We start from the raw sequence: 57,671 nt of genomic DNA, 5'->3' as shown, positions 1-57,671 counted from the left end.
CCTGCAGGCTTTCCAGGCCGACCTTGGCGAGCTTTTCCGCCAAGGCCTCGCCGACGCCCTTGAGCTCTGTGACCGGGACCTTCGACAACTCCGTCATGGCATCAGGCCGGCTGTGGCGCAGGCGCCTTGGCGACCGAACAGAGGCGGATCGAGTCGGCGAGGATCTCGATGGCCTTTGGCCGTGGGAAGCTGGCGCGCCAGGCGATGGCCACGGTTCGGAACGGTGCAGGCGCTGTCAGTGGACGCACTTCGATGACGCCCGGGGCGTAGTGATGGCTGTGCACCGCCGACAACGGCAGGATCGAAACACCCAGGCCCGAGGCGACCATATGCCGGATGGTCTCCAGCGAGCTGGATTCGACCGTGGTGTGCTTCGAAGCATCGTTACCCTTGTTCAACGTCGGGCAGGCTTCGAGCACCTGGTCGCGGAAGCAGTGACCCTCGCCAAGCAGCAGCAGGCTCTTGTCGTTGAGCAAGGCGGTGTCGATGGTCTTCTTGGCGGTCCAGGGGTGGTCGGCCGGCATCAGCGCACAGAACGGCTCATCGTACAGCGGCAGCGTCAGAACGTCGGCCTCGTTGAACGGCAGCGCGATGATCACCGCGTCCAGTTCGCCGTTGCGCAGTTTCTCGCGCAGCACGTGGGTGAAGTTCTCTTCGATGTACAGCGGCATCTGCGGGGCGACCCGGTGCAGCTGTGGAATCAGGTGCGGGAACAGGTAGGGGCCGACGGTATAGATGGCGCCGACCTTCAGCGGTGCGGTGAGCTGGTTCTTGCCGGCCTGGGCCAGTTCGCGAATGCCCTGGGCCTGCTCGAGCACCTTCTGCGCCTGGGCGACGATGCTTTCGCCGACCGGTGTCAGGCGCACGGCGCTCTTGCTGCGTTCGAAGATCAGCACGCCCAGCTCGTCCTCAAGCTTCTTCACACCGACCGACAGGGTCGGCTGGCTGACGTGGCAACGCTCGGCTGCGTGGCCGAAGTGCTGCTCCTGAGCGAGTGTGACGATGTAGCGGAGTTCAGTGAGGGTCATAACGTGCGTCCATGAAGTTGCGGCCCCAGCATAGCGGGTGCAATCGATAGACGCACGTTATCAGACTTGCGGTTTTGTGACAGATGCAATGTATCAGCGCTTGTCCAACGAGTAGACGAAGGGCGCCACTACCTCGATCGTGCCATTGTTCAACAACTCCGCAGGCGGCTTGGGTACCGTGCCGGCGCGGCGGATCATGTCCATCGTCGCGCGGTCCAGTGCAGCACTGCCTGAGCCTCCGGCCAATGAATACGACAGCACCTTGCCTTCGGCATCGACCACGAAGCGCAGTCGGTTGATCCCTTGCAGGCCACGGCGACGCGCGTCTTCCGGGTACCTCTTGTACTTCGCCAGGTGACGCAGCAGGTCGCTTTGCCACGTCGGCAGGGCGTTGCTGTTGGAGGCGATACTCGGCTGCGGCGCTGCCGATTTCTGCGGCGGCGCGTTGCTGGGCGCGGTATCGGCCACTTGTTCCTTGGCCGGTGGTTCGTCCTTCGGCGGCTCAGGCTTTTTCTCGGGCTTGGGCGGCTGGGGCTTGGCCTTCGGCTTGGGCGGCTTCGGGATCGCGATTTTCGGTTTCGGAGCCTCCACCAGCTTGGGCAGCGGTGGCTCTTCGACCGGCGCAGGCGGCTGTGGAGCCGCTTTCGGTGGTGGCGGTGGCGCGGGCTCTGGGATCGGCGCCAGCTCGACCATCATCGCTGCCGGCGGCAGCTCGATAGCCTGGGGCACCGACCAGTTGAGCGTCAGCACTACGGCGATCACGTGCACACCGAGCACGGCTGCGAGGCTGCCACCGTAGCGCACCAGGTTGGAGCGCTTGTTCGTCATTTCTTGGCTGCCGTCTCGAGTCCGACCAGACCGACCTTGAGGTAGCCGGCCGCGCGCATGGTGTTCATCACTTCCATCAGATCGCCGTAGTCAACACCCTTGTCGGCCTGGAAGAAGATGGTGGTTTCCTTGTCGCCCTTGGTCTTGGCGTCGAGCATCGCGCCAAGCTGTTCGGGCAGGGGCACCGCGTCATCGCCGACGTACAGCTTCTTGTCGGCCTTGACGCTGACGAACACCGGTTTCTCGGGCCTCGGTGCGGGTTTTGCGGTCGAGGCCGGCAGGTCGACCTTGATGTCGACCGTCGCCAGTGGTGCGGCAACCATGAAGATGATCAGCAGTACCAGCATCACGTCAATGAACGGCGTGACGTTGATTTCGTGGTTTTCGGCGAGGTCGTCGCCACCTTCGTTGAGATGCAGGCCCATGGCTTACCCCACTTTCACCATGTGCGGGGCGGCGCGCTCGCCAGCCTGATGGTCCAGGTCACGGCTGACCAGCAGCAGGACCTGCGCCGAGGCGTCGGAGACCTGCGCCTTGTAGCCGGCGATGGAACGGGCGAAGACGTTGTAGATGACCACGGCCGGGATCGCGGCGACCAGGCCCAGGGCGGTGGCCAGCAGGGCTTCGGCGATGCCTGGGGCAACGACGGCGAGGTTGGTGGTCTGGGTCTTGGCGATGCCGATGAAGCTGTTCATGATCCCCCACACGGTGCCGAACAGGCCGACGAATGGCGCGGTGGAGCCGATGGTGGCGAGCACGCCGGTGCCGCTGCTCATGTTGCGACCGCTGGCGGCGACCAGACGCTCCAGGCGGAAGCTGACACGTTCCTTGATGCCTTCTTTCTCGCGGGCGTTGGCCGACAGGCGCATTTCCTCGAGGGCGTCGTGGACCAGGGTGTGGGCCAGGGTGCCTTCCTTGTGGGCGACGCTGCTGGCTTCTTTCAGGCTGGCGGACTTCTTCAGCAGGGCGATTTCACTGCGCAGGCGACGCTTGGCGCCCATCAGCTCGAAGCCCTTGGCGATCCAGATGGTCCAGGTGATGATGGAGGCGATGACCAGGCCGATCATCACCGCCTTCACGACGATATCGGCGTTCTTGTACATGCCCCATGGGGACAGGTCGTGGGCCATGCCCAGCGAGGTGTCCTCGACCAGCGCTTCGCCGTTCTCGTCTGCTGGCGCCTGGGCCTCGGTGGGCTCAGCGGCGTTGGCAGGTGCCTGGCCGGTGGCGGCCGGATCAGCCGGAGCGACTGCCGCAGGAGGGGTGGCGCCGTTGGCGGCAGGCTCTTCAGCCATGGCGGCCGGGGCCAGCACCAGGCTGAACAGCAGCGCGGCGATGGCGCGCCAGGCGCGCGACGTGGTTGGCGAAGCGGAAGGTTGAGTACGAGTCATGCTGGCCGGACCTGATGAAGAAAAATAAGGTGGTGTTCTCCATGGCCTCGAGGCGGGCCGAGAACTGATCAGGGCGCCATTATTGCAAGTAATTCTTGTTAACAAAAGTAATAGAGTAACTTTTTTTACGCCTTGGATAGCCGCTGATCGTCTAATACGGCTAGCCTGGGCCTTTCGTTATGGAGTGAAGTGATGTCGGATCTGTCCGCGATGATCGTAGGTTGTGGTGATGTAGGCAGCCGCCTGGCCCGGCAACTGCTTGCTCGCGGCTGGCAGGTGCATGGGCTGCGCCGCACGGTGGGACAACTGCCTGCAGGCGTTCTGCCGGTGGCGGCCGATCTGTCCGACGCCAGTGTTCCTGCCGCCTGGCCCGAGCGTTCGCCGGACTACCTGGTGTATTGCGTGGCGGCCAGCCAGCACGATGAAGCCGGTTATCGGGCCGCCTATGTCGAGGGTTTGCGCAACATACTGGCCTGGTTGGCGCACAAAGGGCAACGCCCGCGCCGCTTGCTGTTCGTGTCCAGCAGCAGTGTCTATGCGCAGCAGCACGGCGAGTGGGTCGAGGAAGGTGCGGCCACCGAGCCCGAGGGGTATTCGGGGCGGATCATGCTGGAGGCCGAACGCCTGGCGCTCGAGAGCGGGATTCCCGCCAGCGTGGTGCGCCTGACGGGTATCTATGGTCCCGGCCGCGAATGGCTGCTGAGCCAGGTGCGCCAGGGATACCGGGTGGTCGAGGAGCCACCGCTGTACGGCAATCGCATTCATGCCGAGGACGCGGCCGGGTTGCTGGCGTTCCTGCTGCAGGCTGACGGGGAAGGCGTGGAGTTGCAGGACTGCTACATCGGTGTCGACGACGATCCAGCCCCGCTGGCCGAGGTGGTGGCCTGGCTGCGTCAGTACATGGGCGTTACCGAGTGGTCGGACGAGCAGCGCGTGCGCCGCACCGGCAGCAAGCGCTGCAGTAACGCGCGGGCGCGGGCGCTGGGTTGGGCGCCGCAGTATGCGAGCTACAAGGAAGGCTACGCGGCGATCCTTAAAGGCTGAAGCCAAGCCTCCACACCACCGGTGTCGAGGCTGGCCGGGTATCCCTGTGGAAGCGGCGGTTCGGCGCCCCGACTTGCCCGCGAATCGGATACCGCGCTGCATGGCACCGGCTTCGCCGGTGATCGCGGGACAAGCCCGCTCCCACAGGGATTGGGCTGGCTGTCAGATTCTGGACGAGACAATTGCTCCTGCAAGTAGCGGATCAGTCGCGCTCAAGCACCCACTGCCGCGCGCCAGCCGCGAGCTCCGGCATTTCGTCGGGCTGCGCCCGGTTGACCGCGCGGAAGATCTCCAGCTTGTCGTCATCACGCTTGAACACCCAGGGGGCGCCGCGTTGGTCGCGCTCCAGCCAGAGGCTGTCGTTGTCGCCGCCCATGGACGCGCAATCTCCGGCCAGGCACAGGGCGTAACGGTCCAGATCGGGCAGGCCGGTCACGCCGCCGTCGTCGGCGAAGCGGACCTTGGCGCCCTGGCCCGGGCCTTCGACGATCTTCCATTCACCGCCCAGGTATGCCTTGTACAGCGCCTTCTCGAAGCTGCCGCCCAGTGGGGCGTCGGCCGGTGCCGGGGGCTTGCTGCGCACGAAGGTCTGTTTGGCGCCGGAGGTATCGGTCGTTTGCAATTCGTCGCCGTCGAGGCTCAATCGCTCGCTCTGGCCGCCTTCGAAATTGGCTTGCCATTGTTTGTCCGCCGCGACGAGGCTGCCCTCGGCGGCTTCGAAGCCATTGCTGTAGCGAGCTTGCTGGCTGGCGACGTCGATCTTCCATTCGAACACCGGGCCATGGCTGGAGAGCGCCTTGCGCAAGCTGTCGCCCTTGACGGCGGCGTCGATGGCATCCTGGTTGATCCAGGTGCCGTTGAAATCTTCAGGTTTGTGGCTGGCGCAGCCGCCCAGAAGCAGGGCTGCCAGCGCGAGAGGCAGGGCATGACGCATGGTGGGAACCTTCAGGAAGGGAAGGCGGCAGGCCGGGCGCCTGCCGCCTGGGGCATCACTCGATGACGAGGATGGCGTCCATCTCGACTTGCGAGCCCTTGGGCAGGGCAGCCACGCCGATCGCGGCGCGGGCCGGGTAGGGCTGCTCGAAGTAGCGGCCCATGACCTCATTGACCTTGGCGAAGTGGCTCAGGTCGGTGAGGAAGATGTTCAGCTTGACGATATCCTTGAACGAACCGCCAGCGGCCTCGGCAACAGCCTTGAGGTTTTCGAAGACTTGCACGGTCTGTGCCTCGAAGCCTTCAACCAGCTCCATGGTCTTGGGGTCCAACGGAATCTGGCCCGACATGTAGACGGTGTTGCCGGCCTTGATCGCCTGGGAGTAGGTGCCGATGGCGGCAGGGGCCTTGTCGCTGTTGATGACAGTCTTGGTCATGTTGACTCCTTGCGGTTGACGGACTACGCACGCGTTCGGGTGATGCGGACCACGCCGGTCAGGGTGCGCAGCTTCTTGATCACGCGAGCCAGGTGCACGCGGTCGCGCACGCTGACCACCAGTTGGACCACGCTGACGCGACCGTCGCGCTCATCCATGCTGATCTTCTCGATGTTGCCGTCGGCGGCGTTGACGCTGCTGGCCAGCAGGGCGATCAGGCCGCGCTGGTGCTCCAGCTCGACGCGCAGTTCGACGTTGAACTCGCCGGTGACGTCCTTGGCCCAGGAGAGCTGCAGGCACTTCTCCGGGTTGTGCCGGATTTCACTGATGTTGCGGCAGTCTTCCAGGTGGACGACCATGCCCTTGCCCGCCGACAGATGGCCGACGATGGGGTCCCCCGGGATCGGCGTGCAGCACTTGGCGTAGCTGAGCACCAGGCCTTCTGTGCCGCGGATCGCCAGCGGGCCCTCGGGCGATGGCAGTTGCTCGCCTTCGGCCGACAGCAGGCGGCGTGCGACCACGTAGGCCATGCGGTTACCCAGGCCGATGTCTTCGAGCAGGTCTTCGACGAGCTCCAGACGGTATTCGGTGAGGATGGCCTGGACGCGCTCGTCGGCGATCTTGTCCAGGCTGCTGTCGAAGCCGGTCAGCACTTTGTTCAGCAGGCGTTCGCCGAGGCTGATGGATTCGGAGCGGCGCTGCTGCTTGAGCGCATGGCGAATGTGCGTGCGCGCCTTGCCGGTCACCACGAAGTTGAGCCAGGCCGGGTTCGGGCGTGCGCCCGGGGCGCTGACGATCTCGACCGTCGAGCCACTTTGCAGCGGCTCGGAGAGCGGTGCCAGGCGACGGTTGATGCGGCAGGCGATGCAGCTGTTGCCGACGTCGGTGTGCACCGCGTAGGCGAAGTCGACGGCCGTGGAGCCTTTGGGCAGCTCCATGATCCGGCCTTTGGGGGTGAAGACGTAGACCTCGTCCGGGAACAGGTCGATCTTCACGCTCTCGATGAACTCCAGCGAGTTGCCGGCCCGCTGCTGCAGCTCGAGGATGCCCTTGACCCATTGGCGGGCGCGGGCGTGGCTGCCCTTGGGCTGCTCTTCCTCGTTCGACTTGTACAGCCAGTGCGCCGCGATGCCGTTATTGGCCATCTCTTCCATTTCGCGGGTGCGGATCTGGATTTCGATGGGCACGCCGTGCATGCCGAACAGCGTGGTGTGCAACGACTGGTAGCCGTTGGCCTTGGGAATCGCGATGTAGTCCTTGAAGCGCCCCGGCAGCGGCTTGTACAGGTTGTGCACGGCACCCAGCACGCGGTAGCAGGTGTCGACCTTGTCGACGATGATGCGGAAGGCGTACACGTCCATGATTTCGTTGAAGGCGCGGCGCTTGCCGCGCATCTTCTTGTAGATGCCATAGAGGTGTTTCTGTCGGCCGCTGACCTCGCCCTCGATGCCATCCGCGGCCAGGCAGTTGGCCAGCGAGGTCTCGATCTTGGCGACGATTTCCTTGCGGTTGCCGCGTGCGCTCTTCACCGCCCGGTGAATGAGCGAGGAGCGCATGGGGTGCATGGCCTTGAAGCCCAGGTCCTCGAACTCCACGCGCACGGTGTGCATGCCCAGGCGGTTGGCGATGGGGGCGTAGATCTCGAGGGTTTCCTTGGCGATGCGCCGGCGCTTTTCGCCGGACAGCACTTCCAGGGTGCGCATGTTGTGCAGGCGGTCGGCCAGCTTGACCAGGATCACGCGGATATCGCGGGCCATGGCCATGGCCATCTTCTGGAAGTTCTCGGCTTGCGCCTCGGCCTTGGTCTCGAAGTTCATCTGGGTCAGCTTGCTGACCCCGTCGACCAGCTCGGCGACGGTTTCGCCGAACTGCTGGCTGAGAGCTTCCTTGGCGATGCCGGTGTCTTCGATCACGTCGTGCAGCATGGCGGCCATCAGGCTCTGATGGTCCATGTGCATATCGGCGAGAATGCTGGCGACCGCCAGCGGATGGGTCACGTAGGGCTCGCCACTGCGGCGGCGCTGGCCATCGTGTGCCTGCTCGGCATAGAAATAGGCCCGGCGCACCAGATTGACCTGGTCGGGGCCCAGATAGGTCGACAGCCGCTCGGCGAGGGCTTCTATACCCGGCATGGTTTCACCTCTTGCAGAGGAAGAGGATCGTGTGCCGCGCGACGTCGACCGGGCATGAATCAGACGGCCTCGTTGTTCTCGTCCTCGAACGCAGCGAACACCGGATCCTCGGTGACGATCTCTTCGGCGGCGATGAATTCATTGGTCACGATGCCTTCGGCGATTTCGCGCAGGGCGACGACGGTTGGCTTGTCGTTTTCCCACGCCACGCGTGGCTCTTTGCCGCCGGTGGCCAGTTGGCGGGCGCGCTTGGTCGAGAGCATGACCAGCTCGAAGCGGTTATCCACGTGTTCCAGGCAGTCTTCAACAGTTACGCGGGCCATGGTCTTCCTCAGTAGCAGATGCGATTAGCGTGCAGCCCAGAATGGGCAGGCGGACTCGATAGTTTAAAAAATCACCAGCCAATAGGGAAGGCCTGTTTTGTCTGGTGATCCGTGTCAGCTGCTCGTGGGAGCGGGCTTGCCCGCGAAAGGGCCGTAACAGACGGCCTCTCACTTGAATCTGACGATAACGCTTCCCGCCCCGCGAACACAACAGCTTCACAACATCGCGTCACGCAATCGCGGGGTCAGCTCCTCGAACAGCGTCTGCACCGAGCGCAGCGCGCGGCAATCGGGGCGGGTCAGCAGCCACAACTGGGTGTCGCAGCCTGGCAGCGCGCCGCTCAAGGCCTCGACGCCGGGCAGGGTATCGACCATATAGTCGGCCAGTGCCGCCACCCCCATGCCGGTGCTGACCAACTGAGCAATGGTCGACATGCCACTGCACTGGTAACGCGGGATCAGGTCGGGGTGCTGCTGGTTGCGCCAGACCACCGTGGGGTGGTCCTGCATGGCGTCGTCCGGGGCGATCCACGGCACGCTGTTTGGCGACTCGGCCAGGCGCTCGCGAAACTCCGGGCGGCCGCAGATCACGTAGGACGTTGAGCCCAGGCAGCGTCCGACCAGGTGCTCCGGCGGTGTGTTGGTCAGGCGCAGGGCGATGTCGGCGTCGCGGCGGCTGAGGTTGGCGAAGGTGTTGGAGGTGCCCATCTCCAGCGACAGCGCGGGGTAGTTGGGCATGAACTCGGCCAGCGCGGGGAGCAACAGGCTGTGCAGCACGGCTTCGGTGCAGGTCAGGCGCACCGTGCCGCTGACCACCTGCTCGCCGCTGGTCAGGGCGATGCGCGCGGCGTCCAGCGCCTGCTCGGCACGCTCTGCCTGTTCGGCGAGGGCCTGCGCGGTGTCGGTCGGCAGGTAGCCCTTGCGGCTCTTGACGAACAGCGCAGTGCCCAGCGCCGACTCCAGCCGCCGGATCGAGCGGAATACCGTTGAAACATCGACCTTAAGGAGCTCGGCGGCCTTGGCCAGTGAGCGGCCACGTTCCAGTGCCAGGACCAGGGCGAGGTCCGCGTGATTGATCTGATATTGCATTTGTGCACGCTCTGCTTGCCGATTTGCCAATGTCTGTTGCACTGGAGCCCACTTTATAGTGGAACGGCCCCCGGGAATCAATGCGCCCGGCGAGCGACAGAATTCCCCCACGATGGGGCAGTGAAAAGAACAACAGCAGCAACCATCGTCGCCCTCGAGGCGCCAGCCGTATCCCCACATCGCCGCTCCGAATCAAAGGATGTACAGCCATGACGTCGGTCTCCCCGTGCGCCCGTTCTTCCCGCGAGATGAATGAATTCCTGGAAGCCCACCCGGACACGCAGTACGTCGACCTGTTGATCTCCGACATGAACGGCGTGGTGCGCGGCAAGCGCATCGAGCGGGCCAGCCTGCACAAGGTCTACGAGAAGGGCATCAACCTGCCGGCTTCACTGTTCGCCCTGGATATCAACGGCTCGACCGTCGAAAGCACGGGCCTTGGTCTGGACATCGGCGACGCCGACCGCATCTGCTACCCGATCCCGGGCTCGCTCTCCAACGAACCCTGGCAGAAGCGCCCGACGGCGCAGTTGCTGATGACCATGCACGAAATCGAAGGCGAGCCGTTCTTCGCCGATCCACGCGAAGTGCTGCGCCAGGTGGTGAGCAAGTTCGATGCGCTGGGCCTGGATATCTGCGCGGCGTTCGAGCTGGAGTTCTACCTGATCGACCAGGACAATCTGAACGGTCGACCGCAGCCGCCGCGTTCGCCGATCTCGGGCAAGCGCCCGCAGTCGACCCAGGTCTACCTGATCGATGACCTGGACGAGTACGCCGACTGCCTGCAGGACATGCTCGAAGCCGCCAAGGAGCAAGGCCTGCCGGCCGATGCGATCGTCAAGGAAAGTGCTCCGGCGCAGTTCGAGGTCAACCTGCACCACGTCGCCGACCCGCTCAAGGCCTGCGACTACGCGATCCTGCTCAAGCGCCTGATCAAGAACATCGCCTACGACCATGAGATGGACTCGACCTTCATGGCCAAGCCCTATCCGGGCCAGGCGGGTAACGGCCTGCATGTGCACATCTCGCTGCTGGACAAGAAAACCGGCAAGAACATCTTCGCCAACGATGACGCGCTGCAGAGCGAAACCCTGCGCCACGCCATTGGCGGTGTGCTGGAAACCATGCCGGCGTCGATGGCCTTCCTGTGCCCGAACATCAACTCTTACCGCCGCTTTGGCGCCCAGTTCTATGTGCCGAACGCACCGAGCTGGGGCCTGGACAACCGTACCGTGGCCCTGCGCGTGCCCACCGACAGCAGCGATAACCTGCGCATCGAGCACCGTGTCGCAGGGGCCGATGCCAACCCTTACCTGATGCTCGCCGCGATTCTCGCAGGCATCCACCACGGCCTGACCAACAAGGTCGAGCCCGGCGCGCCGATCGAGGGCAATTCGTACGAGCAGCTCGAGCAGAGCCTGCCGAACAACCTGCGTGACGCCTTGCGCGCGCTGGATGACAGCGAAGTCCTCAACCAATACATCAGCCCGGAATACATCGACATCTTCGTGGCCTGCAAGGAAAGCGAGCTGGCGGAGTTCGAAGTGTCGATCTCCGACCTCGAATACAACTGGTACCTGCACACGGTGTAAGCCCATGAGCGCAAACGCGGTTCCCTTGATCGGTGTCAGCGCCTGCCGCCAGCAGGTTGGGAAGAACTCGTCGCACACGGTGGGCGACAAGTATGTCGAGGCGGCAGGTTTTGCCGGGTTGCCGCTGATCCTGCCGGCGCGCGACACGGCCAGCGACCCGCAGGCGCTGCTGGCGCGCCTGAATGGCATTCTTTTTACCGGCTCGCCTTCAAATGTCGAGCCGCATCATTACAATGGCGCCCCCAGCGTGGACGGTACCCGGCACGACGTTGCGCGTGATCGCCTGACCCTGCCGTTGCTGCAGGCCGCCATAGCCGCCGGCGTGCCGGTGTTGTGCATCTGCCGTGGATTCCAGGAACTCAACGTGGCCTTGGGTGGCACTCTGCACCAGCGGGTGCAGGAACTGCCCGGCTACCTGGACCACCGCGAACCTGAGGACGCACCCCTGGAGGTGCAATACGGGCCTCGACACACGGTCGGCATTGCGCCGGGCGGATTGTTCGAGCGCCTGGGCCTGGCTGCGCAGTTCGAGGTCAACTCGCTGCATAGCCAGGGCATCGACCGTCTGGCCCCGGGCCTGCGTGTCGAGGCACGGGCCCCGGATGGCCTGATCGAAGCGGTGTCGATGACTGATGCGCCGGGCTTCGTGCTTGGCGTGCAATGGCACCCGGAGTGGCGTTTCGCCGAAAACCCGGTCTCCCTACGTCTGTTTCAGGCGTTTCGCGAGGCCTGCATTGCCCATGCTGCTCGGGAGGGTTCGCGCCAGAAGGCATTCTGACGTTACCCGAAGGTCTCGGATGACCCACCCCCTGCAGCAAGCTTTCAATGAGTGAAAGCGGGCCTTGTTCGCAAGGCCTGTGAAAACAATACCAATAGCAACGGCAAATAACTCATGAGCGAATACACAGAAGCCGGCCGCCCTCCCGATGTGGCGGCCGACGCGGGCAGCAACACCCAGCGTGCCAGCAAAGGCCTGGCCAAAGGTCGCCTGGGCCTGCTGGCCAGCGTGGTGCTGGGCATCTCCACCATTGCCCCGGTCTATACCCTGACCGGCGCCCTCGGCCCGACCGTACGCGAAGTCGGCGCCCATCTGCCGGCGGTCTTCATCGTCGGCTTCCTGCCGATGCTGCTGGTTGCCCTCGGCTACCGCGAGCTGAACGCCGCGGAGCCCGACAGCGGAACCTCTTTCACCTGGTCGGCACGTGCCTTCGGCCCGATGATCGGCTGGATCGGTGGCTGGGGGCTGGTCGTTGCCACCACCATCGTGCTGTCGAACCTGGCCGGTGTGGCGGTCGATTTCTTCTACCTGTTCATCGGACAGATCACGGGGCACCACGCGTATGCCGCGCTGGCGGACAACCTGCTGATCAACGTCACCACCTGTTGTGCGTTCATCGCCCTGGCGGTGTGGATCTGCTGTCGGGGCATGGGCACCACCATGACCGTGCAGTACGGCCTGGTCGCCCTGCAATTGCTGGTGTTGGTGGGCTTTGGTTTCGCGGCTTTCGGCGAGACCACTGCGCCGCCGCCGCTGGAGTTCGATTTCGCCTGGTTCAACCCCTTCGGTGTCGAATCGTTCTCGGCCTTCGCGGCCGGCCTGTCGCTGTCGATCTTCATCTTCTGGGGCTGGGACGTGTGCCTGACCGTCAGCGAAGAGTCCATCGGCAGCGACGAAGTGCCCGGCAAGGCGGCCACCTGGACGGTGCTGCTGATCCTGGGGCTGTACCTGTTCACCGCCATTGCCACCTTGCAATTCGCCGGTATCAGCGACAGCGGCCTGGGCCTGGGTAATCCGCGCATCCAGGAGAACGTCTTCGCCCACCTGGCCGGCCCGGTCATGGGGCCGCTGGCGATCCTGATGTCGATTGCGGTGTTGGCCAGCACCGCGGCATCGCTGCAGTCGACCTTCGTGTCTCCTGCGCGCACCCTGCTCGCCATGGGCTACTACGGTGCCGTGCCGCAGCGTTTCGCCAGCGTCTGCCCGCGTTCGCAGACGCCGCGCTACGCGACCATCTGTGCGGGCGTGGCGGCGGCCTTGTTCTACGTGACCATGCGCACCCTGAGCGAGAACGTGCTGGCAGATACCATCACCGCGCTGGGGATGATGATCTGCTTCTACTATTCGCTGACCGCGTTCGCCTGTGTCTGGTACTTCCGCGACAGCCTGTTCGACAGCCTGCGCCACTTCTTCATGCGCGGCCTGTGCCCGCTGGTGGGTGGGGTGATCCTGTCGGTGATCTTCGTGCGTACCGCGATCGACAGCGCTTCGCCCGACTTTGGCAGCGGCTCGCATGTAGGCGGGCTGGGGCTGGTATTCGTGATCGCGGCGATCATCTCGGTGCTGGGCATCGTGCTGATGATGCTGTCGCGGCTGCGCGCCCCGGCGTACTTCCTCGGGGCAACCTTGCAGCAGCAGGCGAAACTTCAGTTGCAGGAATAAGGCGTAGGTGGGGCTGCTGTGCAGCCTAATCGCGGGGCAAGCCCGCTCCTACAGGTGCGGTGCCGTACCTGTAGGAGCGGGCTTGCCCCGCGATTGTTTCAGCCGACCAACTGCTTCAACAGCGCACCATGGCGCTGCTGCTGCTTCTTGAGCAGCAACCGGTTCGAACGGAACACCGACTTCAGGTCTTCGAGCGCGTCTTCGAAGTCGTCGTTGACGATGACGTAGTCGAACTCGTTGTAATGCACCATCTCGCTGACCGCTTCCTTCATGCGCCCGGCAATGATCTCTTCACTGTCCTGGCCGCGTCCGTCCAGACGCTGACGCAGGGCTTCCTGGCTCGGTGGCAGGATGAAGATCGACAGGGCCTCGGGCATCAGCTTGCGCACCTGCTGCGCACCCTGCCAGTCGATTTCCAGGATCAGGTCGAAGCCTTGTTCGAGGGTTTCCTGCAGCGCGCTGCGCGAGGTGCCGTAGTAGTTGCCGAACACCTCGGCGTGCTCGAGGAAGTCGCCTTGGGCGATCAATGCCTTGAACTCCTCGTGAACCACGAAGTGGTAGTTCACCCCGTGAGCCTCGCCCGGGCGCATGGCGCGGGTGGTATGGGAGACAGACACGCGGATCTGCTGGTCTTGCGCGGTCAGGGCGGTGACCAGGCTGGTCTTGCCGGCACCGGAAGGGGCCGAAACGATGTAGAGGGTGCCGCTGCTGTGGTTCATGGTGGGGTGGCCTTACTCGATGTTCTGTACTTGTTCACGCATCTGTTCGATCAGCACCTTCAGGTTGACCGCGGCCTGGGTGCTGCGCGGGTCGAAGGCCTTGGAGCCGAGCGTGTTCGCCTCGCGGTTGAGTTCCTGCATCAGGAAGTCCAGGCGTCGTCCGGCGGCGCCGCCCGACTTGAGCACTCGGCGCACCTCGGTGACGTGGGTGCTGAGGCGGTCGAGTTCTTCGGCGACGTCGCTCTTTTGTGCCAGCAGTACCATTTCCTGCTCCAGACGCTGCGGGTCGAGTTCGGCCTGCAGGTCGTTGAAGCGGTCGACGATGCGCTGGCGCTGGGCTGCCAGCATCTGCGGCACCAGGGTGCGCAGTGTGGCGACCTCGCTGGTCATGGCGTCCAGGCGCTCGTTGATCAGTCGTGCCAGCTCCTGGCCTTCGCGCAGGCGACCGGCCTTGAGTTCGGCCAGCGCCTCGTCGAACAGGGCGATGGCTTCGGCGTTGAGGGCCTGCGGGTCGGCGGCATCGGCCACCAGCACGCCGGGCCAGGCCAGCACTTCCAGCGGGTTGAGCGGCGCCGGCTGCTTGATCAGCCCGGCCACGGTCTCGGCGGCGGCGACCAGTTGCGCGGCGCGTTCGCGATCGACCTGCAGCGGCTTGCCGGTGCTGTCGTCGGACAGGCGCAAGGTGCATTCGACCTTGCCGCGCGACAGCCCCTGGCGCAGACCTTCACGTACCGCGCCCTCGAGGTCACGCAGGGCTTCCGGCAGGCGCAGGTGCGGTTCGAGATAGCGATGGTTGACCGAGCGCAGCTCCCAGGCCAGGGTGCCCTGGCTGCCGGCGCGCTCGACGCGGGCAAAGGCGGTCATGCTGTGCACCATGGGGAGTACCTCGCGAATTCGGTTTGTACGGGGGAAGCCTTTCGGCTGCAAGGCGCAGGATTGTAGCGCAGTGCGGCGGTGACGCCCAATCGAACCATGCTACAGGGCGGGGCTGCTATCGGTGGGAAAAGTCGACGGGGTGCGAGGCTGCGACAATAGGCATGTCCTCCCAGGACGCGCGGCTCTATAATGGCCGCCAGATTCGATTTCCGGTACAGGTATCCCAGATGAAACGTCCAAGTGGTCGCGCTGCCGATCAGCTTCGCTCGATCCGCATCACCCGCAACTACACCAAGCACGCCGAGGGGTCGGTACTGGTCGAGTTCGGTGACACCAAGGTCATCTGCACGGTCAGCGTCGAGAACGGTGTTCCGCGCTTCCTCAAAGGCCAGGGCCAGGGTTGGTTGACCGCCGAGTACGGCATGCTGCCGCGCTCCACTGGCGAGCGTAACCAGCGTGAGGCCAGCCGTGGCAAGCAGGGCGGTCGCACCCTCGAGATCCAGCGCCTGATCGGCCGTTCGCTGCGTGCGGCACTGGACATGAGCAAGCTGGGCGACATCACGCTGTACGTCGACTGCGATGTGATCCAGGCGGACGGCGGCACTCGCACCGCTTCGATCACCGGCGCCATGGTCGCCCTGTGCGACGCCCTGGCGGTGATCAAGAAGCGTGGCGGTCTAAAGGGCGGCAATCCGCTCAAGCACATGATCGCCGCAGTGTCGGTGGGCATGTACCAGGGTGAGGCAGTGCTGGACCTCGACTACCTCGAAGACTCGGCTGCCGAAACCGACCTCAACGTGGTCATGACCAGCGCCGGTGGCTTCATCGAAGTGCAGGGCACTGCCGAAGGCGCGCCGTTCCAGCCTGAAGACTTCAACGCCATGCTGGCGCTGGCGCAGAAGGGCATGACCGAGATCTTCGACCTGCAGCAGGCTGCATTGGCCGACTGAAGCTGCGCCAAGGAGGCGATGGACCCATGAGTGAGACGAATCTGCCGATCGAAACGCCGAGCGCCGAAGTTCGGCAATGGGCGATGTTCTGCCACTTCAGCGCCTTGCTCGGGCTGGTGATGCCGCTCGGGCATCTGCTCGGGCCACTGGTGATGTGGATCTGGAAGCGTGAGGTCGATCCGTTCGTCGATGCCCAGGGCAAGGAGGCGCTGAACTTCCAGATCAGCGTCACCATTGCCGGATTCATCTGCTTCCTGCTGATGTTCGTGGTGATCGGCATCGTGCTGTTCGCCATCCTGGCAGTGGCCGTGCTGATCCTGATCATCCTTGCAGGGGTTCGGGCCAATGAAGGCAAGCCGTACCGCTATCCGCTGATCTGGCGGCCGATCAAGTAGCCCCGCGCGCTCAAGGGAGCTGCAAACCGCCAGCTGCCTTGTGCAGGGCGCGCAGGTGTTCACCGATCTGTTTCACATTGGCCTCGATTGCCGCAATCTCCTTCGCCCGTGCAGGCTCCAGCAATGCCCGTACTTCCTTGTCCAGATCGGTACTCAGGCGCAGCAACTGCGCCTGCCGCTCGCTGCTGACCTTTTCAAGGTGCACGCGCTCCTGAGGTTGGGGCAAGCCGTAGCCATCCGCCTCGAGCAATTCGGCCGGGCGGCTGAGGAACCCACTGTTGGCAAGCATCTTCTGCAGCGTGGCGTTGGCCTTGTCGATGCTGCCGTCCTTGAGTGCGGCGGCGTTCAGGTAACGTTGTTTGACTTCATCCTGTGCCAGTAGCAACTGACGGCGCAGGCTGGCCTGCTCGAGCAGCAGCAAGGCAGCACTGGTGCGCAGATCGGCCTGGGCGAACCAGGGGCGGCGTTGCTCGGCATCCTGGGCCAACCAGTCCTCCACCGCTGTCTGCTTGATCGGCAACTGTTTCTTCAGCACCTCGAACATGGCCTGATAGCGATCGCGATAGGAGTCGAAGCGATACCCCAGGCGCAGCGCCTCACGCGGGTCGTCGAGCACACTGGTGTCGGCCAGCCCCCGCCCCTTGAGCACCTCCAGCAAACCATTGGGCATGATCGCGTCGAGGTCGCTGAAGCGTTGGTCGGCGGTGCCGCTGCGCATCAGCTTGAGGGTTTCCACCGCGCAGTTGTTGGACAGGAAGTAGTAATTGCCGTCGTAGCTCCAGTGCATTTCGGCAGCCTGGCGCACCAGGTCCTCGATCTGCTGGCGGTCGAGCTTGAGCGGCACGGAGGCCAGGCTGCGCAGTTCGGTCTTGGTGTACTCGTCGATCACCTGGCCCAACGGCAGGACGAACAGGCGCGACGGATAGGCGCCGGTCAGGCCGTCCCAGCTGGACAGTTGCACATCATTGACGAACGCGCGGTACGACAACACCAGGTGGCGGTCCAGATCCAGGCGGCAGTCTGGCCCGCGTGGGCGGCCGGGTGCGCAGATCACCAGGCGCAGCATGCTGTGTCCCCAGCGGCTGACCCAGTTCTGGTTGGCCTCGGCAAGCAGGTAGTCGACTTCGTAGACGCGCTCCGGGTCGATCTCGCCCAATGGCTCTCGGGCGAAGTCGCTGCCGGCGTTAAGGAACGGCAGACCCTTGGCGCAGGTGTCCTGCTGGGGTGCCCAGCCGAAATGATCGCGCAGGTACTGGTTCAAGGCCGGGCGTCGGCAGCCATAGCTCGGGTCGAGGAGGAAGTACTCCATGTTGACCGCGACAAACTCCTTGGGGCTGCTCAGCTCGTAGCTGTCCGGGGTGCGTACCAGTTGACCGTTGTGCTGTTCACGCTCGCCGCGACGGCCGACGTACTGCGGCCAGCCGGCAAGGTCGAGCAGGCGCGGATCGTCACTCAGGGTGAAGCGGCGTGCTGTCTGGCCACGGCATTGCTGGGGGAGGCCGATCTGGCCGAGGGTGCCCTGCTGGCGGTTGCAGCGGGCAATCAGCGAGCGCTCGGCACTGGGCCACAGTCGCGCGCGATCATAGATATGGGTCAGCTCGTGCAGTACGGTGGCAAGCAGTTCTTCCCGCACCGTGCCGTGGGGGCGATGGGTTTTTTCCTTGGCGGCACTGCCATCGGTGAGCCCTGGCAGCAGGCGACTGTTGAGGTCGAGGGTCGAGACTGGCGAAGCCTGGCCGTAGGCATCGGCGGGCATCTTGTCGGTCCAGCTGACCTGGATGCGCCGATCCAGACGCTGCTTGAAAGAGGGAGGCAGCTTCGACAGTGCCTCATCCAGCAGTTGCTGGGAGGCGTGCTGCTGTCGAGCGTCCAGACCGGCAGTCTGCAGCTCGAGCTGCAGATCGGCCAGGGCGGGCGTGCCGAGCAGCGTCAGGGCGCAGCCGAGCAGCCAGGCACGCACACGCTTCACAGCGACAGGATGGCTTCGGCCAGTACCTGGTCGCTGGCATTGCGCGCTTCAGGCACGCGGTCGCGCAGGGTGTCGAATGCGGCTTCGAGCTGGGCGCCGCGAATATCGCCATTGCTGGCGACGAAGCTGGCGGCGTCGTCGCGGGCTTCGCGCACGACTTTGGAGTCGCGGATCGAGGTGGTGGTGTCGGATGTGAAATCGATCGAGCGGCCAAAGGCGCGAACGATGATATTGCTGGTGGCCACCAGGGTTTGCGCCTGGGCCAGGTCGGCCAGCAGCAACATGCCGAGGGTAGCGGCGATCAGCGGTTTACGCATGGAGCATCTCCGAAAAATACAGGGAGTCAGGTGTGATCATTGGACGAGAATTGCTTCCGCCAGTTCAAGGTCGCCGACGGACTGACGCGAATAGATACGACGCAGTTCCGTCAGTGCAGCTTGCAGGCGTGCGCCGCGAATCCGACCGTCAGTGGCGACGAATACGGCCGCATCATCATGGGCCATGCCGATGATCTTGCGGTCGAACGGCGCAGTGGTCACCTGGCTGGTGACATAGCCGGTCATGACCGGAAACTGGGTCGTGACATCCATGGCATGGGCGCTTCCCACACTGGCAATGGCGAGCAGCAAGGGCACAAGGTAACGCATGGGCTTGGACAACGCTCTGTCGACAGGATGAATGCTGTCCCGCAGGCAGCGGGGCGCCGTAGCCTGCGGGTACGATGGCTGGCGTCAGAGGGCCAGGATGGCCTGTGCCAGTTGCGCGTCGCTGGCTTGCAGCGCAGGCATCTGCTGGCGGATATGGATGAAGGCGCTTTCCAGCTTCGCGCCGCGAATATCCCCTTGGCTGCCGACGAAGCTGGCAGCATCGTCACGGGCGGCCTGGACGATCTTGTCGTCGCGGAACGAAGAGGAAATGTCGGAGGTGGCGTCGGTGGACGCGGCCACTGCGCCAACCACGGCATCGGTGGTGACGACGAAGCTGGTGGCGTGGGCGGTGCCCGCCAAGGTCAGCAGCATGGCAGCGCCAAACAAGTATTTACGGGACATGGTAGGGCTCCTGCGGGGGTAGTTCTGGTTATTCGGACGCTCGCACTGCTCGTCACGGCACTTGAAATGACAGGCAGCGCGTTTGACCAAGCTAACAGGCCGCTGTCGCAAGCGTACCACGCAGCTCTGTTTCCAGATGTGAAGGACGAGATCGGAACAAACTGTTATGGTTGTTTTCTGGTTTTTTAAAATTGTACTGATTGTGAGTTGAGCAGCTCAACTGCGCGCCTTTGAAACAAAAAACCCGTCGCAGTTCCCTGCGACGGGTTTTGAGAAATCGCGGTGCCGGCCTTGGGCCGGCAAGCCGGAGCTTAGCGCCAGAAAGGCTTGCTCAGCTCTTGGTAGCGCTGGGACTCGCTGATGCCGGCGTCGGCCAGCAGGCGGGCATCCAGGCGAGCCAGTTGACGGCGGCTGGCGATGCGACGCTGCCACAGCAGCAGGGTCGACAGGGCACGCAGAGGAGCCGAGGCTTTGGATTCAACGTTGTTTTCGAAAACCAGACCGGAACTGAGGATACGTTCCATGATGTGTCATCCTTCCGCTTGTGGCGGGATTAGGTAGTGATTTAACTGATGCCAATGATCCTCCCCTGTCGTCCATAACAGTAGATACAGTTCAACAGTATTGCGATGGGCCAGTTAACTGTTAAACGCTACTGTTGCACTCAGAATTGGCATAACTGTACTGGTCTGCACTATTTCTGTGCATTTATGCTCGATTTGAAAATATTGGCGGCATTGAAGCGCGGTTTATAGCGGTACAGTAGTACAGTTTTTGAATATTTATCGGTTAACTGTTTTAGCCAGGCAGACGTCATCGCGGGACGACCCCGCTCCCACAACTGAAATGTGGAAGCGGGGTCGTCCCGCGATGGGTTCAGAGGAGCAACGCAGTTGGCGGATCAGCCGGCCAGCATCCGCCCGCTTTCTTCCAGGTTCTCGTGCCAGCTCAACGCTTCGCGCAGGATATGCGGAGTGTGCCCGCCTCTCTGGCAGGCGCGGTCGAAGTAGTCGTTGAGGGCCGCGCGGTAGTCCGGGTGCACGCAGTTGTCGATGATCGCCCGGGCACGTTCGCGTGGTGCCAGGCCGCGCAGGTCGGCCAGGCCCTGCTCGGTGACCAGGATGTCCACGTCATGCTCGGTGTGATCGACGTGGCTGACCATCGGCACCACGCTGGAAATCGCGCCGCCCTTGGCCATCGACTTGGTGACGAATACCGCCAGATGAGCGTTGCGGGCGAAGTCGCCGGAACCGCCGATGCCGTTCATCATCCGGGTGCCGCACACATGGGTGGAGTTGACGTTGCCGTAGATGTCGAACTCCAGCGCGGTGTTGATCCCGATGATGCCCAGGCGGCGCACCACTTCGGGGTGGTTGGAGATCTCCTGCGGACGCAGCACCAGCTTGTCCTTGTAGCGCTCCAGGTTGCCGAACACCTCGGCGTTGCGGCGGGTCGAGAGGGTGATCGAGCTGCCCGAGGCAAAGCTCAGCTTGCCGGCATCCATGAGGTCGAAGGCCGAATCCTGCAGCACTTCGGAGTACATGGTCAGGTCTTCGAACGGCGAGTCGATCAAGCCGCTCAGCACGGCATTGGCGATGGTGCCGACACCGGCCTGGAGAGGGCCGAGCTTGTTGGTCATGCGCCCTTCGTCCACTTCTTTCCTGAAGAAGTTGATGAGGTGGTCGGCGATGGCCTGGGTTTCGTGATCCGCTGGCAGTACAGTGGACGGCGAGTCGGGCTGGTCGCTGATGACGATGCCGACGATCTTGGCCGGATCAATCGGGATCGCGGTGCTGCCGATGCGGTCATCGACCTTCACCAGCGGGATCGGCGTGCGGGTCGGGCGATAGGTCGGGATATAGATGTCGTGCAGCCCTTCGAGGTTGGGGTTGTGCGACAGGTTGATCTCGACGATGACCTGCTTGGCGAAGATCGCGAAGCTGGCCGAGTTGCCCACCGAGGTGGTTGGCACGATGTGGCCCTGTTCTGTGATCGCGACCGCTTCGATGACTGCGATGTCCGGCAAGGTCAGCTGCTTGTTGCGCAATTGCTCGACGGTTTCCGACAGGTGCTGGTCGATGAACATCACCTGCCCGTCATTGATGGCCTTGCGCAGGGTATTGTCCACCTGGAAGGGCATGCGCCGGGCAAGTACACCGGCCTCGGTCAGTTGCTTGTCCAGGTCGTTGCCCAGGCTGGCGCCGGTCATCAGGCTGATCTTCAGTGGCGACTGCTTGGCACGTTCGGCCAGGGCGTGTGGCACTGCCTTGGCTTCGCCGGCGCGGGTGAAGCCGCTCATGCCGACGGTCATGCCGTCCTTGATCAGGCCAGCGGCATCGGCCGCACTCATTACCTTGCTGTGCAGGGAGGACAAGCGGATACGATCACGGTACATGGATTGTTATCTCGGGCTACTTGGGCTACTGCAGCGCAGTCTAGAGATTTCGCCCGATGCCGTCCCGCGACCATGGTCGTATGAGAAGCCTGGAAATAGAGCCGTTGATCTGGATCAGCAAAACGACAAGGCCCCAGGAAAAATCTTCCCGGGGCCTTCTATAAGAGCGGCTGTTCAGTTCGGAAAAGGACTACTCCACCGCCTTGACCATGTCCTCGATGACTTTCTTGGCGTCACCGAACACCATCATGGTCTTGTCCAGGTAGAACAGTTCATTGTCCAGGCCCGCATAACCGCTGGCCATGGAGCGCTTGTTGACGATGATGGTCTTGGCCTTGAAGGCTTCGAGGATCGGCATGCCGGCAATCGGCGACTTGGGATCGTTCTTCGCTGCCGGGTTGACCACATCGTTGGCGCCCAGCACCAGCACCACGTCGGCCTGACCGAACTCGGCGTTGATGTCCTCCATCTCGAACACCTGATCGTACGGAACCTCGGCCTCGGCCAGCAGTACGTTCATGTGCCCGGGCATGCGCCCCGCCACCGGGTGAATCGCATATTTCACGGTGACGCCGTTATGGGTCAGCTTCTCGGTCAGTTCTTTCAGGGCGTGCTGGGCGCGGGCCACTGCAAGGCCGTAGCCGGGAACGATGATCACGCTGTCGGCGTTGCTCAGCAGGAAGGTTGCATCGTCGGCCGAGCCGGATTTCACCGGGCGCTGCTCCTTCGTGCCAGCCGCCGCGCCGCTATCGGTGTCGCCACCGAAACCACCGAGGATGACATTGAAGAACGAGCGGTTCATCGCCTTGCACATGATGTACGAGAGGATTGCGCCGCTGGAACCGACCAGGGAGCCGGCGATGATCAGCATCGAGTTGTTCAGCGAGAAGCCGATGCCTGCCGCCGCCCAGCCCGAGTAGCTGTTGAGCATCGACACCACTACCGGCATGTCGGCGCCGCCGATCGGGATGATGATCAGCACACCCATGACGAAGGCGAGGACCAGCATCAGGGTGAAGGCGCTGTAGTGCCCGGTGAAGGTGAACAGCAAGCCCAGGGCGAGGGTGGTGATGCCAAGGATCAGGTTCAGCTTGTGCTGGCCGGCGAACTGTACGGGTGCGCCCTGGAACAGGCGAAACTTGTACTTGCCCGACAGCTTGCCGAAGGCGATCACGGAGCCGGAGAAGGTGATCGCGCCAATGGCTGCGCCGAGGAACAGCTCCAGGCGATTGCCGGTGGGGATCGGGTCGCTGATGCTGGCGACGATGCCCAGCGATTGCGGCTCGAGCACCGCGGCGATGGCGATGAACACCGCGGCCAGGCCGATCATGCTGTGCATGAAGGCGACCAGCTCTGGCATCTTGGTCATCTCGACGCGCTTGGCCATGATCGACCCGGCGCTGCCGCCGATCAACAGGCCGACGAGCACATAGCCGATACCCGCGGTGGCGCCGCCGCTACCGACCGAGAGTGCGGCGAGCTTATAGATGAGGCCGATGGTGGTGAGCATGGCGATGCCCATGCCGATCATGCCGAACAGGTTGCCGCGCCGTGACGTGGTCGGGTGCGACAGGCCTTTGAGGGCCTGGATGAAGCAGACCGAGGCGACCAGGTAGAGAAGGGTGACCAGATTCATGCTCATGCTTACTTCTGCCCCTCGTTCTTGGTTTTCTTCTTGAACATTTCCAGCATGCGGCGGGTGACCAGGAAGCCACCGAACACATTGACCGCGGCCAGGGCCACGGCGAGGGTGCCCATCAGCTTGCCGGCCGGGGTCACGGTCAGCGCTGCGGCGAGCATCGCGCCGACGATGACGATCGCGGAAATCGCGTTGGTCACCGCCATCAGCGGGGTGTGCAGCGCCGGGGTGACGTTCCAGACCACGTGATAGCCAACGTAGATGGCCAGCACGAAGATGATCAGGTTGTAGATTCCGTGGGAAATCAGCATGTCTTCCATTGTCGTGCTCCTCAGCCGTTCTTGCGCACGACCTGGCCGTCGCGGCACATCAGGCACGCGGCGACGATGTCGTCTTCCAGGTTGATCACCAGAGCGCCGTCCTTGTCGAACAGCAGCTTCATGAAGTCCAGCAGGTTGCGTGCGTACAGCGCCGAGGCGTCGGCAGCCAGCTGGGCAGGCAGGTTGGTCGGGCCGACGATGGTCACGCCGTGCGCCATCACGACCTGATCGGCGACCGTGAGCGGGCAGTTGCCACCCTGGGCTGCGGCGAGGTCGATGACCACCGAGCCCGGTTTCATCTGCGCCACGGTCTCGGCGCTGAGCAGCGTCGGGGCCTTGCGGCCGGGGATCAGTGCGGTGGTGATGACGATGTCGGCCTGCTTCGCGCGTTCGTGCACCGCCTGGGCCTGGCGTTGCATCCAGCTGGCCGGCATCGGGCGGGCGTAACCGCCTACGCCTTCGGCGCACTCGCGCTCTTCGTCGGTCTCGTAGGGGACGTCGATGAACTTGGCGCCGAGCGATTCGATCTGTTCCTTCACCGCTGGCCGTACGTCGGACGCTTCGATCACTGCTCCGAGACGCTTGGCCGTGGCGATGGCCTGCAGGCCGGCCACACCGGCACCGAGAATCAGCACGCGCGCGGCTTTCACGGTGCCCGCAGCGGTCATCAGCATGGGCATGAAGCGTGGATAGTGGTGCGCCGCAAGCAGCACGGCCTTGTAGCCGGCGATGTTGGCCTGCGATGACAAAACGTCCAGGCTTTGCGCGCGCGAGGTGCGCGGAGCGGCTTCAAGGGCGAAGGCGGTGATGCCGTGTTCGGCCATCCTTGCGATGAGCTCGCTGTTGAAAGGGTTGAGCATGCCCACCAGGATACTGCCGGGATTGATCCGGGCCAGTTCCTGGTCGCTGGGCGCCACTACCTTGAGCACCAACTGCGCGCCCAAGGCATCGCCAGCGTCACCCAAGGAAGCGCCCGCGGCCTCATAGGCGCTGTCCGGGATGCTGGCTTTGAGCCCGGCGCCCCGTTCGACAGTGACCTGATGGCCCTGGCCGACCAGTTTCTTGATGGTTTCCGGGGTCGCGGCGACCCTCGCCTCACCCGTCTGCGTCTCTAGAGGAACACCAATGTGCACGACTTTGTCTCCTGCGGTGACCTTGTCATTGTTGATTCCAGCGCACTTCGGGTGGTGCGGCTGGAGCGGCCTTTGAGCATGCATACCGCCGGTTCCGGGGCGGGCGAGGCATTTTGCAGATGAACCGAAGGTGCTTCAACCAGTTCTGGAGCGAAACGAAGTTAAAACTACAAGTCACCCTGTGACCACTTGTCGCAACCATCCGCCTTCAGGCTGTCAAGGACGCGCTATTGGGAGCTTAGGAGAAAAAAACGAAATTTTTTGGCGGTTTTCGTTAGTAGTTTGCTAGATGTCGTAAGAACAGCGGCAAACCCCCGCGGTTATTAGGGTTGATTCGGTTTTTCCCGCTTATGGAACAGTTTATGGATTTGCGACAAATCCATATATCTGTAGGTGTTTAAAATAATTGACTACGAAGTCAGCTTTCGGTCTCATGCACCTGCTGCGTAGTCGCGGGCCTGGATCACCAGCCAGTCGCGGAAGGCGCGCAGCGAAGCTGACTCCACCTTGCGCTCGGGAATCATCAGATAGTAGGCCTTGTCGCTCGACAGGGCATGCTTGTTTGCGACCACCAGCCGGCCTTCCGCCAGCTCGCGCTGGATCAGGAACGGCGGGATCAACGCGATGCCCATTTCGTGCATGGCCGCCTGCCCCAGCATGGAAAAGAGCTCGTAGCGCGGGCCGTTCATGTCGCGCTCCACACTCATGCCCAGGCTGTCGAACCACTGCCGCCAGGCATAGGGGCGGGTGGTCTGCTGCAGCAATGGCAGCTCGGCTATGGAGTCGGCGTCGAGCGTGTCTCTCCCGTTGAGCCATTGCGGGCTGCATACCGGCATCGGGTTTTCACCCATCAGGCGGTGTGACTGGGTGCCAGACCAGTCGGCGTCGCCGAAGTAGATGGCGGCGTCGAAGGCGGTGTCGGCGAACAGGAACGGCCGCGTGCGGTTGGTCAGGTTGACCGTTACCTCCGGATGGCGTTGCTGGAAGTCCTTCAGGCGGGGGAGCAGCCACTGGGTGCCGAAGGTCGGCACTACGGCCAGTTCGATGACGTTGGCGCCCTGCTGGCGCATCACCGACAGGGTATCCCGCTCCACCGCATCCAATTGCGCCGAGACCTGGCGGCTATACGACAGGCCGGCCTCGGTCAGCTTCACGCCCCGGCGCGAGCGTCGGAAAAGCTCCACATTGAGGAAGCCCTCGAGGCCACCGATTTGCCGACAGACGGCACCTTGGGTCAGCGCCAGTTCCTGAGCGGCCTTGGTAAAGCTCTCGTGGCGGGCCGCCGCCTCGAAGCAGACCAGTGCCGTGGTGCTGGGGATCTTGCGCCGCATGTACGTCATCCTCACTTATAAGGGGCTTGAAATAGGTATTTCACTTATTACGGAGTGAGAAAATAGCACTAATGGGTGCGCAATCCTCGTTTGTCCGTTGACAGGTTCCGGCCTAGGATCAAGGCAACAAGAATTTCGTCGCACACCTTTCGAGGACTCTGCCCATGGCCGGTAAAGCAAGTTTCAACTGGATCGACCCGCTGTTGCTGGATCAGCAGCTCACTGAAGAAGAGCGCATGGTGCGTGACAGCGCTTATCAGTTCGCCCAGGACAAGCTGGCTCCGCGGGTGATCGAGGCGTTCCGTCACGAACAGACCGATCCGGCAATCTTCCGCGAGATGGGCGAGGTCGGCCTGCTGGGGGCGACCATTCCGGCCGAGTATGGCGGTAGTGGTCTCAACTACGTGTGCTATGGGCTGATTGCCCGTGAGGTGGAGCGGATCGACTCGGGTTACCGCTCGATGATGAGTGTGCAGTCTTCGCTGGTCATGGTGCCGATCAACGAGTTCGGCAGTGAAGCGCAGAAGCAGAAGTACCTGCCCAAGCTTGCCAGCGGTGAATGGATCGGTTGCTTCGGTTTGACCGAGCCCAACCACGGCTCCGACCCTGGTGCAATGATCACCCGCGCGCGCAAGGTCGAGGGTGGCTACAGCCTGACGGGCAGCAAGATGTGGATCACCAACAGCCCGATCGCTGATGTGTTCGTGGTCTGGGCGAAGGACGATGCCGGCGATATTCGTGGCTTCATTCTGGAAAAGGGCTGGAAGGGCCTGAGCGCTCCGGCCATTCATGGCAAGGTTGGCCTGCGCGCGTCGATCACCGGTGAGATCGTCATGGACGGCGTGTTCGTGCCGGAAGAGAACATTTTCCCTGAGGTACGTGGTCTGAAAGGCCCGTTCACCTGTTTGAACTCGGCGCGCTATGGCATTTCCTGGGGCGCGCTGGGGGCGGCGGAGGCTTGCTGGCACACTGCGCGCCAGTACACCCTGGACCGCAAGCAGTTCGGCCGCCCTCTGGCCGCCAACCAGCTGATCCAGAAGAAACTCGCCGACATGCAGACCGAGATCACTTTGGGGCTGCAGGGCTGCCTGCGGCTGGGGCGAATGAAGGACGAGGGCTCGGCGGCGGTGGAGATCACCTCGATCATGAAGCGCAACTCCTGCGGCAAGGCCCTGGACATCGCCCGTCTGGCGCGCGACATGCTCGGCGGCAACGGAATCTCTGACGAGTTTGGGGTGGCGCGTCACTTGGTCAACCTCGAGGTGGTCAACACCTATGAAGGTACGCATGACATCCATGCGTTGATTCTCGGCCGCGCGCAGACCGGCATTCAGGCGTTCTATTAATAGAGGGGCGCGGCCATGGGAGCGCTGTCACATCTGCGGGTGCTGGACCTGTCGCGTGTATTGGCCGGACCGTGGTCCGGCCAGATTCTCGCCGACCTCGGGGCTGACGTGATCAAGGTCGAGCGACCGGGTACGGGTGATGACACCCGGGCGTGGGGGCCGCCCTTCCTGCGGGACGCCGACGGCGAGAACACCAGCGAGGCGGCCTACTATCTGTCGGCCAATCGCAACAAGCGCTCGGTGACGATCGACTTCACCCAACCTGAAGGTCAGCGCCTGGTGCGCGAACTGGCGGCAAAGTCGGATATCGTCATCGAGAACTTCAAGGTGGGCGGGCTGGCGAGCTATGGGCTGGATTACGAATGCCTGAGGGCGGTCAATCCCAAGCTTATCTATTGCTCGATCACCGGCTTCGGCCAGACGGGCCCCTATGCCAAGCGCGCGGGCTACGATTTCATGATCCAAGGGCTGGGTGGGCTGATGAGCCTGACCGGGCGGCCTGAGGGTGAGCAGGGGGCTGGGCCCATGAAGGTGGGGGTGGCGCTGACTGACATTCTCACCGGGCTGTATTCCACGGTGGCGATCCTTGCGGCACTGGCGCATCGCGATCAGTCGGGAGAGGGCCAGCATATCGATATGGCCTTGCTGGATGTGCAGGTGGCGTGCCTTGCCAACCAGGCAATGAACTACCTGACCACGGGTACATCGCCCAAGCGTCTGGGCAATGCGCATCCCAACATCGTGCCTTATCAGGATTTTCCGACGGCTGATGGTGACTTCATCCTTACCGTGGGTAACGACGGGCAGTTCCGCAAGTTCGCAGAAGTGGCCGGTCAGCCGCAGTGGGCGGATGATCCGCGCTTTGCCACCAACAAGCAGCGGGTTGCGCATCGGGCGGAGCTTATTCCTCTGATCCGACAGGCGACGGTGTTCAAGACCACGGCCCAATGGGTGGCGGAACTGGAAAGGGCTGGGGTGCCGTGCGGCCCGATCAACGACCTGGCGCAGATGTTTCAGGATCCGCAGGTGGTGGCGCGCGGGCTGAGGGTGAATGTTCCTCATCCGCTGGCGGGCAGCGTGCCTCAGGTGGCGAGCCCGATCAGGTTGTCGGAGACGCCCGTGGAGTATCGTCGGGCCCCACCTTTGTTAGGGGAGCACACCGAGGCAGTACTGCTGGATGTCTTGGGCCTGGATGCAGGGGCTGTTCAGTTGCTGCGCTCTGCTGGCGTGTTGTGACAGCGTATTGGCTATGTATAGAAGCGGGGAGGCCGACAGGCCTCCCCGCTGTGTTTTCAGCGATCTGAAAGATTCTTGAAATAAAAGGTTGACGCCCTCTCAGATCCCCTTATAATGCGCCCCACTTCCGCAGCAAACGGAACGCAAAACTCCTTGTTAATCAACGAGTTAAGCGAGTTAGATGCGGCGTGAAGGGCTTCGATCATCTTATCGGCAGCGGTAAAAAAGGCAGTTGACAGCATCTTCGAGTGCTGTATGATTCGCCTCCCGCTACGAGAGATCGCAGCGAGTCAAGTGTTTGAAGCTAAACGAGTTTCTCGCGAAAAACTTCAAAATAAACGCTTGACAGGCAATGAGGAAAGCGTAGAATGCGCGCCTCGGTTGAGACGAAAAGCTCTTAACCAAACGCTCTTTAACAAATTGAATCAAGCAATTCGTGTGGGTGCTTGTGAGTATGGACTGATAGTCGCCAAGATTATCAGCATCACAAGTGGCCATGCGAGAAATCACATAGTCATTTGAGATTGCTGAGCCAAGTTTAGGGTTTCTTAAAAACCCAAGCAGTATTGAACTGAAGAGTTTGATCATGGCTCAGATTGAACGCTGGCGGCAGGCCTAACACATGCAAGTCGAGCGGATGACGGGAGCTTGCTCCTTGATTCAGCGGCGGACGGGTGAGTAATGCCTAGGAATCTGCCTGGTAGTGGGGGACAACGTTTCGAAAGGAACGCTAATACCGCATACGTCCTACGGGAGAAAGCAGGGGACCTTCGGGCCTTGCGCTATCAGATGAGCCTAGGTCGGATTAGCTAGTTGGTGAGGTAATGGCTCACCAAGGCGACGATCCGTAACTGGTCTGAGAGGATGATCAGTCACACTGGAACTGAGACACGGTCCAGACTCCTACGGGAGGCAGCAGTGGGGAATATTGGACAATGGGCGAAAGCCTGATCCAGCCATGCCGCGTGTGTGAAGAAGGTCTTCGGATTGTAAAGCACTTTAAGTTGGGAGGAAGGGCAGTAAGTTAATACCTTGCTGTTTTGACGTTACCGACAGAATAAGCACCGGCTAACTCTGTGCCAGCAGCCGCGGTAATACAGAGGGTGCAAGCGTTAATCGGAATTACTGGGCGTAAAGCGCGCGTAGGTGGTTCGTTAAGTTGGATGTGAAAGCCCCGGGCTCAACCTGGGAACTGCATCCAAAACTGGCGAGCTAGAGTATGGTAGAGGGTGGTGGAATTTCCTGTGTAGCGGTGAAATGCGTAGATATAGGAAGGAACACCAGTGGCGAAGGCGACCACCTGGACTGATACTGACACTGAGGTGCGAAAGCGTGGGGAGCAAACAGGATTAGATACCCTGGTAGTCCACGCCGTAAACGATGTCAACTAGCCGTTGGAATCCTTGAGATTTTAGTGGCGCAGCTAACGCATTAAGTTGACCGCCTGGGGAGTACGGCCGCAAGGTTAAAACTCAAATGAATTGACGGGGGCCCGCACAAGCGGTGGAGCATGTGGTTTAATTCGAAGCAACGCGAAGAACCTTACCAGGCCTTGACATGCAGAGAACTTTCCAGAGATGGATTGGTGCCTTCGGGAACTCTGACACAGGTGCTGCATGGCTGTCGTCAGCTCGTGTCGTGAGATGTTGGGTTAAGTCCCGTAACGAGCGCAACCCTTGTCCTTAGTTACCAGCACGTTATGGTGGGCACTCTAAGGAGACTGCCGGTGACAAACCGGAGGAAGGTGGGGATGACGTCAAGTCATCATGGCCCTTACGGCCTGGGCTACACACGTGCTACAATGGTCGGTACAGAGGGTTGCCAAGCCGCGAGGTGGAGCTAATCTCACAAAACCGATCGTAGTCCGGATCGCAGTCTGCAACTCGACTGCGTGAAGTCGGAATCGCTAGTAATCGCGAATCAGAATGTCGCGGTGAATACGTTCCCGGGCCTTGTACACACCGCCCGTCACACCATGGGAGTGGGTTGCACCAGAAGTAGCTAGTCTAACCTTCGGGAGGACGGTTACCACGGTGTGATTCATGACTGGGGTGAAGTCGTAACAAGGTAGCCGTAGGGGAACCTGCGGCTGGATCACCTCCTTAATCGAAGACATCAGCCTGCTGATGAGCTCCCACACGAATTGCTTGATTCATTGTAAAAGACGATGCTGTAACGCGACCCTGTTATAGGTCTGTAGCTCAGTTGGTTAGAGCGCACCCCTGATAAGGGTGAGGTCGGCAGTTCAAATCTGCCCAGACCTACCATTACATGGTGCGGCCTAGGACAAAACGGGGCCATAGCTCAGCTGGGAGAGCGCCTGCCTTGCACGCAGGAGGTCAGCGGTTCGATCCCGCTTGGCTCCACCACTCTTCAAGATGCAGCACTGTTCAGAACTTAGAAATGAACATTCGGTGATGAATGTTGATTTCTGACTTTTGTCAGATCGTTCTTTAAAAATTCGGATATGTGATAGAAATAGACTGAATGCCAGTTTCACTGCTGGTAGTTCAGGCTAAGGTAAAATTTGTGAGTTCTCACGAATTTTCGGCGAATGTCGTCTTCACAGTATAACCAGATTGCTTGGGGTTATATGGTCAAGTGAAGAAGCGCATACGGTGGATGCCTTGGCAGTCAGAGGCGATGAAAGACGTGGTAGCCTGCGATAAGCTTTGGGGAGTCGGCAAACAGACTGTGATCCAGAGATCTCTGAATGGGGGAACCCACTCAGCACAAGCTGAGTATCTTGTACTGAATACATAGGTGCAAGAGGCGAACCAGGGGAACTGAAACATCTAAGTACCCTGAGGAAAAGAAATCAACCGAGATTCCCTTAGTAGTGGCGAGCGAACGGGGACCAGCCCTTAAGTTGATTTGAGATTAGTGGAACGCTCTGGAAAGTGCGGCCATAGTGGGTGATAGCCCCGTACACGAAAGTCTCTTTTCAATGAAATCGAGTAGGACGGAGCACGAGAAACTTTGTCTGAACATGGGGGGACCATCCTCCAAGGCTAAATACTACTGACTGACCGATAGTGAACCAGTACCGTGAGGGAAAGGCGAAAAGAACCCCGGAGAGGGGAGTGAAATAGAACCTGAAACCGTATGCGTACAAGCAGTGGGAGCCTACTTTGTTAGGTGACTGCGTACCTTTTGTATAATGGGTCAGCGACTTATATTCAGTGGCGAGCTTAACCGAATAGGGGAGGCGTAGCGAAAGCGAGTCTTAATAGGGCGCTTTAGTCGCTGGGTATAGACCCGAAACCGGGCGATCTATCCATGGGCAGGTTGAAGGTTAGGTAACACTGACTGGAGGACCGAACCGACTACCGTTGAAAAGTTAGCGGATGACCTGTGGATCGGAGTGAAAGGCTAATCAAGCTCGGAGATAGCTGGTTCTCCTCGAAAGCTATTTAGGTAGCGCCTCATGTATCACTGCTGGGGGTAGAGCACTGTTTCGGCTAGGGGGTCATCCCGACTTACCAAACCGATGCAAACTCCGAATACCAGCAAGTGCCGAGCATGGGAGACACACGGCGGGTGCTAACGTCCGTCGTGAAAAGGGAAACAACCCAGACCGTCAGCTAAGGTCCCAAAGTCATGGTTAAGTGGGAAACGATGTGGGAAGGCTTAGACAGCTAGGAGGTTGGCTTAGAAGCAGCCACCCTTTAAAGAAAGCGTAATAGCTCACTAGTCGAGTCGGCCTGCGCGGAAGATGTAACGGGGCTCAAACCATGCACCGAAGCTACGGGTATCACCTTTGGTGATGCGGTAGAGGAGCGTTCTGTAAGCCTGTGAAGGTGAGTTGAGAAGCTTGCTGGAGGTATCAGAAGTGCGAATGCTGACATGAGTAACGACAATGCGAGTGAAAAACTCGCACGCCGAAAGACCAAGGTTTCCTGCGCAACGTTAATCGACGCAGGGTTAGTCGGTCCCTAAGGCGAGGCTGAAAAGCGTAGTCGATGGAAAACAGGTTAATATTCCTGTACTTCCAGTTATTGCGATGGAGGGACGGAGAAGGTTAGGCCAGCCTGGCGTTGGTTGTCCAGGTTTAAGGTGGTAGGCTGAAATCTTAGGCAAATCCGGGATTTCAAGGCCGAGAGCTGATGACGAGCGCTCTTTAGAGTGCGAAGTGGTTGATACCATGCTTCCAAGAAAAGCTCCTAAGCTTCAGATAACTGGGAACCGTACCCCAAACCGACACAGGTGGTTAGGTAGAGAATACCAAGGCGCTTGAGAGAACTCGGGTGAAGGAACTAGGCAAAATGGCACCGTAACTTCGGGAGAAGGTGCGCCGGCGAGGGTGAAGGACTTGCTCCGTAAGCTCATGCCGGTCGAAGATACCAGGCCGCTGCGACTGTTTATTAAAAACACAGCACTCTGCAAACACGAAAGTGGACGTATAGGGTGTGACGCCTGCCCGGTGCCGGAAGGTTAATTGATGGGGTTAGCGCAAGCGAAGCTCTTGATCGAAGCCCCGGTAAACGGCGGCCGTAACTATAACGGTCCTAAGGTAGCGAAATTCCTTGTCGGGTAAGTTCCGACCTGCACGAATGGCGTAACGATGGCGGCGCTGTCTCCACCCGAGACTCAGTGAAATTGAAATCGCTGTGAAGATGCAGTGTATCCGCGGCTAGACGGAAAGACCCCGTGAACCTTTACTATAGCTTTGCACTGGACTTTGAGCTTGCTTGTGTAGGATAGGTGGGAGGCTTTGAAGTGGGGACGCCAGTTCTCATGGAGCCATCCTTGAAATACCACCCTGGCAACCTTGAGGTTCTAACTCAGGTCCGTGATCCGGATCGAGGACAGTGTATGGTGGGTAGTTTGACTGGGGCGGTCTCCTCCCAAAGAGTAACGGAGGAGTACGAAGGTGCGCTCAGACCGGTCGGAAATCGGTCGTAGAGTATAAAGGCAAAAGCGCGCTTGACTGCGAGACACACACGTCGAGCAGGTACGAAAGTAGGTCTTAGTGATCCGGTGGTTCTGTATGGAAGGGCCATCGCTCAACGGATAAAAGGTACTCCGGGGATAACAGGCTGATACCGCCCAAGAGTTCATATCGACGGCGGTGTTTGGCACCTCGATGTCGGCTCATCACATCCTGGGGCTGAAGCCGGTCCCAAGGGTATGGCTGTTCGCCATTTAAAGTGGTACGCGAGCTGGGTTTAGAACGTCGTGAGACAGTTCGGTCCCTATCTGCCGTGGACGTTTGAGATTTGAGAGGGGCTGCTCCTAGTACGAGAGGACCGGAGTGGACGAACCTCTGGTGTTCCGGTTGTCACGCCAGTGGCATTGCCGGGTAGCTATGTTCGGAAGAGATAACCGCTGAAAGCATCTAAGCGGGAAACTTGCCTCAAGATGAGATCTCACTGGGATCTTGAATCCCCTGAAGGGCCGTCGAAGACTACGACGTTGATAGGTTGGGTGTGTAAGCGCTGTGAGGCGTTGAGCTAACCAATACTAATTGCCCGTGAGGCTTGACCATATAACACCCAAGCAATTTGCTGTGCAGATTGCGGTGGTGAAGACGAAACGAACCGAAAGTTCGAAGCGACTCACAAAGATCACATATCCGAATTGGCTGGCGTGTCCGCAAAGACGCACTGGCAACCGAATTTCTTGACGACCATAGAGCATTGGAACCACCTGATCCCATCCCGAACTCAGCAGTGAAACGATGCATCGCCGATGGTAGTGTGGGGTTTCCCCATGTGAGAGTAGGTCATCGTCAAGATTCATTTCGCAAAACCCCTATCTGCGTGAGCAGGTAGGGGTTTTGTCTTTAAGTAGAGACTACAGAGATTCGCAGGCACGTCCTTGAGACGGGCCAGCACACAGAATTTCTTGACGACCATAGAGCATTGGAACCACCTGATCCCATCCCGAACTCAGTAGTGAAACGATGCATCGCCGATGGTAGTGTGGGGTTTCCCCATGTGAGAGTAGGTCATCGTCAAGATTCATTTCGCAAAACCCCTATCTGCGTGAGCAGGTAGGGGTTTTGTCTTTCTGGTGCCCAAGAAAAACCGCTGCTGCGGTCAGCGCACATCCCACAACAGCGGCTCGGGTTATCGCCTTCAGCTCAGTAGATTGCGCACGTTCGCCATCGCCTCATCGGCAAAGCCCTGGAGAAATGCCTGGAAGCCTGGCAATGCCTCCGGGCCGCCTTCCCAGGGTTCGGCCTGGATAGTCCAGACCGCACGGCTGCGATGCGCATCCAGCGCCTCGACCTGCATCGCAGCCCACAGGTTGCCGATATTCAGGCTGGTGTAGATCAGGCTCCAGGTCATCTGCATTGTTTGCTCGTCTCGCGAGTTCAACTGCTCGATGACCACATTGCCATCCTTGAACAGTTTCTTGCGCACCGAACGCACTCCGCTTCCGGTCATCTCGATATGGGCCAAGGCGGGAATGAACACCGGGAAGCCGGCGAAGTTGCCGACGATGTTCCATACAGCCGCCGCCGGGGCTGCAATGTCCACGCTGGATACCACCAGGCAGCCTTGTGGATTACGGACCAGCGTGTCGGGTTTGAGTGTTTGCATGCGATGTTGCTCCTGTTGTGAATGAACGAAGGAATCAGAGAAAGCCGATAGCGCTCAGGTAGCGGCAGCCGCGGCGCAGCAACTGCGTATCCTTGGCCGGGTAGCGGGCGCCCATGCGCCGAACACCCTCGCGGGCATTGCCGTGCTCGATGCTGGAGATATCGCCGATGTCCTCCTCGAAGCCGTCGAGGTAAAAGCCCAGGACATCGAACAGCGCGTTGTCGCGATCTACCCGCCTCAGCTGGCCTTGCCACTGCTCTACCTCGACCAGCTCGAAGCGGTGGCCCTGCTCGCGGAATGCGGCCAGGTAGTCTTGCCAACGCAGCGGTTCGGGGTTGTGCAGGTTGAAGACGCACTGCGCGGGTTGGTGCCTGCTGCTGTGAAAGGCGATGAAGCGGGCGAGGAAGTCCACCGGCATGAGGTCGAAATCGATCTCCAGCCGTGGTACCTGGCCCAGCTGCAGTGAGCCCTTGAGCATCAGCATCAAGCGATTGCGTTGGGGCTGGCACACGCCGTTGCGGCTGTCGAAGCTGATATTGCCGGGACGGAACAGATTCACCCGTACCCCTGCTTCACGTGCCCGCTGGAGGATACGTTCGCCGACCCATTTACTCAGGTTGTAGCCGTTGCGGATGTAGATCGGCGGAGTCGGCGCGGGGCCTTGCTCCAGCACGCGGCCGTCGCTGTCCATTGCGCTGCAAGCGGACAGCGTCGAGACGAAGTTGAAGACCTTCTTGCGTCGCCCTTCGCACAGGCGCAGGCATTCGAACAGCGGTTCGATGTTGTCGCTGACCAAGGCCTGGTAATCGAGTACGTGATTGACCTGGGCAGCGTTGTGCAGCAGTGCGCCGTAGTTCAGGTCGAGATCGTCGTAGTCCGCTTCGCTCAGCCCCAGTCGAGGGCGGCGCAGGTCCGCGTCGAATACCCGTACGCGCTTGTCATCAAGGCTTAGCTGATTGTCTGCCAACGCCTGTCTGAAGCGTTCAGTGGCACTCTGTGTTGCGCTGCTACGTACCAGGCACGCCACCTCCGTGGCCCCCCAGTCGAGCAGTGCCTCGACCAGATGCACGCCGAGAAAGCTGTTGGCGCCCGTGACGATAACCTTGTGCACATCGCCCATGGCCTGCAGAGGCAGTACCTGCAGGTCCAGGTCACGGTTGGCGTCCTGCTCCAGGCGTTGGAGCGAAGTCTCCAGGGAGTTACCGTCACCGTCGAGCAGCGCACCCAGGCGCTGTAGCGTCGGCTGTTCGATGAAGCGGTTGATCGCCACGCCGCGGCCGAAGGCCTGGCGCACCTCCAGCAGCAGCCGCGATAGCAGGATCGAATGCCCGCCCAGACTGAAGAAGCTGTCGTCGACGGAAATATCCGACTGGGCCAGTTCCAACAGCTCACTCCAGAGCCCGAGCAGACGCTGCTCGGTCGGTGTGCTGGGTGCTAGTCGCTGTGCCGCTGGCAAGGTCAGTGGATGCGCCCGCAACGCCTGGCGGTCGACCTTGCCGTTGGTGGTGTAGGGCATTTGCTCCAATACCTGGTAGAACACCGGACGCATGTAGTCGGGCAGATGCCGCTCAGCGTGTTCCCGCAATCCAGTGTCGGCCGCATCACACGTGGGTTGCGCGGCGAAAGCCAGGACGCGGCGTTGGGCATCGATCACCACCGCGATCTGTGCATACAGGCCGCTGTTGCGCAGGCAGTGCTCGATTTCTTCCGGCTCTACGCGAAACCCACGGATCTTCACCTGATTGTCGCGTCGCCCGCACAGCTCGATGCCCTGTGCGGTCCATTTGCCAATATCACCTGTACGGTAGGTGCTCAGCGAACGACCATCGGGCAGGTCGAGTACGACGAAACGCTCGGCGGTCAGTTCCGGATTGTTCAGATACCCCAACCCGACCCCCGGGCCGCAGATGTACAGCTCTCCGGGTGTCTCCTGAGTGACCGGCTGCAAGTCGTCGTCCAGGATCAGTACCTGGGTATTGGCGATTGGCACCCCCAGGTTGCGATTACTGTCCCCGGCAGCGCAGACGCGAGTCGTCGCCAATACCGTGGTTTCGGTAGGGCCATAGATGTTGTGCATCCGGTATTGTTCGCTGTACCGCGCGATGACCTGGGGCTCGCAGACATCGCCCCCGGTGATCAGGTGGCGCAGGCCAAGCGGCCTGTCATGCGGGAGGATGCTCAACAGCGCTGGCGGCAGAAACGCATGGCTCACCGCCTGGCTGTGGATAAGTTGCACCAGTTGCTGGGGATCGCGGCGCTGGTCATCGCTGGGCATGACCAGTTCCGCGCCGCAGGCGAAGGTCGGCAGGATATCCAGCAGCGAGGCGTCAAAGCCGATGGTTGAGAACTGCAGCACCCGGCTGTGCGCATCCAGTGCGACATGCTCGCGATACCAGGCGATGAAGTGGGTGAGGTTCCGCTGGCTGAGCAGCACGCCTTTCGGCTGACCGGTGGTGCCTGAGGTATAGATCGCCACGCAGGCCCGGTCTGCTGTCTCGGGCCGCAGGACCAGCGAGGGCAGGCAGCTGTCAGTGGGCACCTGCAGCGTGCGCACATCCAGCAGGGCCAACTCGGCCTGTGGCTGGCCGTCATGCAGCAGGACCCGGGCGCCAGCATCCTGCAGAATGCGTTGACGACGTTCTGTGGGTGTCGTCGGGTCCAGTGGCAGGTAGATTGCGCCGCAACCCAATATCGCCAACACGCTGGCGTAGAGTGCTGGCGACTTGGCCAGGCAGACGCCCACCACCACTGGCTGATCGTCCTGATCAGGCAGTAACGGCAGCAGTGCCCGTTGCAAGGCCGCGCTCAGTGCGTGCAAGTCGTGATAGCTGCTGCGCTGGCCATCGCGGTTCAGCGCCGGTTGCCGTGCGTGTTGGCGCAGAGCTTGGTCCAGGCCCTCCATCAAGCCGACTTCGCTGCTTACCAGCAGGTCTGTGCGTTGAGAGCGGTTGAACGGATGTCGGTAGGCCAGCGTTTGCAGCCAATCCAGACCGTGCTCACGCGTTTGCAAGCCGGGCTCGACGGCGCACGCTTCGTTCAGATGCTGAGGGTCGCGGGCGAGGTACGCGACCTGCCGGGTGACCAACTCCTCCAAAGCTCGCACCGCATCTTCACGTAGTTGCTGGCCATTGCCCGAGATGGGCGCGACCAGCGGTACGCGGCTGATCAGGCGCGCAGCCGTGGCACTGGCGCACCAGCACAGCAGTTCCAGGTGTGGCAGGGTGTCGGCGTGGCTGGCGCCCAGGCGCACCCTGAGCAACGGCGTTTGCCCCAGGTGTGCCCAGTCACTGGTGCACAGCACCAGGCTGCCGTCCTCCAGAACCAGAGAGTGATGGCTGGCCAGGGCCTGGCGTAGCATCGAGGGTGAATCGGCCAGCAGGGTGGCGTGGCCCTGCTCGTCGAGTATTCGGGCCAGGCTGCGCAGCGCAAGGCTGTGGCCGACCATCAGTATGTCGAGACGTCGCATGCGGATCTCCTCAGGGCAGGTAGCCGCGCAGGGCTTCCTGCACGCAGGGCGACTCGAGCATCGAGCTGCTGCGGAAGAAGCGCAGGATGTTGCCCAGCAACGGATGCTGGTGGTTGATCGGGTAGGCCAGGCCGAGCACTTCCTCGCGCAGCGACTGGCGCAGCGTTTCGCTGACTGGCAAGGCCTCGATCAGGTTGAAGTCGAAGGCCTGCTGGATGTCGTTGGTCAGGTACTGGCCCAGGAACACGGGCAGCACCTGGGCGATCATCTGGCGATCGACCTCGGGCGCGGCTTGCCAATAGATGCGCGTCAGCCGCGCCCAGAAGCTCGAATGCCGACCTTCGTCGAGCAGGTGATCGGCCATCAGCCCCTTCACCGAGGGCTTGACCGTGTCGTCGCGGGCGAAGGCGGCGACATCGTCGGTCAGGGTGTTTTCGGCAATGCCGACGCAGATCAGCTCAAGAGCGTCCCGCAGCGTTTCCGGCACCTGTGCCAGTGCGGTGGGGATCGCACGGCTGAGTTCGATCTCGGTGGGCAGGGCGATCGGCTCGAGGCCGGTCAGGGCGATGGTCTGCTGCAGGAAGTCCATGGCCACCAGCGCGTGGTAGTCCTCGTCGACCACCACGGTCATGGCGTCATAGCGGCAGGCGAAGGGAAAGCGCACGGTGAAGCGGTCCTTGGCAATCCGCCGGGCCGTGCGGTCGACGATTTCGGTCTCGAAGATCACCACGTCGTTGATGAACTTGTAGAGGCTCTGCACCAGCACGAAATCACGCAGGTGCGGGCAAGCCCGTTGGAAGGTGGCGCTGAGTACCAAGGGTTGGCGGCTGAGGGGGTAGATCAGCCGCTGGTCGTCCTCGAGCCGCCGCCGCGGGCGAGTACGGATGGTGGCACGCTCCTCCCAGCTGTCGGCGAAGGAGCGGTAATCGAGCGCGTTCATGGCGTGACCTCGCTGGCGGTGACCTGCAGCGAGGCGCGCAGACGGTCCCACAGCGCGGTGCGGCTCTGGACGGCGGCGATGGCGGCTTCGTACACCTCGTGTTGACGTTGCGGGTCATCGTTCACCAAGCGTGCCAGCAATGCTTCGGCCGCCGGGCCGTGGTCTTCGGCGTCGACCTCGATGTGGCGCTGCAGGTAATAGCGGAAGGTCGGGGCCTGCGCCTGGTCGATGCCCCATTCGTCGAGGATCTGCTGGAACATCGCCGGGATGACGCTTTCGCGGCCATGCAGGAAGGCGGCTGCCACGCGATGGGCAGGTGCGTTGAGTGCCACCTCGAGAGTGTCACCGACGAAGTGCCTGGCGGCCTCGCTGGCGCCACAGCGCTGCAGGGCAGTGGCGTAGTCGAGGCCCTGTTGTTGCAGATGGACGAAGCGCTCGATGGCCTGGGTGCTGGCACCCACTTCGCGCATGGCGTCCAGATACAGTTCGAAGTGGCTGTAGTGGCCGTGCTGCGGGCAGTCATCAGATTCTTCGCCGAGCACGATCTCGTTGATCAGGCGGGCGGCGGCGGGGTCCACCGGTGGTAGCCAGGGCAGGCTTACGCAGGTCAGTTCCCGTTGCAGGCGCTTGGTCAGCGACATGAAGTCCCACACCGCGAAAACATGGGTTTCCATGAAACGTTGCAAGGTTTCAATAGTGTCGATTTCTGAGAAGAGCGGGTGTTGGGCGAGTGTGGATTTATGACTGGAAAGTGTGCGCTTCAATGTGCTCATGGTTGATATCCATTGTGTGAAAGTTGGCATGTTTTCCCGATAAGTTGCAGCCGCTGAAATACGCCGGGCGAACGGGGTCCTCGACAGGTACTCGATGGCTGAACAGTCTCGGTGATGGTGGCCGCCCCTTGATTCGTCTGGCTTGTACGTATTCAAGCCGTGTCGGGTGTCGGCGATATAAAAGTTAGAACAACATCAAAGTTTGCCGCAAATGTTTTTTGAAATATTTTAATAATTGAAAAGTTTCGAGCAATAGTGTGCTGAATAAAACATTTGAAGTGTTTTATTTTGGCAAGACAGGCCCCTTCCGATAATTAGTCATCAGAAAACAAAGTTGAGTGAATGCCTCACTCGAAGCACTGGTGAATGGAAGTACGAGGATGTTCCACTGTTGAGGGGCGGCTGATCGCCACGCGGCCCTTGCCCCGGTGTCGGGCTCCTTCTGCGGGTAAATGGAAGGCATGCGACCGGGCCCGGGACGGACGATCGGCAGTCGCAGCGCGACTAGAGTGGGCTCAAACGACTCGCGCTGCCATGGTCATTGGCAGCGCATCAGGGGAAACAACGCCTTCAAGAGGGGGAGTAGCCTGCTCAGAGGCTCAATAAGCCAAGATGCGTGTTGAAGATTCTCACGAGTCTTTGGTCTTGATACGACTTGTCGACCCTATGGTCGGGCAACTCGATGAGCTCCAGTTCGCGCCGGACGAAGGCGTGCCAGCCAAGCATTTCGGGGAGGGCTCCAGGTGGGTAGAGGACCGTCACCGGTAACCGTATGGCATTCGCGCTGGCATCGGGTTCTGCCACCCTTGGGCTGTCACAGCTGGAAACAAACAAATGGCGGGTCTGCCCGGGGTACTCGCGTTCCGCCAGTTGTGCCAGCTCGAACGCCATGTGGGCTCCCAGGCGCTGGCCAAACATGGCATGGGGCCCTTCGAGGTAAGGATGCAGGTGCTTGGCCACGGTTCGGGCCAGGGGAGAGGGACCTTGCAGCGGGTCACACGGGCTGCATTCGGCATGGCGTCGAACATCCACTGCTATCAGTTCGATATGGTCGCTCAAGGCATGGGACCAGGCGCGATATTGCTCCAGGTGCTCCTGGCTACAGGCGAGGCAGATCAGACGGATTCTCGGGGGTTGCCCGGAGTGCTCTGGTGCCGGTGGTTTCTGGACGTGCACTGTCTGTCCTTCGCTCCGTTCGGTGCCGGAGCTTCATGGCTGACACGGCTTTTGGCTATGTCAGCGGGTGATTCATTTGCCGGCTTGGCTGTTCAGGTAGTTCCTGATGGTACGTGATGCCGTATTGAGGTGCCTTTCCAGCACGTCGATGGCCTGGTCCACCAACTTGTCGCTGGCAGCGTCCACCAGTGCGATGTGGTCGTCCTGAGTCAGCTTGCCCAGGCCCATCGACGACAGGTGGAAGCGCAGGAAGCGTTCCTCTTCGTTGAGCTCGATCTCGATCATGCGCAGCAACTTGTGGTTGTGCGCCTTGCTGTACAGCGTCATGTGGAACAGGCGGTTGAGGCGGCCGATCTCCGCGTGGCGTGTCTCGTTCTCCAGTTGCTGGATGTAGTTGCGGGCGAGGGCGATGTCGCTAGCGTCCAGGTGGGGAATCGACTGGCGCAGCGCTTCGGTCTCGAGCAGAACGCGCAGGCCATAGGTGTCGACGGCATCTTCGCCGATCAGCGGTGCGACCACGGCGCCCTTGTGCATCACCACCTTGAGCAGCGATTGCGCCTCGAGCTGGCGCAGCGCCTCGCGCACCGGCATGCGGCTGACCCCGAACAGGCCGGCGAGCTCCTGCTGGCGCAAGGCGGTGCCGGGAGGCAGCCGCCCATCGACAATAGCGCTGCGCAGACGCTCTTCGATCACGCTGCGGGCAAGGTGCGCTGGCACCTGCTCGTTACCCAGCACGGAGCTGAGGAGTCTGGTTTTCTCGGCCACGCGGAGTCTGCCTCGATGATTGCGATGATTGGATCCAATAACCCTAGTCAGCGGGGTGATGGCTTGTCAAACCGCGGTGACGGGTGCCTGCGGCCGATGGAATGCGGCTATCGTGAATGAAGTCATCGAGCAAAGGAAGTCGGACTTTTCCTGGCTCGATGATCGTAACCTCCTACGCTTTTTCACGCGCACCGTGATTGTAAGGTGCCATTGTCTTTTCCCCCGGCAAGCCGCACCATCGCTGCTTTGGACTGGTCTGGATGGGTGTTCGCAGTGGCGATACCTGGAATGCTCAATTTGGCCGTGCGTCGCCTCGGCCTCGCCGTGCTGCTTGGCTGCCTGCTGCTGGGCGGCCTGCATGCGGATTGGGATTTCGCCCAGATCAGCCGCCGCGCGCAACAGCTGTACGGCCCGCTTGGTGCAGGGCAGGGGCGTATCGACGCCTGGCAGAACCTGATGGCCACGCAGAACCAGGGCAGCGAACTGGACAAACTGCAGGTGGTCAACCTGTTCTTCAACAAGCAGCTGCGCTATGTCGAGGACATCGACCTGTGGCATGAGGTCGATTACTGGGCCACGCCGGTCCAGTCGCTGATCAAGGGTGCCGGCGATTGCGAGGACTACGCCATCGCCAAGTATTTCAGCCTGCGCCGCATGGGCGTGCCCGCCGAAAAACTGCGCATCACCTACGTCAAGGCGTTGCGCCTGAACCGGGCGCACATGGTCCTGACCTATTATTCAAGCCCACAGGCCCAGCCGCTGGTGCTCGACAGCCTGATGGACGCGATCAAGCCGGCCAGCCAGCGCAACGACCTGCTGCCGGTCTATGCCTTCAATGGCGAAGGTCTGTGGCTGACCGGCGCCGGGGGCAACAAGAAGGTCGGCGATACCAAGCGCCTGTCACGCTGGCAGGACGTGCTGAAGAAAATGCAGGCCGAAGGGTTCCCGGCCGAACCGGTTTATTGAGGAGCACAGATGTCACTGTTCAAACAATTGCTGCTTGCCATATGCCTGCTCCTGACCATCGCCTTCAGCGGCAGCTTCATGGTCAGCCTGGAGAGTTCGCGCAGCCAGTACGTCAACCAGCTGCGCTCCCACGCCCAGGATGCGGCGACGGCGCTGGCCTTGTCGCTCACACCGAACATCGATGATCCGGCGATGGTCGAGCTGATGGTCAGCTCGATCTTCGACAGCGGTTATTACTCGAGTATCAAGGTCATCGACCTGGACTCCAACGCCGTCCTGGTCGAGCGTCATGCCGAACCAGACAGCAATGGCGTGCCACGCTGGTTCATCGGCCTGATCGGGCTGGAGCCGGCCGGCGGCGATGCCATTGTCAGCCGGGGTTGGCAGCAGGCTGCGCGCGTCGAGGTGATCAGCCACCCGATGTTCGCCCTGGCCAAGCTCTGGCAGAGTGCCCTGGGCAGCCTTGGCTGGTTGCTGCTGTGCGGGGTGGTGAGTGCGGTGCTGGGCGCACTGCTGTTGCGCCGCCAACTGCGGCCGCTGGACTACATGGTGGCGCAGTCCCACGCCATCGCCCGCCGTGAATTCCTCAGCCTGCCCGAGCTGCCGCGTACGCCAGAACTGCGTCGGGTGGTGCAGGCGATGAACCAGATGGTCGAGAAGCTCAAGGCACTGTTCACCGAACAGGCCGAGCGCAGCGAAAAGCTGCGCAGCGAGTCGTACCAGGACAGCCTCACGGGGCTGGCCAACCGGCGCTACTTCGAAATGCAGTTGAACACGCGTGTCAGCAACCTCGAAGAGGCCCGAGCCGGTTACCTGCTGTTGCTGCGGGTGCAGGACCTGGCCGGCCTCAACGCCCGCCTGGGCGGCCAGCGCACCGACCAGTTGCTGCAGGCGGTGGGCGAGCAGTTGCGGCGCACATGCGCCAGCTATCCGGAAACCAAGGACTTGATCACCCGCAGCCGCGGTGGCGAGTTTGCCGTACTGGCGCCGGGGATGGTGCATGAGGAGGCAGTGCAACTGGCACAGGCCCTTGAGGCGACCTTGCAGAGCCTGCATGTGACGGGGGCCAGCGATGTCGACCCGGTGGCCTGTATCGGGTTGGCGCCGTTCAGCCCTGGGGATGCACCGCAAGCCTTGTTGAAGCTGGCCGACGAGGCGTTGGCACGTGCCGAGAGCCAACCGGAGCCGGGCTGGGTCTGCCTGGAGCAGGGCGCCGCGGCCCAGGCTGCCGACAGCCATCACGCCTGGCATTCACGCCTTGACCAGGCGCTGGACAAGGGACAGTTCGAACTGTTCTTCCAGCCCGTGGTGGATTGCCAGGCGCCAGAGCGTGTCCTGCACTACAAGGTGATTTCGCGCCTGCACGATGGACAGGGTGAGGCGCTCGCCGCCGGGCGCTTCCTGCCTTGGCTCGAGCGCTTCGGCTGGATGCCACGGCTCGACCTGCTGGTGCTGGAGAACGTGTTGCGGCATCTGCAGCAGCATGGCGAGTCGCTGGCGCTGAACCTTTCCGCCGCCACCCTGGCCGATGCCAAGGCGTTGCAGCGAGTCTACGAGCTGCTGGGGCAGCATGCGGCATTGGGGCCCAGGTTGACCTTCGAGATCGGCGAGGAGCAACTGCCAGAGCAGGCACAGCTGGAGAAACTGACCCGCCACCTGCACAGGCTCGGTTTCGGTCTGGCGCTGCAGCGCTTCGGCGGGCGCTTCAGCATGATCGGCAACCTGGCTCACCTTGGGTTGGCGTACCTCAAGATCGATGGCGGTTATATCCGCAGCATCGACCAGGAGCGGCACAAGCGGCTGTTCATCGAAGCGATCCAGGGGGCAGCGCACAGCATCGACCTGCCGTTGATCGCCGAACGTGTGGAGACGGAAGGGGAGCTGCAGGTGCTGCGCGAGATGGGCGTGCAGGGAATCCAGGGGCAACTGGTTGGAGAGCCAGCACCCTGGAAATGAGGGCGCTGTATCCGCAGATCCTCAGATCAACCCGCCCTCTTCATCGTCTTCGATCAGGTTGTTCAGGCTTCCCAACGCCTTGCGCGCAGTGGAACGGCTGAGCAGTTTGGCCTGGGCACCAGGGGGCAGGTCGGTGATGCTGAACACGCCCTTGGCGGTCAACACCTCGATCAAGTCCTCGAGCACACGGATCATGTCCAGATCGCTCTGCTTGAGCTGCTTGAGACTGTTCTCCACGACATCATCGGCGAACCATTCCTGGATTTCGGTATGGTCGGCCGGCAGCGTGTCGGTGTGCTCGGCAAAGGCAGCTGCTTCTACCCGCAGCAACTGGCCGTTGGCATCGCGTTGCACGTAGAACATGGCATCGACCCTCGTCACGATGATTCCTTCTTGGTTGTCAGCAGCATAGGCAAAGTTCAGCAGGCCTGCCGGGCCTGGCAGGCGAGTATGCGCCGTGAGGCGACGGCAGGAAAGCGCCGCACCCCCGGCGGCCGGTAAAGGCCGCCAGGGGCGTGGGCATCAGCTGTTGGAGTTGTCGATCTTGATGGTCGGGTCGGCGCCACTGATCAACGAGTTGATCGTGGTGTTCGACCAGTTCACGCCCTCGAGCTTGATGGTCACGTCAGCGTTGGCCAGGCCGCCGGCGGCATTGAGTTTGCCTTCGGTGCTGACCTGCAGGGTCGACTCACCGTTCACGGTGGTGATCTTAAGGAAGTTGTCGATGGTGCTGGCCTTCTCGCCCTGCAGCAGGTCGCGCAGGTCGAGGCGGTCGCCCTCGGTGGCCTTGAAGTCCTTGATCACGTCGTTGCCCAGGTCGCCGGCCTTCCACACGAAGGTGTCGGCACCGGTGCCACCGATGAGGATGTCATCACCCTTGCCACCGATCAGCACGTCGTTGCCAGCACCGCCAATGAGGATGTCGTTGCCTTCACCGCCCAGCAGCGTGTCGTTGCCGGTGCCGCCGAGCAGGATGTCGTTGCCCCGACCGCCGTCGATGTAGTCGTCGCCACCCTGGCCGAAGATGATGTCGTCGCCATCACCGCCCATCAGCGTGTCGTTGCCGTCGTTGCTGCGCGAGATATCGAACTCGGTGTAGTGCTCGGTCACGTACTTGTGCATTGCCCGTGCATCTACATCGCCCGCATCGACGCCCAGCTTGTTGGCGACATAACCGCGGATCGCATCGACACCGGTACCTGCGACCGAGTCGAAGGTGACCAGGTCACCGAAGATGATGTCGTTGCCGTCACCGCCGTTGACCGTATCGTTACCCGGCTGGGTGACCTCGGTGTGACCGAGGATGGCCTCGGCCAGCTTGCTCGGGTCGATGTTGGTCTGTGGCTTGCCATCGGTGTCGAACGGCTTGAGGTCATTGGCGTTGATATCGCTGTTCAGGCCGATGGCCTCGACCTGCGACAGCCCCGACAGCAGCTTGAAGGCGGCGGTCGAGTCGTTCAGGGTCGCGGTCGTGGTATCGGAGCCGTTACCGGCGCGGGAGGACAGCTCATAGCCACCGTTACCTTCGGCACGTACATCGCCGCTGGTGGTCACGCTCCAGCCGCCCCAGGAGTAGGTCTGGACGGTCAGCTTGCCGGTGCTGTCGATGGTTATGTAGTTGGTGTTGTTCAGGTACGTGGAAATCGTATTGCCTGGTTTCCAGTTGTTCGCCGTCAGGAAGCTGTCCAGCGTGGTGCTGGTGTTGCCCAGGGTCGGGTTGCCGCGCTCGCTGGTCTGGTAGTAGGTCGGCTTGCCGTCGGTGACGAAGAACGTCTGGTTGCTGCCGGTGTTGCCAGCATTCTGGAGGTTCTGGAACCAGTTGGCGGTGGTCTTGAAGGCGTCCTCGTAGTTGGTGCCGCCGTTGGAGTTCAGCGTCTTCAGGGCGTTGAGCAGGGTCTGCAGGCCGGCATCGTTGAGGGTCACCGAGACCGTGGATTTCACCTGGCTGGCGAAGTCCACGAGCAGGATGTTCACGGTACCGGACTGGTCGCCCTTGACGCTGGCAGCCAGGGTCTTGAACACCGACTCCAGCGACTGCTTCGCCGCATCCACGCCAGACGAGCCCATGCTCCCCGAGGTGTCGACGATGAAGGCGATGTTGTAGTTCTGACCTGGCACCACGTGCAGGCCGACCACGTCGGCGACGACGATATCGTTGCCATCGGTACCGGTGAAGTTGTCGCCTTCCGACGTCAGGTTGCTGGTGTTGTAGGTCTGCGGGTACACCGTGACCTTGATGGTGCCTTCGTTGGTCGCGGTGCTGCCGCCAACGCTTTCGGTGGACGTGGAGCTGACCTTCACATCGAATTGGCCGCTGTAGTAGGCCGGTGGCTTGATTGCCAGGCTGCCCAGGTTCCAGCCGGTGACGTCCACCGCGCTGCTGCCGACGGTGAAGCTATGGCCTGCGTTATCGCTGATCACCGAGCCCGCCGGGATGCCGCTGAGTTTCACGCTCAGGGTTTCCGAGCCGTCGGTGTCGGTCAGGTTGGTGTTGATGCCGACCAGCTTGACGGGGGCGCCATTCTCACGACCTTCGTTGAGCTTGTAGCCGTCGTAGTAACCCTGGCCGTTGCTGCCGTGCAGTTCGGAAACGGTCAGGCCGGCATTGGTCATCGCCCCGAGGTTCGGGTACATCGGGATGGTCGAGCTGTTCAGGTCGGTGACCGCGCCGTTGCCCACCTTGATGTTGATGTCCAGGCTGCCTGGGCCGGCCTGGTTGGCGTTGTAGATCTCCAGGGTGTAGTAGCCGCTGGTGGTCGGCGTGTAGCTGCCGGTGATGGCGCCACTGGCGTTGCCCCAGGTGCCGCTGGCGACGTTCTTGCCGCCGATCACGATCTGCAGGCTGTCGTCGGCCGTGCCGCTGAAGGTGTAGGTCTTGCCGGCTTCCAGATAGATCAGGCCGGAGGTCTTCGAGCCGGTGCCCGGGGTCACGGTGGCGGTGGTATCGACCGTGGTGACCTGCTCGCTCTTGCTGGCGTTGCCGGAGTTGGCGAACACGTTCTTGAGCTGGTCGCCGGTGATGCCGTTGCCGTTGTTGCCCAGGCCGTTGAGGCTGTTCCAGGTTTCCTTGGTCAGACCGATCGAGTTGACGTTGTTGTTGCCGATCGACAGGTCAGGCCTGTCGGCGACCGGCGTGATATCGACCTTCATGGTCACTTCGCTGCCGGTGTTGGTGCCATCGTTTGGCTTGTACTTGATCTGCGCGTAGTCGGCCTGCTTGTTGCCCACGCCGCTGCCACCATAGCCATCTGCGCCGGACTGGTTGGCCAGCGGCACGAACTTGAGCTTGCCGGCGGCGATGTCGGCCTGGCTGATGGTCTGGTTGAGCGACACGTCGACCCACGAAGTGCCGTTGAAGAACTTCAGGTTGCCCAGATCCGGCAGCTTGCTGATGGTCACGCCCAGGCCGGTGTTGCCATCGGCGTCGGTGACCTTGAAGTCGCCCCACTGGAACACGTAGTCGGTGTCTTCGGTGCCAGTCACGGCGCCGCCTGGCGATACCGGCATGTGGTCGTTGTCGATGATCGTGGTGGTGACGCTCGACTTGCTCGGGTTGACCTGCAGGTTTTCGAAGCCGCCGCCGCTGACACCGCTGATCTGGACGGTGAAGTTCTCCGAGCCCTCGACGAGTTGGTCATCAATGGTCTTGATGTCGAAGGTGGCGGTGCTGCTGCCAGCCGGGATCTTCACGGTGACCACGCCGGTGTAGTCCTGGCCGTTGGTGGCGGTGCCACTGTAGCTCAGGGTGACAGTGACCTCGGTCTTGGACGGATTGGTCAGGGTCAGGGTGTAGTGCGCGGTGTCGCCTTCGGTCACCGACGTGTCGCCGCTGATGCCCACGGTGGTCAGGTCGCCCTGGCCGCTCGGCTCGTCGGTGACGGTGGTGGTGACGGTATTGCTGCCAAGGGTCAGCTTCTCGAAGTTGTCGCCGCCGGTGACCGATTCGATCTTGTTGACGATCGGTGCCTGGCCGCCGACATAGACGTCGTCCTTGGCGGTGATGGTGAAGGTGCCAGTGGCGCTGCCAGCCGGCACGGTGACCTTGGTGCCGTCGCTGAGGGTGAATACCAGGCCGCTGTGGCCGGTGACCGACAGGCCCTGGGCGTTGGTCAGGGTGACGGTGTAGGTGACCTGGCCGCCTTCGGTGACAGTGGTCTTGTCGGCGCTGAGGGTAGCGACCACTTCGCTGATGGTGTCAGCGATCTGCACGGTGGCCGAACCACCGAGCTCCAGATTCTCGAAGGTCTTGCCCGGAACGGTGGCGTCGCTGATGCCCACGGTCAGGGAACCCGAGTCTTTGAAGACGTCATCGCCCTGGGCTGGCGCCTTGTATTCGACCTGCGTCTGGCCCGCAGCGATAGTGACCTTGTCGCCATTGCTCAGGGTAACGGTCAGCGGACGATCCAGCGGCTGGTTCACTTTGACGGTGAACGACGGCTGCTGGTCTTCGGTGACATTGCCGTTGCTGACGATGGTGACCGAGACCTTGTCGCCCTGGTTGCCGGAGCCCGGCGTGCCCACACCAGGTTCGTCGGTGACGGAGGTAGTGACGGTGTTGCTGCCGAGGGTCAGTTTCTCGAAGTTGTCGCCACCGGTGACGGACTCGATCTTGTTGACGATGTTCGGCTGGCCACCGACGTACACGTCGTCTTTCGCGGTGATGGTGAAGGTGCCAGTGGCGCTGCCAGCCGGCACGGTGACTTTGGTGCCGTCGCTCAGGGTGAACACCAAGCCGTTGTGGCCGGTAACCGACAGGCCCTGGGCGTTGGTCAGGGTGACGGTGTAGGTCACCTGGCCGCCTTCGGTGACGGTGGTCTTGTCGGCGCTGAGGGTCGCGACTACTTCGCTGATGGTGTCAGCGATCTGCACGGTGGCCGAGCCACCGAGTTCGAGGTTCTCGAAGGTCTTGCCCGGAACGGTGGCATCACTGATGCCCACCGTGAGCGAACCTGCATCCTTGAAGACGTCATCGCCCTGGGCTGGCGCCTTGTATTCGACCTGCGTCTGGCCCGCGGCGATGGTGACCTTGTCGCCATTGCTCAGGGTGACAGTCAGCGGACGATCCAGCGGCTGGTTCACTTTGACGGTGAACGACGGCTGCTGATCTTCGGTGACGTTGCCATTGCTGACGATGGTGACCGAGACCTTGTCGCCCTGGTTACCCGAGCCCGGCGTGCCCACACCAGGTTCGTCGGTGACGGTGGTGGTGACGGTATTGCTGCCGAGGGTCAGCTTCTCGAAGTTGTCGCCACCGGTGACCGATTCGATCTTGTTGACGATGTTCGGCTGGCCACCGACGTAGACGTCGTCTTTCGCGGTGATGGTGAAGGTGCCAGTGGCGCTGCCAGCCGGAACGGTGACTTTGGTGCCATCGCTCAGGGTGAACACCAGGCCGCCATGACCGGTAACCGACAGGCCCTGGGCGTTGGTCAGGGTGACGGTGTAGGTGACCTGGCCACCTTCGGTGACGGTGGTCTTGTCGGCGGACAGCGTTGCAACGACTTCGCTGATGGTGTCAGCGATCTGCACGGTCGCCGAACCACCCAGTTCGAGGTTCTCGAAGGTCTTGCCCGGAACGGTGGCGTCGCTGATGCCAACGGTGAGCGAGCCGGAATCCTTGAAGACGTCATCGCCCTGGGCTGGAGCCTTGTACTCGATCTGAGTCTGGCCCGCGGCGATGGTGACTTTGTCGCCATTGCTCAGAGTGACAGTCAGCGGACGGTCCAGCGGCTGGTTCACTTTGACGGTGAACGACGGTTGCTGATCTTCAGTGACGTTGCCGTTGCTGACGATGGTGACCGAGACCTTGTCGCCCTGGTTGCCGGAGCCTGGCGTGCCCACACCAGGTTCGTCGGTGACGGAGGTGGTGACGGTGTTGCTGCCGAGGGTCAGCTTCTCGAAGTTGTCGCCACCGGTGACGGACTCGATCTTGTTGACGATGTTCGGCTGGCCGCCGACGTAGACGTCGTCCTTGGCGGTGATGGTGAAAGTGCCAGTAGCACTGCCCGCCGGAACGGTGACTTTGGTGCCGTCGCTAAGGGTGAACACCAGGCCGCCGTGGCCGGTAACCGACAGACCTTGGGCGTTGGTCAGGGTGACGGTGTAGGTCACCTGGCCGCCTTCGCTGACGGTGGTCTTGTCAGCAGACAGCGTTGCAACGACTTCGCTGATGGTGTCGGTGATCTGCACGGTGGCCGAACCACCGAGTTCAAGGTTTTCGAAGGTTTTGCCCGGAACGGTTGCGTCGCTGATGCCAACGGTGAGCGAACCGGAATCCTTGAAGACGTCATCACCCTGGGCCGGTGCCTTGTACTCGACCTGAGTCTGGCCTGCGGCGATGGTGACTTTGTCGCCATTGCTCAGGGTGACAGTCAGCGGACGATCCAGCGGTTGGTTCACTTTGACGGTGAACGACGGCTGCTGATCTTCGGTGACGTTGCCATTGCTGACGATGGTGACCGAGACCTTGTCGCCCTGGTTACCCGAGCCCGGCGTGCCCACACCAGGTTCGTCGGTGACGGTGGTGGTGACGGTATTGCTGCCGAGGGTCAGTTTCTCGAAGTTATCTGCGCCGGTGACCGACTCCAGCTTGTTGACCAGCGAAGGCTGGCCGCCAACATACACGTCATCCTTGGCGGTGACGGTAATCGAGCCGGTCTTCTGACCGGCTGCCACGGTGATCTTGGTACCGTCGCTGAGGGTGAACACCAGGCCGCCGTGGGCAATGACCGGGAAGGCCGGGGGGCTGACCAGCGTCACGGTGTAGGTCACCTGGCCGCCTTCGGCGACGGTGCTCTTGTCCACGGACAGGTTGGCGAATACCTCGGTGATGGTGTCGCTGATCTGCACGGTCGCCGAACCGCCGATCTCGAGGTTCTCGAAGGTCTTGCCTGGGACGGTGGCGTCGCTGATGCCCACGGTCAGGGAACCCGAGTCTTTGAAGACGTCATCGCCCTGGGCTGGCGCCTTGTATTCGACCTGCGTCTGGCCCGCGGCGATGGTGACCTTGTCACCATTGCTCAGGGTGACGGTGAGCGGACGATCCAGCGGCTGGTTCACTTTGACGGTGAACGACGGCTGCTGGGCTTCGTTCACATCGCCATTGCTGACGATGGTGACCGAGACCTTGTCGCCTTGGTTACCTGCACCCGGGGTGCCGGTGCCGGGCTCGTCGGTGACAGAGGTGGTGACAGTATTGCTGCCGAGGGTCAGCTTCTCGAAGTTGTCGCCGCCGGTGACGGACTCGATCTTGTTGACGATGTTCGGCTGGCCACCGACGTAGACGTCGTCTTTCGCGGTGATGGTGAAGGTGCCAGTGGCGCTGCCAGCCGGAACGGTGACTTTGGTGCCATCGCTCAGGGTGAACACCAGGCCGCCGTGGCCGGTAACCGACAGGCCCTGGGCGTTGGTCAGGGTGACAGTGTAGGTGACCTGGCCACCTTCGCTGACGGTGGTTTTGTCGGCGCTGAGGGTCGCGACTACTTCGCTGATGGTGTCAGCGATCTGCACGGTGGCCGAACCACCGAGCTCCAGGTTTTCGAAGGTCTTGCCTGGAACGGTGGCGTCACTGATGCCCACGGTCAGGGAGCCCGAGTCTTTGAAGACATCATCGCCCTGGGCCGGTGCCTTGTATTCAACTTGGGTCTGGCCTGCAGCGATGGTGACCTTGTCGCCATTGCTCAAGGTGACGGTCAGCGGACGATCCAACGGCTGGTTCACTTTGACAGTGAACGACGGCTGCTGATCTTCGGTAACGTTGCCATTGCTGACGATGGTGACGGAAACCTTGTCGCCTTCGTTGCCAGTACCCGGAGTACCAGTGCCCGGTTCATCGGTGACGTCAGTTTTCACTTCGCCCTGACTCAAGGTCAGTTTTTCGAAGTTGTCGGCGCCAGTGACGGACTCCAGCTTGTTCACGATCGATGGCTGACCGCCAACGTACACGTCGTCCGGTGCGTGGATGGTGATGGTGCCGGTGGCGCTGCCAGCCGGAACGGTCACTTTGGTGCCATCCGAAAGAGTGAAGGTCAGGCCGCCGTGGCCTTTGACATCCAGACCTTGGGCGTTGGTCAGGGTAACGGTGTAAGTGATCTCGCCGCCTTCGGACACGGTGGTCTTGTCAGCGGTGAGAGTTGCGACAACTTCGCTTTCGGTGTCGGCGATTTGAACAGTCGCCGAGCCACCCAGTTCGAGGTTTTCGAAAGTCTTGCCCGGTACGGTGGCATCGGTGATGCCGACAGTGAGCGAACCGGAATCCTTGAAGACGTCATCACCTTGTGCCGGTGCCTTGTACTCAACCTGAGTCTGGCCGGCCGCGATGGTGACTTTGTCGCCATTGCTCAAGGTAACGGTAAGCGGACGGTCCAGCGGTTGGCTCACTTTGACAGTGAACGACGGCTGCTGGTCTTCAGTGACATTGCCGTTGCTGACGATGGTGACGGAGACCTTGTCGCCTTCGTTGCCAGTACCCGGAGTGCCAGTGCCTGGCTCGTCTGTCACCGTGGTGGTGACGGTGTTGTCGCCGAGGGTCAGCTTCTCGAAGTTGTCGCCGCCGGTGACGGACTCGATCTTGTTGACGATGTTCGGCTGGCCACCGACGTAGACGTCGTCCTTGGCGGTGATGGTGAAGGTGCCAGTAGCACTGCCCGCCGGAACGGTAACCTTGGTGCCATCGCTCAGGGTGAATACCAGACCGCCATGGCCGGTGACAGACAGACCTTGGGCGTTGGTCAGTGTAACGGTGTAGGTCACCTGACCGCCTTCGCTGACGGTGGTCTTGTCGGCGCTGAGGGTGGCGACTACTTCGCTGATGGTGTCAGCGATCTGAACGGTCGCCGAACCACCCAGTTCAAGGTTCTCGAAGGTCTTGCCCGGAACGGTGGCGTCACTGATGCCCACGGTCAGGGAGCCCGAGTCTTTGAAGACATCATCGCCCTGGGCCGGTGCCTTGTATTCAACTTGGGTCTGGCCCGCAGCGATGGTGACTTTGTCGCCATTGCTCAAGGTAACGGTCAGCGGACGGTCCAGTGGCTGGTTCACTTTGACGGTGAACGACGGCTGCTGATCTTCGGTGACATTGCCGTTGCTGACGATGGTGACGGAGACCTTGTCGCCTTCGTTGCCGGTGCCCGGAGTACCAGTGCCCGGTTCATCGGTGACGTCAGTTTTCACTTCGCCCTGACCCAAGGTCAGTTTTTCGAAGTTGTCGGCGCCAGTGACGGACTCCAGCTTGTTCACGATTGCTGGCTGGCCACCGACGTACACGTCGTCCGGTGCGTGGATGGTGATGGTGCCGGTAGCGCTGCCAGCCGGAACGGTGACTTTGGTGCCGTCGCTGAGGGTGAAGACCAGGCCGTTATGGCCAGTAACCGACAGACCTTGGGCGTTAGTCAGGGTGACGGTGTAGGTGATCTCGCCGCCTTCGCTGACAGTCGTTTTGTCTGCAGTCAGGGTGGCGACAACCTCGCTTTCGGTGTCGGCGATCTGCACGGTGGCCGAACCGCCGAGCTCCAGATTCTCGAAGGTCTTACCTGGAACACTGGCGTCGCTGATGCCAACGGTAAGCGAACCGGAGTCCTTAAAGACGTCATCGCCTTGAGCCGGGGCTTTGTACTCAACCTGGGTCTGGCCCGCAGCGATGGTGACTTTGTCGCCATTGCTCAAGGTAACGGTCAGCGGACGATCCAGCGGCTGGTTCACTTTGACAGTGAAGCTTGGCTGCTGGTCTTCGGTGACATTGCCATTGCTGACGATGGTGACGGAAACCTTGTCGCCTTCGTTGCCGGTGCCCGGAGTACCAGTACCTGGCTCGTCCGTAACGGTGGTGGTGACGGAGTTGTCGCCGAGGGTCAGCTTCTCGAAGTTATCTGCGCCAGTAACGCCTTCCAGCTTGTTCACGATTGCTGGCTGGCCACCGACGTACACGTCGTCCGGTGCGTGGATGGTGATGGTGCCGGTGGCGCTGCCAGCCGGGACAGTAACCTTGGTGCCATCCGAAAGAGTGAAGGTCAGACCGCCATGACCTTTGACGTCCAAGCCTTGGGCGTTGGTCAGGGTAACGGTGTAAGTGATCTCGCCGCCTTCGGACACAGTGGTCTTGTCAGCGGTCAGAGTCGCGATCACTTCACTTTCGGTATCAGCGATCTGAACGGTAGCCGAGCCGCCGAGCTCGAGATTTTCGAAAGTCTTACCTGGAACACTGGCGTCGCTGATCCCAATGGTGAGCGACCCGGAATCCTTGAAGACGTCATCTCCCTGGGCCGGGGCTTTGTACTCGACCTGGGTCTGGCCCGCAGCGATGGTGACCTTGTCGCCGTTGCTCAAGGTGACAGTCAGCGGACGATCCAGCGGCTGGTTCACTTTTACGGTGAACGACGGCTGCTGATCTTCGGTGACATTGCCGTTGCTGACGATGGTGACGGAGACCTTGTCGCCTTCGTTGCCGGTGCCTGGAGTACCAGTGCCTGGCTCATCGGTGACGTCAGTTTTCACTTCGCCCTGACCCAGAGTCAGTTTCTCGAAGTTATCCGCGCCAGTGACGCCTTCGAGTTTGTTGACGATAGAAGGCTGACCGCCGACGTACACGTCGTCCGGTGCGTGGATGGTGATGGTGCCGGTAGCGCTGCCTGCCGGAACGGTGACTTTGGTGCCGTCGCTGAGCGTGAACACCAAGCCGTTATGGCCGGTAACCGACAGACCTTGGGCGTTGGTCAGCGTGACGGTATAGGTGATATCGCCGCCTTCGCTGACGGTCGTTTTGTCTGCAGTCAGGGTGGCGACAACTTCACTTTCGGTGTCAGCGATCTGAACAGTTGCCGAACCACCGAGCTCGAGGTTTTCGAAGGTCTTGCCCGGTACGGTGGCATCGGTGATGCCAACAGTCAGAGAACCCGAGTCTTTGAAGACATCATCGCCCTGGGCCGATGCCTTGTATTCAACTTGGGTCTGGCCCGCAGCGATGGTGACCTTGTCGCCATTGCTCAAGGTGACGGTCAGCGGACGATCCAACGGCTGGTTCACTTTGACAGTGAACGACGGCTGCTGATCTTCGGTAACGTTGCCATTGCTGACGATGGTGACGGAAACCTTGTCGCCTTCGTTGCCAGTACCCGGAGTACCAGTGCCCGGTTCATCGGTGACGTCAGTTTTCACTTCGCCCTGACCCAGAGTCAGTTTCTCGAAGTTATCCGCGCCAGTGACGCCTTCGAGTTTGTTGACGATAGAAGGCTGACCGCCGACGTACACGTCGTCCGGTGCGTGGATGGTGATGGTGCCGGTAGCGCTGCCTGCCGGAACGGTGACTTTGGTGCCGTCGCTGAGCGTGAACACCAAGCCGTTATGGCCGGTAACCGACAGACCTTGGGCGTTGGTCAGGGTAACGGTGTAAGTGATCTCGCCGCCTTCGGCCACGGTGGTCTTGTCAGCGGTCAGGGTTGCGACGACTTCGCTTTCGGTATCGGCGATCTGCACGGTGGCCGAACCACCGAGCTCGAGGTTTTCGAAGGTCTTGCCCGGTACGGTGGCATCGGTGATGCCAACAGTCAGAGAACCCGAATCCTTGAAAACGTCATCGCCTTGAGCTGGGGCTTTGTACTCAACTTGGGTCTGGCCCGCAGCGATGGTGACTTTGTCGCCATTGCTCAAGGTAACGGTGAGCGGACGATCCAGTGGCTGGTTCACTTTGACAGTGAAGCTTGGCTGCTGGTCTTCGGTGACATTGCCATTGCTGACGATGGTGACGGAAACCTTGTCGCCTTCGTTGCCGGTGCCCGGAGTGCCAGTGCCCGGCTCGTCAGTCACAGTAGTGGTGACGGTACCGTCACCCAGCGTCAGTTTCTCGAAGTTATCACCACCGGTGACCGATTCGATCTTGTTGACGATGTTTGGCTGACCGCCGACGTAGACGTCGTCAGGGGCATGGATGGTGATGGTGCCGGTGGCGCTGCCCGCCGGAACGGTAACTTTTGTGCCGTCCGAGAGCGTGAAGACCAGGCCATTGTGGCCTTTGACGTCCAGACCCTGGGCATTGGTCAGCGTAACGGTATAGGTGATCTCGCCGCCCTCGGACACAGTGGTCTTGTCGGCGGTAAGGGTGGCGACAACCTCACTTTCGGTATCAGCGATCTGCACGGTAGCCGAGCCGCCGAGCTCGAGGTTCTCGAAGGTCTTGCCTGGGACGGTGGCATCGGTGATGCCAACGGTGAGCGAACCTGCATCCTTGAAGACGTCATCGCCCTGAGCTGGAGCTTTGTACTCAACCTGGGTCTGGCCCGCAGCGATGGTGACCTTGTCGCCATTGCTCAGGGTGACGGTGAGCGGACGATCCAGCGGCTGGTTCACTTTGACAGTGAAGCTTGGCTGCTGGTCTTCGGTGACATTGCCATTGCTGACGATGGTGACGGAAACCTTGTCGCCTTCGTTGCCAGTACCCGGGGTGCCGGTACCTGGCTCGTCAGTCACTGTGGTGGTGACGGAGTTGTCGCCGAG

At 61.5% G+C, this 57,671-nt stretch carries 40 protein-coding genes, 2 tRNA genes and 4 rRNA genes (2 of these 46 running past the window's edge); 16 read left to right on the top strand and 30 right to left on the bottom strand.

What is annotated here, in order from left to right:
* The 5 genes from recG to exbB form a co-directional block, all read right to left on the bottom strand.
* On the bottom strand, nucleotides 1-97 hold the beginning of the coding sequence (gene recG / locus ACK3BK_RS24960) for an ATP-dependent DNA helicase RecG (protein WP_411383503.1). Its footprint begins 1,982 nt before the window's first position; 97 of the gene's 2,079 nt are visible here — the first part of the coding sequence; its start codon is at nucleotides 95-97; the stop codon falls past the left edge of the window.
* A 4-nt stretch (nucleotides 98-101) separates the two neighbouring features.
* Nucleotides 102-1,028, bottom strand: a complete 927-nt coding sequence (locus ACK3BK_RS24955) for a hydrogen peroxide-inducible genes activator (RefSeq protein WP_054894878.1) — start codon at nucleotides 1,026-1,028, stop codon at nucleotides 102-104.
* 93 nt (nucleotides 1,029-1,121) lie between these two features.
* Complete coding sequence (locus ACK3BK_RS24950) at nucleotides 1,122-1,856, bottom strand: energy transducer TonB (protein WP_186670071.1); 735 nt, start codon at nucleotides 1,854-1,856, stop codon at nucleotides 1,122-1,124.
* Nucleotides 1,853-2,281: a TonB system transport protein ExbD gene (gene exbD, locus ACK3BK_RS24945; protein WP_186670069.1), complete on the bottom strand. Its 429-nt coding sequence runs from the start codon at nucleotides 2,279-2,281 to the stop codon at nucleotides 1,853-1,855. Before exbD ends, ACK3BK_RS24950 begins: the two co-directional genes overlap by 4 nt.
* A gap of 3 nt (nucleotides 2,282-2,284) precedes the next feature.
* Nucleotides 2,285-3,247 (bottom strand): tonB-system energizer ExbB, encoded by a 963-nt coding sequence (gene exbB, locus ACK3BK_RS24940; protein ID WP_186670067.1) that lies wholly within the window; start codon nucleotides 3,245-3,247, stop codon nucleotides 2,285-2,287.
* Between the two features lie 192 nt (nucleotides 3,248-3,439).
* On the opposite strand from exbB, the gene ACK3BK_RS24935 reads away from it, so the two are divergent.
* Nucleotides 3,440-4,291, top strand: a complete 852-nt coding sequence (locus ACK3BK_RS24935) for an SDR family oxidoreductase (protein WP_411383502.1) — start codon at nucleotides 3,440-3,442, stop codon at nucleotides 4,289-4,291.
* A 202-nt stretch (nucleotides 4,292-4,493) separates the two neighbouring features.
* On the opposite strand, the gene ACK3BK_RS24930 is transcribed toward ACK3BK_RS24935, so the two are convergent.
* The 5 genes from ACK3BK_RS24930 to ACK3BK_RS24910 form a co-directional block, all read right to left on the bottom strand.
* On the bottom strand, nucleotides 4,494-5,225 hold the full coding sequence (locus ACK3BK_RS24930; protein WP_411383501.1) for a hypothetical protein: 732 nt from the start codon (nucleotides 5,223-5,225) through the stop codon (nucleotides 4,494-4,496).
* Between the two features lie 55 nt (nucleotides 5,226-5,280).
* On the bottom strand, nucleotides 5,281-5,661 hold the full coding sequence (locus ACK3BK_RS24925) for a RidA family protein (RefSeq protein WP_029612280.1): 381 nt from the start codon (nucleotides 5,659-5,661) through the stop codon (nucleotides 5,281-5,283).
* A gap of 23 nt (nucleotides 5,662-5,684) precedes the next feature.
* Entirely contained in the window at nucleotides 5,685-7,793 is a 2,109-nt protein-coding gene (gene spoT, locus ACK3BK_RS24920; RefSeq protein WP_186670062.1) for a bifunctional GTP diphosphokinase/guanosine-3',5'-bis pyrophosphate 3'-pyrophosphohydrolase, read from the bottom strand.
* A 59-nt stretch (nucleotides 7,794-7,852) separates the two neighbouring features.
* On the bottom strand, nucleotides 7,853-8,116 hold the full coding sequence (rpoZ, locus tag ACK3BK_RS24915) for a DNA-directed RNA polymerase subunit omega (protein ID WP_003253383.1): 264 nt from the start codon (nucleotides 8,114-8,116) through the stop codon (nucleotides 7,853-7,855).
* A 216-nt stretch (nucleotides 8,117-8,332) separates the two neighbouring features.
* A complete protein-coding gene (locus ACK3BK_RS24910; protein WP_186670061.1) occupies nucleotides 8,333-9,205 on the bottom strand; it encodes a LysR family transcriptional regulator in 873 nt (290 codons plus the stop codon).
* Between the two features lie 209 nt (nucleotides 9,206-9,414).
* On the opposite strand from ACK3BK_RS24910, the gene ACK3BK_RS24905 reads away from it, so the two are divergent.
* The 3 genes from ACK3BK_RS24905 to ACK3BK_RS24895 all read left to right on the top strand — a co-directional run bounded on the left by ACK3BK_RS24905 (nucleotide 9,415) and on the right by ACK3BK_RS24895 (nucleotide 13,237).
* Nucleotides 9,415-10,797 (top strand): glutamine synthetase family protein, encoded by a 1,383-nt coding sequence (locus ACK3BK_RS24905; protein ID WP_054894870.1) that lies wholly within the window; start codon nucleotides 9,415-9,417, stop codon nucleotides 10,795-10,797.
* 4 nt (nucleotides 10,798-10,801) lie between these two features.
* Nucleotides 10,802-11,575 (top strand): gamma-glutamyl-gamma-aminobutyrate hydrolase family protein, encoded by a 774-nt coding sequence (locus ACK3BK_RS24900; RefSeq protein WP_186710925.1) that lies wholly within the window; start codon nucleotides 10,802-10,804, stop codon nucleotides 11,573-11,575.
* A 114-nt stretch (nucleotides 11,576-11,689) separates the two neighbouring features.
* The gene (locus tag ACK3BK_RS24895) at nucleotides 11,690-13,237 is read left to right on the top strand and encodes an APC family permease (RefSeq protein WP_411383500.1); all 1,548 of its coding nucleotides are present in this window, start codon (nucleotides 11,690-11,692) and stop codon (nucleotides 13,235-13,237) included.
* 98 nt (nucleotides 13,238-13,335) lie between these two features.
* Here ACK3BK_RS24895 and gmk read toward each other — a convergent pair whose 3' ends face one another.
* Both gmk and ACK3BK_RS24885 read right to left on the bottom strand, forming a co-directional pair.
* Complete coding sequence (gene gmk, locus ACK3BK_RS24890; RefSeq protein ID WP_186670058.1) at nucleotides 13,336-13,956, bottom strand: guanylate kinase; 621 nt, start codon at nucleotides 13,954-13,956, stop codon at nucleotides 13,336-13,338.
* Between the two features lie 12 nt (nucleotides 13,957-13,968).
* The gene (locus tag ACK3BK_RS24885) at nucleotides 13,969-14,832 is read right to left on the bottom strand and encodes a YicC/YloC family endoribonuclease (protein ID WP_186670057.1); all 864 of its coding nucleotides are present in this window, start codon (nucleotides 14,830-14,832) and stop codon (nucleotides 13,969-13,971) included.
* 227 nt (nucleotides 14,833-15,059) lie between these two features.
* Between ACK3BK_RS24885 and rph the strand changes: the two genes are divergently transcribed.
* Both rph and ACK3BK_RS24875 read left to right on the top strand, forming a co-directional pair.
* A complete protein-coding gene (rph, locus tag ACK3BK_RS24880; RefSeq protein ID WP_186670055.1) occupies nucleotides 15,060-15,782 on the top strand; it encodes a ribonuclease PH in 723 nt (240 codons plus the stop codon).
* A 26-nt stretch (nucleotides 15,783-15,808) separates the two neighbouring features.
* On the top strand, nucleotides 15,809-16,177 hold the full coding sequence (locus ACK3BK_RS24875; protein ID WP_054894864.1) for a DUF4870 domain-containing protein: 369 nt from the start codon (nucleotides 15,809-15,811) through the stop codon (nucleotides 16,175-16,177).
* Nucleotides 16,178-16,187: 10 nt separating this feature from the next.
* Here ACK3BK_RS24875 and ACK3BK_RS24870 read toward each other — a convergent pair whose 3' ends face one another.
* The 10 genes from ACK3BK_RS24870 to ACK3BK_RS24825 form a co-directional block, all read right to left on the bottom strand.
* The gene (locus ACK3BK_RS24870) at nucleotides 16,188-18,146 is read right to left on the bottom strand and encodes a DUF4105 domain-containing protein (protein WP_411383499.1); all 1,959 of its coding nucleotides are present in this window, start codon (nucleotides 18,144-18,146) and stop codon (nucleotides 16,188-16,190) included.
* Entirely contained in the window at nucleotides 18,143-18,463 is a 321-nt protein-coding gene (locus ACK3BK_RS24865) for a DUF2388 domain-containing protein (RefSeq protein WP_186670051.1), read from the bottom strand. The genes ACK3BK_RS24870 and ACK3BK_RS24865 overlap by 4 nt, the downstream gene beginning before the upstream one ends.
* A gap of 36 nt (nucleotides 18,464-18,499) precedes the next feature.
* The gene (locus ACK3BK_RS24860; protein WP_411383498.1) at nucleotides 18,500-18,793 is read right to left on the bottom strand and encodes a DUF2388 domain-containing protein; all 294 of its coding nucleotides are present in this window, start codon (nucleotides 18,791-18,793) and stop codon (nucleotides 18,500-18,502) included.
* Nucleotides 18,794-18,877: 84 nt separating this feature from the next.
* On the bottom strand, nucleotides 18,878-19,195 hold the full coding sequence (locus ACK3BK_RS24855; protein ID WP_186670047.1) for a DUF2388 domain-containing protein: 318 nt from the start codon (nucleotides 19,193-19,195) through the stop codon (nucleotides 18,878-18,880).
* A 311-nt stretch (nucleotides 19,196-19,506) separates the two neighbouring features.
* Entirely contained in the window at nucleotides 19,507-19,719 is a 213-nt protein-coding gene (locus ACK3BK_RS24850) for a DUF1127 domain-containing protein (RefSeq protein WP_411383497.1), read from the bottom strand.
* 377 nt (nucleotides 19,720-20,096) lie between these two features.
* Nucleotides 20,097-21,590: an acetyl-CoA hydrolase/transferase family protein gene (locus ACK3BK_RS24845; RefSeq protein ID WP_186670045.1), complete on the bottom strand. Its 1,494-nt coding sequence runs from the start codon at nucleotides 21,588-21,590 to the stop codon at nucleotides 20,097-20,099.
* 190 nt (nucleotides 21,591-21,780) lie between these two features.
* Nucleotides 21,781-23,232 (bottom strand): NAD(P)(+) transhydrogenase (Re/Si-specific) subunit beta, encoded by a 1,452-nt coding sequence (locus tag ACK3BK_RS24840; RefSeq protein ID WP_054894857.1) that lies wholly within the window; start codon nucleotides 23,230-23,232, stop codon nucleotides 21,781-21,783.
* 2 nt (nucleotides 23,233-23,234) lie between these two features.
* Nucleotides 23,235-23,549 (bottom strand): NAD(P) transhydrogenase subunit alpha, encoded by a 315-nt coding sequence (locus ACK3BK_RS24835; protein ID WP_023378063.1) that lies wholly within the window; start codon nucleotides 23,547-23,549, stop codon nucleotides 23,235-23,237.
* A gap of 11 nt (nucleotides 23,550-23,560) precedes the next feature.
* A complete protein-coding gene (locus ACK3BK_RS24830) occupies nucleotides 23,561-24,682 on the bottom strand; it encodes a Re/Si-specific NAD(P)(+) transhydrogenase subunit alpha (protein ID WP_186711758.1) in 1,122 nt (373 codons plus the stop codon).
* Nucleotides 24,683-25,113: 431 nt separating this feature from the next.
* Nucleotides 25,114-26,013: a LysR substrate-binding domain-containing protein gene (locus tag ACK3BK_RS24825; RefSeq protein WP_186670039.1), complete on the bottom strand. Its 900-nt coding sequence runs from the start codon at nucleotides 26,011-26,013 to the stop codon at nucleotides 25,114-25,116.
* A 164-nt stretch (nucleotides 26,014-26,177) separates the two neighbouring features.
* On the opposite strand from ACK3BK_RS24825, the gene ACK3BK_RS24820 reads away from it, so the two are divergent.
* The 8 genes from ACK3BK_RS24820 (at nucleotide 26,178) to rrf (ACK3BK_RS24785) (ending at nucleotide 34,557) form a co-directional block, all read left to right on the top strand.
* Nucleotides 26,178-27,359 (top strand): acyl-CoA dehydrogenase, encoded by a 1,182-nt coding sequence (locus ACK3BK_RS24820; protein ID WP_186670037.1) that lies wholly within the window; start codon nucleotides 26,178-26,180, stop codon nucleotides 27,357-27,359.
* A gap of 15 nt (nucleotides 27,360-27,374) precedes the next feature.
* The gene (locus ACK3BK_RS24815; RefSeq protein ID WP_411383496.1) at nucleotides 27,375-28,595 is read left to right on the top strand and encodes a CaiB/BaiF CoA transferase family protein; all 1,221 of its coding nucleotides are present in this window, start codon (nucleotides 27,375-27,377) and stop codon (nucleotides 28,593-28,595) included.
* Nucleotides 28,596-29,163: 568 nt separating this feature from the next.
* Nucleotides 29,164-30,700: ribosomal RNA gene (locus ACK3BK_RS24810) — 16S ribosomal RNA — on the top strand.
* Between the two features lie 85 nt (nucleotides 30,701-30,785).
* Nucleotides 30,786-30,862 (top strand) — tRNA-Ile (locus ACK3BK_RS24805).
* 26 nt (nucleotides 30,863-30,888) lie between these two features.
* Nucleotides 30,889-30,964: transfer RNA gene (locus ACK3BK_RS24800), tRNA-Ala, on the top strand.
* A 226-nt stretch (nucleotides 30,965-31,190) separates the two neighbouring features.
* A 23S ribosomal RNA gene (locus ACK3BK_RS24795) occupies nucleotides 31,191-34,083 on the top strand.
* A 133-nt stretch (nucleotides 34,084-34,216) separates the two neighbouring features.
* Nucleotides 34,217-34,332 (top strand): 5S ribosomal RNA (rrf, locus tag ACK3BK_RS24790).
* A 109-nt stretch (nucleotides 34,333-34,441) separates the two neighbouring features.
* A 5S ribosomal RNA gene (gene rrf / locus ACK3BK_RS24785) occupies nucleotides 34,442-34,557 on the top strand.
* Together the 16S, 23S and 5S rRNA genes with 2 tRNA genes alongside form the textbook arrangement of a ribosomal RNA operon.
* Before the next feature lie 118 nt (nucleotides 34,558-34,675).
* On the opposite strand, the gene ACK3BK_RS24780 is transcribed toward rrf (ACK3BK_RS24785), so the two are convergent.
* The 6 genes from ACK3BK_RS24780 to ACK3BK_RS24755 form a co-directional block, all read right to left on the bottom strand.
* On the bottom strand, nucleotides 34,676-35,143 hold the full coding sequence (locus tag ACK3BK_RS24780; protein WP_186670453.1) for an SRPBCC family protein: 468 nt from the start codon (nucleotides 35,141-35,143) through the stop codon (nucleotides 34,676-34,678).
* 34 nt (nucleotides 35,144-35,177) lie between these two features.
* Nucleotides 35,178-38,609, bottom strand: a complete 3,432-nt coding sequence (locus ACK3BK_RS24775) for an amino acid adenylation domain-containing protein (protein WP_411383495.1) — start codon at nucleotides 38,607-38,609, stop codon at nucleotides 35,178-35,180.
* Nucleotides 38,610-38,619: 10 nt separating this feature from the next.
* The gene (locus ACK3BK_RS24770) at nucleotides 38,620-39,549 is read right to left on the bottom strand and encodes a diiron oxygenase (protein ID WP_186670450.1); all 930 of its coding nucleotides are present in this window, start codon (nucleotides 39,547-39,549) and stop codon (nucleotides 38,620-38,622) included.
* Entirely contained in the window at nucleotides 39,546-40,322 is a 777-nt protein-coding gene (locus tag ACK3BK_RS24765) for a DUF3050 domain-containing protein (RefSeq protein WP_186670448.1), read from the bottom strand. The genes ACK3BK_RS24770 and ACK3BK_RS24765 overlap by 4 nt, the downstream gene beginning before the upstream one ends.
* A gap of 591 nt (nucleotides 40,323-40,913) precedes the next feature.
* Nucleotides 40,914-41,381 carry a thioesterase domain-containing protein gene (locus ACK3BK_RS24760; RefSeq protein ID WP_238343465.1) on the bottom strand — a complete coding sequence of 156 codons (468 nt, stop codon included), beginning with the start codon at nucleotides 41,379-41,381 and terminating at the stop codon, nucleotides 40,914-40,916.
* A gap of 189 nt (nucleotides 41,382-41,570) precedes the next feature.
* Nucleotides 41,571-42,263, bottom strand: coding sequence for a GntR family transcriptional regulator (locus tag ACK3BK_RS24755; protein ID WP_186670444.1), 693 nt, complete (start codon nucleotides 42,261-42,263; stop codon nucleotides 41,571-41,573).
* A gap of 204 nt (nucleotides 42,264-42,467) precedes the next feature.
* Between ACK3BK_RS24755 and lapG the strand changes: the two genes are divergently transcribed.
* Both lapG and lapD read left to right on the top strand, forming a co-directional pair.
* A complete protein-coding gene (gene lapG, locus ACK3BK_RS24750; RefSeq protein WP_186711566.1) occupies nucleotides 42,468-43,229 on the top strand; it encodes a cysteine protease LapG in 762 nt (253 codons plus the stop codon).
* A gap of 9 nt (nucleotides 43,230-43,238) precedes the next feature.
* Nucleotides 43,239-45,185: a cyclic di-GMP receptor LapD gene (gene lapD, locus ACK3BK_RS24745; protein ID WP_186722521.1), complete on the top strand. Its 1,947-nt coding sequence runs from the start codon at nucleotides 43,239-43,241 to the stop codon at nucleotides 45,183-45,185.
* Nucleotides 45,186-45,206: 21 nt separating this feature from the next.
* Here the strand turns inward: lapD and ACK3BK_RS24740 are convergent, their stop codons facing one another.
* Both ACK3BK_RS24740 and ACK3BK_RS24735 read right to left on the bottom strand, forming a co-directional pair.
* The gene (locus ACK3BK_RS24740; protein WP_186670455.1) at nucleotides 45,207-45,548 is read right to left on the bottom strand and encodes a tryptophan synthase subunit beta; all 342 of its coding nucleotides are present in this window, start codon (nucleotides 45,546-45,548) and stop codon (nucleotides 45,207-45,209) included.
* A gap of 159 nt (nucleotides 45,549-45,707) precedes the next feature.
* Nucleotides 45,708-57,671 carry the 3' portion of a retention module-containing protein gene (locus ACK3BK_RS24735; protein WP_411383494.1) on the bottom strand. 6,627 nt of this gene lie beyond the right edge of the window, so 11,964 of the gene's 18,591 nt are visible here — the last part of the coding sequence; the start codon falls outside the window, past its right edge; the stop codon is at nucleotides 45,708-45,710.

Origin of the sequence: Pseudomonas sp. L7 (genome assembly GCF_046605565.1) — a bacterium.
GTDB lineage: Bacteria > Pseudomonadota > Gammaproteobacteria > Pseudomonadales > Pseudomonadaceae > Aquipseudomonas > Aquipseudomonas wayambapalatensis.
Note: the sequence above shows the minus strand (reverse complement) of the source record. Positions and strands in the feature narration are given on the sequence as shown.

Excerpts from the sequence above, each read along its gene's own strand:
- ACK3BK_RS24955 (WP_054894878.1), bottom strand. The coding sequence starts at position 1,028 with ATGACCCTCACTGAACTCCGCTACATCGTCACACTCGCTCAGGAGCAG.
- ACK3BK_RS24935 (WP_411383502.1), top strand. The coding sequence starts at position 3,440 with ATGTCGGATCTGTCCGCGATGATCGTAGGTTGTGGTGATGTAGGCAGC.
- ACK3BK_RS24865 (WP_186670051.1), bottom strand. The coding sequence starts at position 18,463 with ATGCGTAAACCGCTGATCGCCGCTACCCTCGGCATGTTGCTGCTGGCC.
- ACK3BK_RS24900 (WP_186710925.1), top strand. The coding sequence starts at position 10,802 with ATGAGCGCAAACGCGGTTCCCTTGATCGGTGTCAGCGCCTGCCGCCAG.
- ACK3BK_RS24825 (WP_186670039.1), bottom strand. The coding sequence starts at position 26,013 with ATGCGGCGCAAGATCCCCAGCACCACGGCACTGGTCTGCTTCGAGGCG.
- rpoZ (WP_003253383.1), bottom strand. The coding sequence starts at position 8,116 with ATGGCCCGCGTAACTGTTGAAGACTGCCTGGAACACGTGGATAACCGC.
- ACK3BK_RS24910 (WP_186670061.1), bottom strand. The coding sequence starts at position 9,205 with ATGCAATATCAGATCAATCACGCGGACCTCGCCCTGGTCCTGGCACTG.
- ACK3BK_RS24780 (WP_186670453.1), bottom strand. The coding sequence starts at position 35,143 with ATGCAAACACTCAAACCCGACACGCTGGTCCGTAATCCACAAGGCTGC.
- ACK3BK_RS24925 (WP_029612280.1), bottom strand. The coding sequence starts at position 5,661 with ATGACCAAGACTGTCATCAACAGCGACAAGGCCCCTGCCGCCATCGGC.
- ACK3BK_RS24850 (WP_411383497.1), bottom strand. The coding sequence starts at position 19,719 with ATGGAACGTATCCTCAGTTCCGGTCTGGTTTTCGAAAACAACGTTGAA.
- ACK3BK_RS24815 (WP_411383496.1), top strand. The coding sequence starts at position 27,375 with ATGGGAGCGCTGTCACATCTGCGGGTGCTGGACCTGTCGCGTGTATTG.
- spoT (WP_186670062.1), bottom strand. The coding sequence starts at position 7,793 with ATGCCGGGTATAGAAGCCCTCGCCGAGCGGCTGTCGACCTATCTGGGC.
- ACK3BK_RS24855 (WP_186670047.1), bottom strand. The coding sequence starts at position 19,195 with ATGTCCCGTAAATACTTGTTTGGCGCTGCCATGCTGCTGACCTTGGCG.
- ACK3BK_RS24835 (WP_023378063.1), bottom strand. The coding sequence starts at position 23,549 with ATGGAAGACATGCTGATTTCCCACGGAATCTACAACCTGATCATCTTC.
- ACK3BK_RS24895 (WP_411383500.1), top strand. The coding sequence starts at position 11,690 with ATGAGCGAATACACAGAAGCCGGCCGCCCTCCCGATGTGGCGGCCGAC.
- lapD (WP_186722521.1), top strand. The coding sequence starts at position 43,239 with ATGTCACTGTTCAAACAATTGCTGCTTGCCATATGCCTGCTCCTGACC.
- ACK3BK_RS24775 (WP_411383495.1), bottom strand. The coding sequence starts at position 38,609 with ATGCGACGTCTCGACATACTGATGGTCGGCCACAGCCTTGCGCTGCGC.
- ACK3BK_RS24845 (WP_186670045.1), bottom strand. The coding sequence starts at position 21,590 with ATGTACCGTGATCGTATCCGCTTGTCCTCCCTGCACAGCAAGGTAATG.
- ACK3BK_RS24930 (WP_411383501.1), bottom strand. The coding sequence starts at position 5,225 with ATGCGTCATGCCCTGCCTCTCGCGCTGGCAGCCCTGCTTCTGGGCGGC.
- exbB (WP_186670067.1), bottom strand. The coding sequence starts at position 3,247 with ATGACTCGTACTCAACCTTCCGCTTCGCCAACCACGTCGCGCGCCTGG.
- exbD (WP_186670069.1), bottom strand. The coding sequence starts at position 2,281 with ATGGGCCTGCATCTCAACGAAGGTGGCGACGACCTCGCCGAAAACCAC.
- ACK3BK_RS24770 (WP_186670450.1), bottom strand. The coding sequence starts at position 39,549 with ATGAACGCGCTCGATTACCGCTCCTTCGCCGACAGCTGGGAGGAGCGT.
- ACK3BK_RS24950 (WP_186670071.1), bottom strand. The coding sequence starts at position 1,856 with ATGACGAACAAGCGCTCCAACCTGGTGCGCTACGGTGGCAGCCTCGCA.
- gmk (WP_186670058.1), bottom strand. The coding sequence starts at position 13,956 with ATGAACCACAGCAGCGGCACCCTCTACATCGTTTCGGCCCCTTCCGGT.
- ACK3BK_RS24840 (WP_054894857.1), bottom strand. The coding sequence starts at position 23,232 with ATGAGCATGAATCTGGTCACCCTTCTCTACCTGGTCGCCTCGGTCTGC.
- ACK3BK_RS24860 (WP_411383498.1), bottom strand. The coding sequence starts at position 18,793 with ATGCGTTACCTTGTGCCCTTGCTGCTCGCCATTGCCAGTGTGGGAAGC.
- ACK3BK_RS24875 (WP_054894864.1), top strand. The coding sequence starts at position 15,809 with ATGAGTGAGACGAATCTGCCGATCGAAACGCCGAGCGCCGAAGTTCGG.
- ACK3BK_RS24820 (WP_186670037.1), top strand. The coding sequence starts at position 26,178 with ATGGCCGGTAAAGCAAGTTTCAACTGGATCGACCCGCTGTTGCTGGAT.
- ACK3BK_RS24885 (WP_186670057.1), bottom strand. The coding sequence starts at position 14,832 with ATGGTGCACAGCATGACCGCCTTTGCCCGCGTCGAGCGCGCCGGCAGC.
- ACK3BK_RS24765 (WP_186670448.1), bottom strand. The coding sequence starts at position 40,322 with ATGAGCACATTGAAGCGCACACTTTCCAGTCATAAATCCACACTCGCC.
- ACK3BK_RS24905 (WP_054894870.1), top strand. The coding sequence starts at position 9,415 with ATGACGTCGGTCTCCCCGTGCGCCCGTTCTTCCCGCGAGATGAATGAA.
- ACK3BK_RS24740 (WP_186670455.1), bottom strand. The coding sequence starts at position 45,548 with ATGTTCTACGTGCAACGCGATGCCAACGGCCAGTTGCTGCGGGTAGAA.
- rph (WP_186670055.1), top strand. The coding sequence starts at position 15,060 with ATGAAACGTCCAAGTGGTCGCGCTGCCGATCAGCTTCGCTCGATCCGC.